This window comes from Streptomyces rubrogriseus (assembly GCF_027947575.1).
In the GTDB taxonomy this organism is placed as follows: domain Bacteria; phylum Actinomycetota; class Actinomycetes; order Streptomycetales; family Streptomycetaceae; genus Streptomyces; species Streptomyces rubrogriseus.
The window spans coordinates 1601810-1657394 of the sequence record NZ_CP116256.1; the positions used below are offsets into that span (position 1 = coordinate 1601810).

The following is a 55585-nucleotide window of genomic DNA, read 5'->3' on the forward strand; positions in this document are numbered from 1 at the left end:
CGCCGCCCTCGGTGGGTGGAGCCCGGACCGGTCCACTGGGCGTTCACCGGTCTGGCAGAGCTGAAGGTAAATCAACTTTGTTGTGTTGTACATCTCTTGGGGAGGAATCGTGTCCCGGTTGTGTGTGCCTTTGGCTGTTACTCGACGGCCGAGTGCCAGTTCTCGGCCAGGACCTTGCCGGCGTCGGGGACGACGGTCCCGGGTGCGTTGAGTCCGGTGAGGTGGGTCCGGGTGTCGTTCAGGGTGACACTGTTGTTCCCGGCGGCGGAGGGCAGCCCGGTCTTCGCGTTCACCGCGAGGTTGATCAGACCGACGTTCAGGCCGCAGCCGGTGGCGCCGGGCACCGCGAAGGTGCTGTCGTTCTGGGTGGCGCCGGTGAGGTTGATCCGGCTCATCTCGCCGGCCGGGTCCGCGGTGCCGTCGCCCTGGAAGAAGGTCATGCCGAACTCGGGGTAGTCGCGGTTCTCCGGGCGCAGCACGATCGGGTTGGCGGCCGTCCCGATGTAGCACTTGTCGCCGAGCAGCGGGTTCTCCAGGTGGATGCGGACCGGCAGGGCGACGATCGGCATGTCGGTGAGGACGCCCGCGGTCTGGTCGAAGGCGTAGGGCGCGCCGACCGACTCCATGGTCGCGGTGATCTTGTTGAGACTGGAGTTCTCCAGCGACTTGCAGATGCCCGTGATGACGAATATGTCGCTCGGGCACATCAGGCCGAGCAGTCCGCCGGGCACGGCGGCGGGCTCGGCGACCAGCGCGCCGGAGGCGGGGGCGACCACGCTGCTGGTGCCGTCCGCGTTCTGGACCACGCCCATCTGCAGGTTGGTCCTGCCGGTCGTCACGGTGGTGTCGCCCAGCTTGATGGTGCCGCTCGCCGAGGTGGACACCACACACTGCGGGGTCTTCTCGAAGCCGTCGGCCGCCAGCATCGCCGGGGCGTCCACGGGGCAGCGGGTGAAGGGGGCCCACTCGCCGTTCAGCGCGGGTTCGGCGGCGGTCGCCGTGCCCAGGGAGGCGAAGGCGCCGAGCGCGGTCAGCGCGGACACGGTGGCGAGCCGGGTGCGGGTGGAGATCCGGGGCATGGTGGTGGCCTTCCGTGGAGGTGTGAGACAGGGATCAGCGCTCGGCGACGGGGATCTCGTAGGGCTGGAGGTCCTCGGTGCACTGGCCTTCGTTCTCAGGGCTCGGGAAGACGGGGGCGGCGATCGCGCACGTCTGGCCCTGGACCTGCTTGATGTAGTTGCCCGGACCCGAGACGGAGGCGGTGAGCAGGCGGTCGAGGTCCTCGCCGTCGCTGCCGCAGCCGGTGAAGGCGGGGATGGTCGCCTCGCCGGACAGCGCGCCGCCGCTCAGGAGCAGGTAGCCGGTGGCAGGCAGGCCGATGATCTGCTCGCCCCGGCCGTAGAGCACCAGGTGGTCGCCGGGGAAGTTCGCGGGGTCCGGGTCCTCGGAGGTGAGGGACGTCTCGGTCCGGCACCCGGAACCGACGTCCAGGGGTGTTCCGTTGACCTCGAGGTCCAGCACGTGCAGGACCAGCGGGGCCCGGACGTAGGTGTCGGTGATCGTGGTGAAGTCGGACAGCCGTATCTTCATGCGCGAGTCGATCCGCATGGTTCCCGTCTGCTCCAGCACCATGGTGGCCTTCACCGGGGCGAAGTCGAAGGACAGGAACGTCGCTTCGAAGGGCGGGGTCTGCTTGCGCTCCAGGTAGTGGAAGTTCGCGTACGACAGGGTGTCGAAGATCAGGTACTCCGGATCCGGCGGGCCCGGCACGGGCAGCCCCTGCTCGATCAGCACGCAGGACGGCGGGAGGTACGCGGCGCCCTTCATCTTCTTCACGTTGGCGTAGCCGGTGACATAGGCGTTGAGCGACACGTCCGTGGGCGGGTGCTGCTCGTCGTAGCGGCAGGGCGGGACGTCGTCGCGGTCAGCGGCGGCGCCAGGGGTGTTCTCCAGCACCTCGGGCGAGAGCTCGGACTGCCGTTCCGGCCGTCGGTCCCCCGGTCCGTCCGGCCGTCCGCCGTCCGGCGCCCCGGAGGACTCGGCCGGTCCCGGCGAGGACGGCGAATCGCCGGGTGCCTGTTCGCCCGCCCCGACCGGCACGGTGGCCAGCAGCCCCTGCTCCGGCGCGTCCTCGGCGAGGGCGCAGTCGACGGTCAGCGAGCCTGGGTCCGCGGCGGCCGGGTCCGCCGCCCCGAGCGCCAGGTCGATCGAGAGGGCGCCCGCGGAGAACGTCAGGTCGCCGTCGCTCCGGCCGGCCACCGAGGGGACGTCTCCCCGCGTCACCAGCGTCAGCGGTCCCGACCCGGGCAGCGCGACGGGATCGGCGCCGCCCCGCCAGGTCGCCGCGGCCGTGGCCGTGTTCTGGGCGACGCCGACGGCGAGCCGGGTGGCCGCCCGTACCTCGGCCGCGTCGCGCGCGGTGAGGTCCGCCACCGCCTCCGCCGGGAGTTCGACGGTGGTGGTGACGCCGGACGGCGTGAACGCCTCGCCCGCCACGGCCCGTTCGGGGAACTCCGCCGAGACCCGCACCGTCGCGGGCAGCTGCCCCGAGGGGAGGGTGCAGACGTAGGGGAGTTCGGCCTCGACCTCCTGGGTGCCCGAGGCCGAGGCGGTGGTCGGGACCAGGGCGGCGAGCACGACGAACGCGGCGATCGACGTGGTCCGGGCACGGGCCCGGGACGGCCGCGGGGCGGCGGCTGGCGTGGCTTTCATGCGACTCCGCTCGGATGGCTCGGACGGGGCGCGCCGGTCTGCTCGGGCGCGCGGCACGGGGCCCGCGAACGCCCGGCCGGGGTACCGGCCGGGCGGGCGGGGCTGGTCGGCGGCCTACGGGTTGGAGCCGACGATGGTGGGGATGGCGCCGGTGCTCGCCACCGTGACGGCGTAGTTGCCCTTGAAGGTGGGCTTGGTGGTGGGGGTGACGATCGCACCGCAGTTGACGGGGTTGCTGACCGCCAGTTCGCCGGCGGTGCTGTTGATCGCCAGGATGCCGGTGGAGTTGGTGTACGTGCCGGAGGCCTTGCCCGTCACCGTGAACTTGCAGGCGCCGGCGGTGACGTTGGCCTTGACGTTGCCGACATAGCCCTTGGTGACACCGGTGGAGGCGTTGTAGTCCACCGCGATGACGTCCCACGGGGTGACCGACGTGGTGGTGACGTTGCCCAGGACGCTGGTGCACGGCGAGCCGGACGCACCGAAGTTCATGGTGGTGATGTCGGCGACGTCCCCGGGGTTGCCGGTGGCGCTCGCCATCGTCCCGGCCGCCGTCGAGGTCGTGCACGTCATGGGGATGGTGGCGGTGAGCACGATGTTGCCGACGTTCACGGCCTTGAAGGCGGCCGGCGAGGGGTTGACCGTCCACACCGTGGAGGGCACCGCCGAGGAGGGGACGGCGGCGAGGCCGAGCGCCGACGCAGCCGCACACACCACGAGGGCCGACCTTCTCATGTTCTTCTTCATGACTCGGACTCTCCTTGAGGGTTGACCGGATTGGGCCGTGACGTTACTCGTCGGAAACATAGGCGAACAATGCGGCCGTCCATGATTCTTTGAAAAGTGGAACAAGCTGTTTCCGAGGTGAGTGAAACGCGATTCGGCTTAGTCATCCGATGCCAAGGTCGAAGCGTTCGGCTCGCGGTGCTCCTGCTCCGTCACCGTCCCATGCGAGAGGGTTCAGATACTCACTCGATGACAAGTAGCCGGCGGGTTCTTGTGCCTTCCCTGACAGGTTCCGGATGGCCGAAGTCGGTATCCCGGAAAACTCCGGACCCGGTGTTGCCCGCCGAGGTTACTCGGCCGTAACGTGCCGGTGCGGTGCTCGGTTCCAGGTCGGTGGCCCCCGTCGGCCGGAGCCATGGCGGACGCGTTCTGGCCCACCCTCCATCGGGCCCGGGTGTCCGCCGGCGGGGTCCCGCGGGATCCACACCCCCCGGAACCGCGAGACCCTGCCCTGTCTCCCCGGAGACAAGTGCGGGGCGGCGAGGTTGTCAGCACGGTGACAAGTTCGGCGGGGGTGCCGAAGATCCGTGCCGCACCCGTTGTCAGTGCGCTTCGGGCCGACTTAACGTGCGGGCCCGCAGCGCGTATCCGATTGGCGTCCGCTGGAGGTGATATGGGAATCGAAGTAGTGGTCGAGGGCCTGACCAAGTCCTTCGGTAAGCAGAGCATCTGGCGGGACGTGTCACTCACTCTTCCGGCGGGAGAGGTCAGCGTGATGCTGGGCCCGTCCGGAACCGGTAAGACCGTTTTCCTGAAGTCGCTCATCGGGCTGCTCAAACCCGAGAAGGGCCGTGTCCTCATCAACGGGGTGGACATGGTGAACAGTCCGGAAAGGGACATCTACGAGACCCGGAAACTGTTCGGTCTCATGTTCCAGGACGGCGCCCTCTTCGGGTCCATGTCGCTTTTCGACAACATCGCCTTCCCGCTGCGCGAACACACCCGCAAGAAGGAGTCCGAGATCCGCCGCATCGTCATGGAGCGGATCGAGGTCGTCGGGCTGCTGGGCGCGGAGGGAAAGCTGCCGGGAGAGATCAGCGGAGGCATGCGCAAGCGGGCGGGACTGGCCCGCGCGCTCGTCCTCGACCCGCAGATCATCCTCTGCGACGAACCGGACTCCGGTCTCGACCCGGTCCGCACCGCCTACATCTCCCAGCTGCTGATCGACCTGAACGCGCAGCTCGACGCGACGATGCTGATCGTCACCCACAACCTCGACATCGCGGCCACCGTGCCGGACAACATGGGGATGCTCTTCCTGCGCCAACTCGTCACCTTCGGCCCGCGCGAGGTGCTGCTCACCAGTGACGAGCCGGTCGTGGCCCAGTTCCTGGGCGGCCGGCGCGAGGGGCCCATCGGGATGTCCGAGGAGAAGGACGCGGCCACCCTCGCCGCCGAGGCGGACGCCGCCCCCGCGGCCCCGGCCGGCCCCCGCGTGATCGTCCCGCAGCTGGAGCCCTCGCCCGGCATGCCGCCGCGTCAGGCCGTCGTCCGCCGCCGTGAGCGAGTCATGGGCATGCTCGACTCGTTGCCGCCCGCCGCACGGTCCGCCATCCGGGACACCTACGCGAAGAGTTCCGAGGCGGCCACCCTGCCGATGCCCACCGCCGGGAGCGGCGCGTGATCACCGGCGCGCTGCGGCAGACCGGGCGGCTCTTCGCGCTCGCGGCGGAAGTCGTGCGGGCCGTGTTCCGAAGACCCTTCCAGTTCCGCGAGTTCGTCGAGCAGTTCTGGTTCGTCGCCAGCGTGACCATCCTGCCCGCCGCCCTGGTCTCGATCCCCTTCGGAGCCGTCATCGCGCTCCAGGTCGGCTCCCTGACCGAGCAGCTCGGCGCCCAGTCGTTCACCGGCGGCGCCAGCGTCCTCGCCGTCGTCCAGCAGGCCAGCCCGCTCATCGTCGCGCTGCTCATCGCGGGCGCCGGCGGCTCGGCCATCTGCGCCGACCTCGGCTCCCGCAAGATCCGCGAGGAACTCGACGCCATGGAGGTCATGGGCGTCTCCCCGGTGCAGCGGCTGGTCGTGCCCCGGGTGCTGGCCGCGATGGGCGTCGCGGTCCTGCTCAACGGCCTGGTCTCGGTCGTCGGCATCCTCGGCGGCTACTTCTTCAACGTCATCATGCAGGGCGGCACCCCCGGCGCGTACCTCTCCAGCTTCTCCGCCCTCGCCCAGCTGCCCGACCTCTACATCAGCGAACTCAAGGCGCTGGTCTTCGGGTTCATCGCGGGCATCGTCGCCGCCTACCGGGGACTCAACCCGCGCGGCGGCCCCAAGGGCGTCGGCGACGCCGTCAACCAGTCCGTCGTCATCACCTTCCTCCTGCTCTTCTTCGTCAACATGGTGATGACGGCCGTCTACCTCCAGATCGTCCCGCCGAAGGGAGGCTGAGGTCCGATGGCCTCCCCGCTCGTCTGGCTCGACCGCTCCGGCGACCAACTGCTCTTCTACGTCCGGGCCCTGCTGTGGGTCCCGCGGACCCTGCGCCGCTACCTCAAGGAGGTGCAGCGCCTCCTCGCGGAGGTGGCCTTCGGCTCCGGCGGCCTCGGCGTCATCGGCGGCACCATCGGCGTGATGATCGCGATGACGCTCTTCACCGGAACCGTCGTCGGAATCCAGGGCTACGCCGCCCTCGACCAGATCGGCACGTCGGCGTTCACCGGATTCGTCTCCGCCTACTTCAACACCCGCGAGATCGCGCCCCTCGTCGCCGGACTCGCCCTCTCCGCGACCGTCGGGGCCGGCTTCACCGCCCAGCTCGGCGCGATGCGCATCAACGAGGAGGTCGACGCGCTGGAAGGCATGGGCATCCGCTCCATGCCCTACCTCGTCACCACCCGCATCATCGCCGGCGTCGTCGCCATCATCCCGCTCTACGCGATCGGGCTGCTCTCCTCCTTCCTCGCCTCCCGCTACGTGACCGTCCTGTTCAACGGGCAGTCCCGCGGCACCTACGACCACTACTTCAACCTCTTCCTCTCCCCGACGGACGTGCTGCTCTCCGTCCTGAAGGTGCTGATCTTCAGCGTGATGGTGATCGTCGCCCACTGCTACTACGGCTACCGCGCCTCCGGCGGCCCGGCCGGTGTCGGCGTCGCCGTCGGCCGGTCGGTGCGCAACGCCATCGTGCTGATCAGCGTCACCGACTTCTTCCTTTCGCTGGCCCTGTGGGGCGCGACCACGACCGTGAAGGTGGCGGGGTGAGATGAGCCGACCGGAAGGACACACGCTGCGCCGCCGGCTCGCCGGGGTCGTCTTCGTGCTGGTGCCCGCCCTGCTGATCTGGCTGGCCGTCGCCGTCTACGACAAGAAGTTCACCGACTCCGACCCGGTGGTCGTCGAGACCGGCAGCGCCGGCAACCAGATGCACCCCGGCGCCGAGGTGAAGCTGCGCGGCGTGGTCGTCGGCGAGGTCCGCGCCATCGACGCCACCGGCGACGGCGCCCGGCTCACCCTCGCCATGAAGCCCGGCACGCTGGACGACGTACCCTCCGACGTCCGCGCGCAGATGCTGCCCACCACCCTGTTCGGCGAGCGGTTCGTCGCCCTCGTACCGCCCGCGAACCCCTCGCCCGAGCCCCTGGCGGCCGGGGCCGTGGTCCCCCAGGACCGGTCGGCCAACGCCATCGAGCTCCAGCAGGTGCTCGACGACGTCCTGCCGATGCTCACCGCCGTCCAGCCGCAGAAGCTCTCCGCCACCCTGTCCGCCGTCTCGCAGGCCCTCGAAGGCCGTGGGGAGCGGCTCGGCGACACGCTCACCCTGCTGGACGAGCACCTGGCGGAGTTCAACCCCAACCTGCCCGCCCTCAACCGTGACCTCAAGGAACTCGTGAAGGTCAGCCATGTCTACGCGGACGCCGCGCCCGACATCATCACGGCGCTCACCGACTTCACCACCACCAGCGGCACCCTCGCCGAGCAGGAGGCGGAACTCGCCGCCACCCTCGGCGCCACGACCCGGACGGCCGAGGACGTGACGGCCTTCCTGCACAAGAACAAGGACAACATCATCCGGCTCGGCGACACCAGCCGCCCCACCCTGGAACTGCTCGCCGAGTACTCCCCGGCCTTCCCCTGCACCCTGCGCACCCTCGCCGAGTTCGTGCCGGCCATGGACAAGGCGCTCGGCAAGGGCACCGACCGCCCCGGCATCCACGTGGACGTCACCAGCGTCGCCTCGCGCGGGGCCTACCGACCCGGCCGCGACACCCCGGTGTACGACTCCGGCGGCGGGCCCCGCTGCCCCTCGGTGCCCTACCTCGGCGCCCTGCCCAGGCCCACCGCCCGGACCGCGGCCCCCGCGGCCGAGCAGGACCTCGGGCCCGCCAACTCCCCGCAGGAGAACGACCTCGTCAACGAACTCCTGGCCCCCGCCGCCGGGAAGAGCCCCGACGACCTGCCCGACTGGAGCAGCCTGCTCGTCGGCCCCGTCTACCGCGGTACGGAGGTGACCCTCGGATGACCGGCGCCGACCACGCGCACACCCGGCGCCGTCCGCTGACCGGACCGCTGGTCAAGTCCCTCGTCTTCGTGGTGGTCACCGCCCTCGCCACGACCGTGCTCGGCCTCAGCGTCGCCGGCACCAGTGTCGACTCCGGCACCGGCACCAGCACCTACAAGGCCCTGTTCACCGACGTCACCGGGCTCGTCGACGGCGACAGCGTGCGGATCTCCGGCGTGACGGTCGGCGAGGTGACCGACGTACGCGTCGTCCACCGGCGCACCGCCCAGGTCACCTTCACGGTCCGCGACGACCGCACGCTGCCCCGCTCCACCACCGCCGCCGTGAAGTACCTCAACATGGTCGGCCAGCGCTACGTCTCCCTCGGCCGCGGCAGCGGCGACCTCACCGGCACCCTCCCGGACGGCGGCACCGTCCCGCTGGACCGCACCACGCCCGCGCTCGACCTGACCCTGCTCTTCAACGGCTTCAAGCCGCTCTTCGAGGGCCTCTCCCCGAAGGACGTCAACGAACTCGCCGGATCGATCGTGCAGGTGCTCCAGGGCGAGGGCGCCACCGTCGACAGCCTGATCCGCCACGTCGGCTCGCTCGGCACGACCGTCGCCGCCAAGGACAAGGTCATCGGCGAGGTCGTCGAGAACCTCACCACCGTCCTGGACACCCTCAACGACCGCGAGGACGGCTTCGACGACCTCGTGGTCACCCTCCAGAAGCTCGTCACCGGCTTCAACCAGGACCGCAAACCCCTCGGCGAGGCCGTCGCCGCCATGGGCGACCTGACCACCGTCACCGCGGGCCTCCTCGAGGACGGACGCGCCCCCCTCAAGCAGGACATCCGCGAACTGGGCCGGCTCTCGGACAACCTCGGCGAGCACACCCCGCAGATCGAGGACTTCCTGGAGAAGAGCCCCGCCAAGATGACCGCGCTGGCCCGCCTGTCCTCCTACGGCTCGTGGTTCAACCTCTACCTCTGCGAGGCGCGCGTGAGCGGAGTCAGCACCTCCGACGGCTCCAAGCCGCCGACCGGCATCGCGATCACCGAATCGAGGTGCCGCGGATGAAGCGCCCCCGCATCAAGCCGGTCAAGGAGCGCAACCCCGTCGCCGTCGGCGTCGCCGGACTGCTCGTCCTCACCCTGGTCGCCCTGCTCGTCTACAACGTCGACCGGCTGCCGTTCGGCGGCGGCACCACCTACAGCGCCGACTTCTCCGAGTCCGCCGGCCTCGACGAGGGCGACGAGGTGCGCATCGCCGGCGTCAAGGTCGGCCAGGTCACCGCGGTCGCGCTCGACGGCGCCAAGGTCAAGGTCACCTTCGAGGTCGAGGACGCCTGGATCGGCGACCGGACGACAGCCGCCATCGCCATCAAGACCGTCCTCGGCGACAAGTACCTGGCGCTCGACCCGCTCGGCTCCGGCCGCCAGGACCCCGGCGCCCGCATCCCGCTCGCCCGCACCACCTCCCCCTACGACGTGACCCAGGCCTTCCAGGACCTCAGCGGCACCGTCGACGACATCGACACCGGACGGCTCGCGGAGAGCTTCGAGACCATCTCCGACACCTTCAAGGACTCCCCGCCGCACGTGCGCAAGGCGGCCACCGGCCTGTCCGACCTGTCGAAGTCGATCTCGAAGCGCGACGCGAAGCTCTCCGAACTCCTCAAGGGCAGCGCGCGGTTCACCAAGACGCTGGAGAACAACAAGTCCAGCTTCGAGACCCTCATCGAGGACGGCGGCCCGCTGCTCGGCGAACTCCGCGACCGGCGCACCGCCATCAGCGCCCTGCTCAAGGGCAGCCAGGACCTCGGCACCGAACTCGGCGGCCTCGTCAAGGACAACGAGAAGCAGCTCGGCCCCACCCTCAAGGCGCTCGGCCGGGTCACCAGCGTCCTGGAGAAGAACAACACCCGGCTGGGCGAGACCCTCGCCCTGGTCGGCCCGTACTACCGCCTGGTCGGCAACACCCTGGGCAACGGCCGCTGGTTCGACAGCTACCTGTGCGGCGTCGTGCCCCGCGACTACCTGCCCGAGACCTCCCAGCCCTCGACCGGATGCCTGCCGCCGAAACAGCCCGCGGCGGCCCAGGGGAGCGGTGCGCGATGACCCGACGCCGAAAGATCCTCACCGGGGTGCTCGCCCTCGTGGTGCTCGCCGCCGGCGGCCTGGCCGCGGCCCGGGCCCTCGAAGCCGGCGGCACCCGCGTCACCGCCTACTTCGACCGCGCCATCGGCGTCTACGCCGGGTCCGACCTGCGCATCCTCGGGGTGCGGGTCGGCGAGGTGGAGTCGGTGGACCCCGAGGGCACCAGGGTCCGCGTCGGCCTCCGGCTGGACGACGGGATCAAGGTCCCCGAGGACGCGCGGGCCGTCGTCGTCGCGCCGAGCGTCGTCGCCGACCGCTACGTGCAGCTCACCCCCGCCTACCGCAAGGGCCCCGCCCTCGCCGACGGCGCCGTGCTGCCCGCCTCCCGCAACCACGTCCCCGTCGAGATCGACCAGATCTACGACTCCATCACCGAACTCGGCGACGCCCTCGGCCCGGACGGCGCCAACTCCGACGGCGCCCTGTCCGAACTGCTGAGGACCGGCGCCGACAACCTCGACGGCAACGGCGAGGCCATCGGCGACGGCGTCGAGGAGTTCGGCAAGGCCGCCAAGACCCTCGACGGCAGCAGCGGGGACCTGTTCAGGACGCTCGCCGGCCTCCAGACCTTCACCACCATGCTGAAGAACAAGGACACCGACGTGCGCACCGCCCAGGAACGCCTGGACGAGGTCGTCGGCTTCTTCGCCGACAACAAGGACGACCTCACCGGTGCGCTGGAGGAACTCGGCAAGGCCCTCGGCCAGGTCAAGACCTTCATCGAGGACAACCGGGGCGAGCTGAAGAAGAACGTCGACCGGCTCGTCCCCATCACCCGGACCCTGGTCGAGCAACGTGCCTCGCTGGCCGAGGCGCTGGACGTGGCACCGCTGGCCGCCGACAACGTCGTGAACGCCTACAACCCCGACACCCGCACCCTCGACGGCCGCGCCAACCTCAACGAGATCAGCAGTGGCGGCCCGCTGCTGCCGCTGCCCGTGGCCGGGACGGAGAAGGGGGAGGGGCGATGAAGCGCGCGACGCTCCCCGGGGGCCGGGTGGCCGGCCTCACCGCCGGGGGACTGGCCGCCCTCGGACTCGCCCTCGCCCTGACCGTCGGCGGGGTCACCGTCGTACCGAGCGGCTTCGACGGCATCGAGGACCTGCCGCTGCCCGGCGGCGCCGACCTCGGCGACCACCCCTACACCGTCACCGCGGAACTCCAGGACGTGCTCAGCCTCGTCCCGCACTCCGCGGTACGGGTCAACGACGTCGCCGTCGGCCGGATCACCGGCATCGAACTCGGCGAGGACGACTGGTCCGCCCGCGTCACCATGGAGATCAACGGCAAGGTGCGGCTGCCCGCCGACGCCACCGCCCGCCTCGAACAGTCCAGCCTGCTGGGCGAGAAGTACGTCCAGCTCGTCGCGCCCGCCAAGGAGACCGGAGCCGGCCGGCTGACCGACGGGAGCGTCATCCCGCTGGCCCGCACCAGCCGCAACACCGAGGTCGAGGAGGTGTTCGGCGCGCTGTCGCTGCTCCTCAACGGCGGCGGTGTCAACCAGCTCAAGACCATCACCCGGGAGCTCAACGCCGCGCTCGGCGGCCGCGAACCCGAGGTCCGCTCGATGCTGAAGCGGGTCAACACCCTGGTGGGCGACCTCGACGACCACCGCGGGGACATCACCGACGCCCTCGACGCCGTCAACCGGCTCTCCTCGACCCTCGCCACCCGCAAGGAGGACGTCGGCACCGTCCTCACCGACCTCTCGCCCGGACTGAAGACGCTGGAGAGGCAGCGCGGGTCCCTGCTGACCATGCTGCGCTCCCTCGACACGCTGTCCGGCGTCGCCGTCTCCACCATCAACGCGAGCAAGGACGACATGATCGCCGACCTCAAGGCCGTCGCGCCGACGCTGCGGGCCCTGGCCGACGCGGGCACGGACCTGCCCGACTCGCTCCAGGTGCTGCTGACGTACCCGTTCACCGACGAGGTGCTGCGCGGGGTGAAGGGCGACTACCTCAACACGTACCTGAGCATGGTCGCCGTGCCCGGGACCGAGGTGATCCCGCCGCTGGTGGACGGGGGCACGCCCGGGCCGACCGCGTCCGCGACGGCGCAGGACGGCGGATCGGACCCGGCCGCGAAGAAGCCGGCCGCCAAGGACCCGGCCGCCAAGGAGCCGACCTCGCGGAAGGGGTCCCCGGGAAAGCAGGGCTCCGCCTCGCCGCTGCCGCTGCCCTCCGTGTCCGGGACCGGGCCGGCGTCCGGGGGTGAACACGGGTGATCACGCTCGCCGTACGGCTGAAGAACCTCGCCTTCCTCCTCATCGCCGTCCTCGCCCTCTCCTTCCTCGGCATCCGCTACGCCGACCTGGGCCGCTACGTGGGCGTCGCCGACTACTACACCGTCGACGTGCAACTCCCGCGCACCGGAGGGCTGTTCACCCACTCCGACGTGACCTACCGGGGCGTGTCGGTGGGCCGCGTCGGTCCGATCGACCTCACCGCCGAGGGCGTCGTCGCCGAACTCCGCATCAAGAAGTCCGCGCCCCGCATCCCCGCCGACACCAAGGCCGTGGTCGCCGGGCTCTCCGCCGTCGGCGAGCAGTACATCGACCTGCGGCCCGAGAGCGACGGCTCCCCCTACCTCGCCGACGGCACCCGCATCGAACAGGCCGACACCGAGGTGCCGGCGCCCGTCACCGACGTCCTCACCAGCGTCGACGACCTGGTGAGCTCAGTCCCGCTGGAGGACCTGCGCACGGTCGTCGACGAGTTCGGCAAGGCCTTCGAAGGACACGGCGACGACCTCCAGGTGCTGCTCGACAGCGGCAGCGACTTCGTCGAGGCCGCCGACCGCGCCCTGCCGTCCACCACGCTGCTCATCAACGACGGCGAGACCGTCCTGCGCACCCAGGCCCAGGAGGCGCAGGCCATCCGGGGCTTCGCGGTCGGAGCGAAGGACCTGGCCGCCGCCCTCAAGGGCTCCGACGCCGACCTGCGCCGCCTGCTCGCGGTCACCCCCGAGGCCGCCACCCAGGTCAGCGGCCTGCTGCGGGACCTCGACCCGAGCCTCGGGGTCGTCCTCGCCAACCTGCTGACCACCTCCGAGGTAGCCGTCACCCGGCAGCGCGGCATCGAGGAACTCCTCGTGAAGTACCCGGCGGCCGTCTCCGCCGGTGCCACCGCCGTCGACGGGGGCAAGCTGGACCTCGGCCTGGCCGTCACCTTCTTCAGCCCCCTGCCCTGCACCGACGGCTACGGCGGCACCCGCTACCGCAACGGCCTCGACCTCGGCACCGCGCCCGCCCTCAACACCGACGCCGCCTGCACCGCCCCGGCGTCGGGCGGGAAGAACGTACGCGGCTCGGCCAACGCCCCGACGAGCGGCCCGGTCCCCGACCCGGCCACCCCCGGCTCCCTGCCCTCGGGCGGCGGCCGGACCACCCCGGCCGGGGGCGGCTCCCCGGCCGAGGACGGCTCCACGGCCCTCCCCGGTGCGCTCGCCCTGCCCGGACAGAGCGGTGAGGCACCGGCCGGCCTGACCGGTCTCCTCGCCCCGGCCGCCGGGGGTGCGCGATGAGGCGGGCCCGGATCCTCGCCGGAGCGGGGCTCGTGCTGGCCCTCGGCGTCTGCGGCACCGGCGCGTGGACGTACACGCAGGCCCGCACCGACGACGGGCTCGCGTACGGCCGGGAGCGGGACGAGGCGCTCGCCGACGGGCGGGACGGCATCGCCGTACTCACCACGCTCGACGCCGCCACCCGGGAGCGGGCGGAGCGGAGCATCCGGGACTGGCGTGCCGTCTCCACCGGGCCGTTGCGCAAGGAACTCGGCGGCACCGAGGCGGCGGCCGGGACCTCGGCGCGGGGCACCGTCACCGAGGCCGCCGTCACCGCGCTCGACACCCGGTCCGGCACGGCCAAGCTCATCGCCACCGTGCGCGTCGAGGTCACCCCCGGCGGGGCGAAGAAGCCGTCCACCGACCGCAAGCGCCTGGAGGCGGTCCTGGCCCGCACGGGCGAGGGGGAGTGGAAGGTACGGGCACTGAGCGCCGTTCCGGTGGCGGAGGAGAAGGGCGGGGAGCGATGACACCGACGTGGTTGCAGCGCAGGAGCGCCGCACCGGAGCCCGGCACGGTGGACGAGCCGGCCCACGGCACGGACGGCTCTGCCGAGCCCGAGGCCGCCGAGCCGGAGGAGGCCCCCGGCACGGACGCCACGGACGCCCCTGCCGAGCCCGAGCCCGAGCCCGAGGCCGCCGAGCCGGAGGAGGCCCCCGCCGCCCGTCCGCCGAACGGACGCCTGCGGAACGCGGTCCTGGCGGGCACCGCCGTCGCCCTCGTGCTCGGCGGCTGCGGATTCTTCTACGGGGCCCACCAGTTGAGGTCGCAGGCGCCCGCCCGGAACCAGGCGCTCACCGACGCCGAGGCCACCTCCCGCGTCGCGGGCGACGTCGGCAACGCCCTCGCCCGGATCTTCTCCTACACCCCGGACGGCACCGCGGCCGCCGAACGCTCCGCGAGCACCGTCCTCGACGGCCGCGCCGCCCGCCAGTACGAGACCCTCTTCGCCCGGGTCCGCGACGACCTCACCGAGCAGCGCGTCACCCTGAGCACCCGGGCCGTACGCACCGGAGTGATCGAACTCGACGGCGACCGGGCCCGCCTGCTGGTCTTCCTCGACCAGACCTCCCACCGCGGCCCGGGCAAGGGCAAGGGCGGCAAGGGCGACGCCGGGGCGACCACCGCGGCGGCCCAGCTCACCGTCACCGCACGGCTCGACGACGACCGCTGGCGGATCGTCGACATCAAGGCCCGCTGACCATGCGCGGGAGACTGGAGCAGCCCATGAAACGCGCGGTCCGCCTCCTCGGCGTCGGTCGCGGGCGGCCGCTGCCCGCCCTGGCCCTGGCCCTCGCCCTCGTCGCGGGCGGCTTCGCCGCCTGGGCCGGGCAGGACTGGTACCGGGCGGCCCACGACGAGCAGGCCGATTACGCCGCACAGCGGGACGCGGCGCTCTCCGCCGGCGAGCAGGCCGTGCAGAACCTGAACACGCTCGACCACCGTGAGCTGAAGCGCGGCCTGGACCTGTGGGAGTCGTCCACCACCGGCGAACTGCACGACCAACTCGCTTCCGGACGCGACGAGTTCACCGCCCAGGTGAAGGAGGCGAAGACGGTCAGCACGGCCCGGGTGCTGTCCGGCGCCGTCACCGAACTCGACGACCGCGCCGGACGCGCCCGGGTGCTGGTCGCCCTGCGCGTCACCGTCGAGGCGGCCGACGGGGCGAAGAGCGACAAGGACAGCCGGATGCTCGGCGAACTCACCCGGACCGACGGCCGGTGGAAGCTGAGCGCCCTGGGCCAGGCGCCCGTCGGCGGGACGTCGACCGGCTGAGCCGGTCCCGTACCGCGAGAGCCGGCCGCAGCGAGGAGGACACGCACCATGTCGACGACCCGTCACCACATCAACCGCCAGCGGCGCCGCCAGGCCCGCGAGACCCGGCCCGCCGCCCCCGCCGGGCACCCGCAGGGTACGCCGGTCCGGACCGGCGGGCGCGGCGCCACGGCCGTCCTGACGCCCGTCGGCGCCGGTACCGCCGACCCGCCCACCGCCGGGGACGAGAAGGCCGCCCCGGCCCGGTCGCGCCGCCCCGTGGTCCTCGTGCTGCTGTGCGCGCTGACCGTGCTCCTCGGCGGCTTCGCGGGCTGGGCGCACGCGGAGGCCGAGGGGCTCAGGTCCGAACCCGCCCGGAGCAACACCGCACTGACCGACCTCGCCCGCACCAGCGAGATCAAGGGCCAGGTGGCCAAGGCCGTCGACCGCCTCTTCTCCTACGACCACGCCGACCCCGGCGCCCTCGACGAGGCGGCCCGGGACCTCCTGACGGGCAAGGCCGTCGGCCAGCACCGCGACCTGCTCGCCGACGTCCGCGCCCGGGCCGACGAGCAGAAGGCGGTGATCACCACGACGGTCACCGAGAGCGCCGTCGAACGCATCGACGGCGACCGGGCCCGGGTCCTCGTCTACGCCGACCAGAGCAGCGTCGCCACCACCGGGAAGAAGGCCGCGACGGACGAGGGGAGCAAGACGGACGGGGCGGCCGCGCAGGACGAGGGCGTGTACGCGGCGGCCATGCTCGCCGTCGACGTCGTGCACCGCGACGGACGCTGGCTGGTCTCCACCCTCGACACCTTCGGCCGCTGAGCCGCACGGCCGACCGCCCGCGTGGGCCACTTCCCGCCCCCGCGTCCCCGACGGATCCGACAGGAGTGACGACCATGTCCGTACGCCGTGCCCGACGCCTGTACTCCGGCCGGGCCCGCAAGGGACTGCGCACGACCGCGCTCGCGGTGGCGGCCATGGCGGCCCTCACCGCCTCCCAGGCCCCCGGCCTCACCCGGGACTCCGAGGACAGCCACGCCGGGCCGGCCGCCGACGACCTGGGCCTGCCGACGGCGGACGGCCCGTTCGCCGCGCTCGCGCCACCGGGCGACGGCTCCTACCACACCGAACTCCCGCCCCTCAGGACGCGGAGCGGCGGGCCGGTCCCGCCCGCACTCGGGCCCCAGATCCGCGCCCAGTCCGGCATTCCGGCCACCGTGCTGCGCGCCTACCGCGCCGCCGAGACCGCCGTCGGCAGGACGGACCCCGGCTGCCGGCTGCCCTGGGAACTGCTCGCGGCGATCGGCAAGGTCGAGTCCGGCCAGGCACGCGGCGGCGCGGTGGACCGGAACGGCACGACCCTCGGCCGTATCACCGGACCGCCCCTGAACGGACGGGGCTTCGCCCTCATCCGGGACACCGACGGCGGCGCCCACGACGGCGACACGGTGTACGACCGGGCGGTGGGCCCGATGCAGTTCCTGCCGTCGACCTGGGCCCGCTGGGGTGCGGACGGCAACGGCGACGGCCGCGCCGACCCGAACAACGTCTTCGACGCGGCGCTGGCGGCCGGGCACTACCTGTGCGCGGGCGAGCGGGACCTGGGCCGGGCGGCGGACCTGGACCGGGCGGTCCTCAGCTACAACAACTCCCGCACCTATCTGCGACTGGTGAGGTACTGGCTGGAGTTCTACAGCCGCGGCGTCCACCCCGTCCCCGACGGCAAGGGCGTCCTCCCGAAGAGTCCCGGCGCGGGTGGTGACACCCGGGCGACCGAGCCCGTCGACGGCGAGGGCGGCGGGGGCCACGGGAACGGCGGGGGCAGCGGGGACGGCGGCATCGTCATCGGCCCGGACCCGGGCACCACGCCGGGCAGCCCCGGGCCGTCCACCCCGCCGGTGCCCTCGCCGAGCCAGGACCCCTCCCAGCCACCCACCGGATCCCCCTCCGAAACGCCCAGCGAGTCCCCCGGCGGGACCCCCACCGACACCCCGGCACCCTCGCCGGACCCGACCGGTACGAGCCCTTCGCCCACCCCCACGGACGACTGCACCGCGGAACCGGGAACCGCGTCCCCCGACCCCACGGCCTCCCCGACGGACGCGCCCTGCCCGAGCCCGTCGGACACCTCGCCGACGCCGGGCACCCCGGCCGGGTAGGGGCGGCCGGGCGGGCCGGCCACGGGGTCAGCCCGCCTGACCCATCCCGGCCGCGTTCGGCCAGCCCGTCGCCGGGACCGACTCCAGGCCGTTGGTGCCCCTGACCTGGGCGGCCGTGAGACCGCCGCGGGCCGGGACGCCGGGCGGGGTGGGCCCGAACGGCGGCGGGTACGCGGCGGCCGGGGCGGGTGCCGGAGCCGGGGCCGGCATGGGCTGCGGGGCCGGTGCCGGGTGGGGGACCGGCACCGGCCCGGGATACGGCACCGGCTGGGGGACCGGCACCGGCTGGGGCACCGGCGCGGGGCCGGGCACGGCGGCCGTCGCCGGAGCCACCGGCACCGCGGCGGGGAGCGGCATGCCGGTGCCGGCGGCGGGGGCCGGAGCGGCGGCGAGCCCCGGGGCACCGGCACCGGCGGTCTGGGCGGTGATCGCGCGCATGCCGGAGCCGTTGGTCTCGTACATCAGGCGGTCCACCGCCGCCGTGCCCGAGCTGTAGCCGGTCCCGGTGGCCGGCCCGGGCACGGCGGCCCCCCTCCCGGCCCCGTAGAGCACCTGTTCCAGGCCGGACACCAGGCGACGCACGTCCGTCTGGGGGCGCACCACGAGACGCAGGAAGCGGCTGGACGAACCGATCTTGTTGCCGCACTCCCGGACCAGCACCCGGTGCTCGGTGAGCATGCGGTCCCGCACGGCGGTGCCCTCCGCGCCGACGGGAAGCCGGACGAAGAGGAAGTTGCCCTGGGAGGGGTAGACGGTCAGGCCGGGCAGCGCGGACAGCTGGGCGGCCATCTCCAGGCGGTCCCTGCGCACCTGGTGCAGGCTCCGCGCGTACTCGGGGCCGTGGTCGCGCAGCATGAACACCACGTGCTCCGCGAAGGAGTTGAGGTTCCACTTGGGCAGCATGGCGCGCACCCGGCCCGCGAGCGCCGGGTTGGCGACCAGGTAGCCGAAGCGGATGCCGTGCAGTCCGAAGTTCTTGCCGAGGCTGCGCAGCACGACGACGTTGGGGCGCAGCATCGCCTCCTGGACCACGCTGGGTTCGGCCTCGGCGTCGGCGAACTCCAGGAAGGACTCGTCGATCACGACGAGGTCCCGGTCGGCCATCGCGTCCATGAACTGCACCAGCGCCTGCTTGTGCAGATAGCCGCCGTCGGGGTTGTTGGGGTTGCAGACGACCACGGCCCGGGTGCCCCTGGCGCGGACGAACTCGCCGTACCGGGCGAGGTCGAGGGCGAAGCCGCCGGCCTCCTGGAGCGGGAACATGTCGACCCGCTTGCCGGTCTCCATGGGCTGGTCGGTCCAGCGGCCGAAGGTGGGGACGGGGACGGCGAGGGACTCCCGGACCAGCAGGTGGTCGATCCAGGTGATCAGCTCCGTGGAGCCGTTGCCCATCGCCACGCACTGCGGCGGGAGCTGGAGCAGACTGCACAGCTCGGCGGTGATGGTGTCGGCGCTGCTCGGGTAGTACGTGACGATGTCGCGCAGTCGGGCGGCCATCTCCTCGAACATCGCCGGGGTGGGGAAGTACGGGTTGCAGGGGATGCAGAAGTCCACCGGTCCCGCGCCCGCCGCCTCGCCGCTCTCCCGCGTCAGCGCCGCCATCGAGGGGCTGTGCGCCGCGGTGCTGCGGAACAACGAGGTGACGTTGCCGGACAAGTGGACCTCCGTAAGTGGGCGGCCCGCGTGGGGGACACGGGCCGCCCTTGTATACGGAGACGGACGGGGCACCGTTCAACGGGTGTGAAGAAAGTGTGCCCGCGCCCCGTCGTCGGCTAGGCGTCGAACGAGTGCACCGTCGACGTCCGGTACGTCTGGCCGGGCCGCAGCACGGTCGACGGGAACGACGGCTGGTTCGGCGAGTCCGGGAAGTGCTGCGTCTCCAGGCACAGGGCGTCGCCCTGGCGGTAGAGGGAGCCGCCGGTGCCGGTCAGGGTGCCGTCGAGGAAGTTGCCCGAGTAGAACTGCAGCCCGGGCTGGTCGGTGGCGATGCGCAGGGTGCGGCCGGAGGCGTTCTCGCGCAGGGTGGCGATGTGCTCGGGGCGGTCGGTGATGCCCTTGTCGAGCACCCAGTTGTGGTCGAAGCCCTTGGCGGTGACCAGCTGCGGGTGGGCGTCCCGGATGTCCCGGCCGATCGGCTTGGCCCGGCGGAAGTCGAAGGGCGTGCCGGACACCCGGGCCAGCTCGCCGGTGGGGATCAGGCCCGCGTCGGTGGGGGTGAATCGGGAGGCGGCGATCGACAGCTCGTGGTCCTCGATCGTGCCGCTGCCCTCGCCGGCCAGGTTCCAGTAGACGTGGCTGGTGAGGTTGACGACGGTGGCCTTGTCGGTGGTGGCCTCGTAGTCGATGCGCCAGTCGCCGCGCCGGGTGAGGGTGTACGTCACCTTCGCCCTGAGCGTGCCCGGGTAGCCCATCTCGCCGTCGACGCTGGTGTAGTGGAGCACCAGGCCGGTGTCCGAGCCGTGGGTGAAGGGCTCGACGTCCCAGACCCGGTAGTCGAAGCCGAGGGCGCCGCCGTGCAGCGAGTTCTCCCCGTCGTTGACGGAGAGCTGGTACTCCTTGCCGTCCAGGGTGAAGCGGCCCTTGGCGATGCGGTTGCCGTACCGTCCGATCAGGGCGCCGAAGTGCGGGCTGCGGGCGACGTAGTCCTCGAGGTTGTCGAAGCCCAGCGAGACGTTGGCGTAGCGGCCCCGGCGGTCCGGGATCTCCAGGGACTGCACGACGCCGCCGTACGACAGCACCTTCATCCGCGTGCCGCCGTTCTCCAGCGACCAGCGGTACACCTTCGTCCCGTCGGCCAGCTTGCCGAAGAGTTCCTTCACGGGTTTCCTGCCTCCCGACGCGTGCGCCGTGCCGCCGACCGCGGTGGCGGCCACGCCGGCCGCTGCCGCCGACGCGATGACCGTTCGTCTGCTCAGTTCCATACGTGCGGCTCCTGTACTTCCGTGAGAAGAAGCGGGCCCCGCCGTGAGTGGCGGGGCCCGAGATCCGTTACGAACCGACCCTGCGCTTGTTCCAGACGTCGAACCCGACCGCCGCCAGCAGCACCGCGCCCTTGATGACCTGCTGCCAGTCGGTGCCGATGCCGACGAGGTTCATGCCGTTGTTGAGCACGCCCAGGACCAGGCCGCCGATGATCGCGCCGAGGACCGTGCCGACACCGCCGCTCATCGACGCGCCGCCGATGAACGAGGCGGCGATGGCCTCCAGCTCGAAGTTGAGACCCGCCTTGGGCGAGGCCGCGTTGAAGCGGGCGGCGAAGACCAGACCCGCCAGGGCCGCGAGCATGCCCATGTTCAGGAAGACCAGGAAGGTGACCTTCTTGTCCTTCACGCCCGACAGCTTGGCCGCGGGCAGGTTGCCGCCGATGGCGTAGATGTGGCGGCCGATGATCGCGTTGCGCATCAGGTAGCCGAAGCCGACCACCAGCACGCCCAGGATGAGCAGCACGATCGGCGCGCCCTTGTAGCTGGCCAGCAGCAGCGTGACCACGAGGACCGCGGCGACCAGCGCGACCAGCTTGAGCAGGAACAGCTTGAGCGGCGGGACGTCGAGGGAGAACTCCAGCTGCCGCTTGCGGTCGCGGACCTCCTGGTACACCACGAAGGCGATCAGGGCGAAGCCCAGCAGCAGGGTGAGGTTGTGGTAGTTGGTGTTCGGGCCGACCTCGGGCAGGAAGCCGTTGGCGATCTTCTGCAGGTCCTTGGGGAACGGGCCGAGGGTCTGGCCCTTGAGGAAGATCTCGGTCAGACCGCGGAAGAGCAGCATGCCCGCGAGGGTCACGATGAACGACGGTATGCCGAGATAGGCGATGAAGAAGCCCTGCACGGCACCGGCGGCGGCGCCGATGGCCAGGCAGAGGATCACCGCCACCGGCCAGGGCAGGTCGTGGTTGACCATCAGGACGGCGGCCGTCGCGCCGACGAAGGCGGTCAGCGAACCCACCGACAGGTCGATGTGGCCCGCGATGATGACGAGCATCATGCCGATCGCGAGGATCAGGATGTAGCTGTTCTGCAGCACCAGGTTGGAGACGTTGCGCGGCAGCAGCAGGTCGCCGTCCGACCACACCGCGAACAGCACCACGATCAGGCCGAGGGCCATCAGCATGCCGTACTGGCGCATGTTGCGGCGCATGCCGTCGAGCATCAGCTGCAGCAGCCCGCCGCCGGAGGCCGAGCCCTCTCTGCCGGGCGGCGCCGGTGCCGGGGTCTTGGCGGTCACGTCCGTGCTCATCGGCTTACCTCTTCGTCCTTCCGGGACTTCTGGTCCTGCTTGTCCTTCGTCATCTGCCGCATCAGCGCCTCCTGCGAGGCCTCGGCCCGCGAGAACTCACCGGTCAGCCGTCCCGCGGCCATCGTGTAGATGCGGTCGCACATGCCGAGCAGTTCCGGCAGCTCGGAGGAGATGAACACGACCGCCTTGCCCTCGGCCGCCAGGCGGTCGATGACCGTGTAGATCTCGTACTTGGCGCCCACGTCGATACCGCGGGTGGGCTCGTCCAGGATCAGCACCTCGGGACCCGCGAAGATCCACTTGCTCAGGACGACCTTCTGCTGGTTGCCGCCGGACAGCTTGCCGACCGGCTCGAAGACGGTCGGCGCCTTGATGTTCATCGACTTGCGGTAGTCCTCGGCGACCTGCCGCTCGCCGTGCTCGTCGACCACGCCCCGTTTGGAGACCTTGCCCAGCGCGGTCAGCGAGATGTTCCGGTTGATGGTGTCGATGAGGTTGAGGCCGTAGTGCTTGCGGTCCTCGGTGACGTAGGCGATCCCGTGTCCGACCGCCTCCGGGACGGTCTTCGTGCGGATCTCCCTGCCGTCCCTGAGGACGGTGCCGCCCGCGTGCCGGCCGTAGGTGCGGCCGAAGACGCTCATCGCCAGCTCGGTGCGGCCGGCGCCCATGAGTCCCGCGATGCCGACGATCTCACCGCGCCGGACCTCGATCGAGACGTCGTCGACGACCTTGCGCTGCTGGTCGATGGGGTGGTGCACGGTCCAGTTGCGGATCTCCAGGGCCGGGGCCGTGCCCTGCTCCGGCTGGTGCGGGGTCCGGTCCGGGAAGCGGTTCTCCAGGTCACGGCCGACCATCCCGCTGATGATCCGGTCCTCGGTCGTCTCGGCCGCCTTCACGTCGAGCGTCTCGATGGAGCGCCCGTCGCGGATGATGGTGACCGAGTCGGCGACCCGGCGGATCTCGTTCAGCTTGTGCGAGATGATGATCGAGGTGATGCCCTGCTCCTTCAACTGAAGGATCAGGTCGAGGAGTTTGCCGCTGTCCTCGTCGTTGAGCGCCGCCGTGGGCTCGTCGAGGATGAGCAGCTTCACCTTCTTCGACAGCGCCTTGGCGATCTCCACCAGCTGCTGCTTGCCCACGCCGATGTCGGCGACCCGGGTCTCCGGGTGCTCGTCGAGACCGACCCGGCGCAGCAGTTCGGCGGCGTGCCTGAGGGTGTCGTTCCAGTTGATCAGCCCGCGCTTGGCGTGCTCGTTGCCGAGGAAGATGTTCTCCGCGATCGACAGGTACGGCACCAGGGCCAGTTCCTGATGGATGATCACGATGCCGTGCTGCTCGCTCGCCCGGATGTCCTTGAACCGGCAGGTGTCGCCCTCGAAGAGGACGTCACCTTCGTAACTGCCGTGCGGGTGGACTCCGGAGAGCACCTTCATCAGGGTCGACTTGCCGGCGCCGTTCTCCCCGCAGATGGCGTGGACCTCGCCCTGGCGAACGGTGAGCGTGACGTCCGACAGCGCTTTGACACCGGGAAAGGTCTTGACGATCGAGCGCATTTCCAGGACGGGTCCCGCCATGGTCGTGCCTTCCAATCCTTGAGGGGGCCCGGTCAGTTGAGCTGGTCGGCGGAGTAGTAGCCGCCGTCGACCAGGACCTTCTCGTAGTTGCTCTTGTCGACGCTGACCGGCTGCAGCAGGTAGGCGGGGACGACCTTGGAGCCGTTGTCGTACGACTTGGTGTCGTTGACCTCGGGCTTCTTGTCGTTCAGGACCGCGTCGACCATGCTCGCGGCGACCTTGGCCAGCTCGCGCAGGTCCTTGAAGACGGTCTGGGTCTGCTGGCCCGACTTGATCGACTTCACCGAGGCGATCTCGGCGTCCTGGCCGGTGACGACCGGCATGGCCTTGCTGCCGGAGCCGTAGCCGTCCGACTTCAGGGCGGACAGGATGCCGATGGAGATGCCGTCGTACGGCGAGAGCACCGCGTCGACCCGGGCGCTGCGGTAGCTGGAGGTGAGCAGGTCGTCCATGCGCTTCTGGGCGGTGCCGCCGTCCCAGCGCAGGGTGGTGACCTGGTTGAGGTCGGTCTGCTTGGAGCGGACGACCAGCTGGCCCTTGTCCATGTACGGCTTCAGGACCTTCATCGCGCCGTTGAAGAAGTACCGGGTGTTGTTGTCGTCGTTGGAGCCGGCGAACAGCTCGATGTTGAAGGGGCCCTTCTTGCCCGCCTTCAGGCCGAGCTTGTCGACGATGTAGCCGCCCTGCAGCTCGCCGACCTTCTCGTTGTCGAACGAGGCGTAGTAGTCGACGTTCTCCGTGCCGAGGATCAGCCGGTCGTAGGAGATGACCGGGATGTCGGCGTCCTTGGCCTGCTGCATGACGTTGCCGAGGGACTTGTTGTCGATCGCGGCCACGATCAGGGCGTCCACGCCCTGCGTGATCATGTTCTCGATCTGCGAGACCTGCTGGTCCGGGTCGTCCTCGCCGAAGACCAGCTTGGTCTCGAACCCCTTGGCCTTCAGTTCCTTCTCGACGTTGGCGCCGTCGGTGATCCAGCGCTCGGAGGACTTGGTCGGCATCGCGATGCCGACGGTGGCGCCGTCGCTGCCCGACTTGTCCTCCTCGCTGCCGCCCTCGCTGCTCTGGCCGCAGGCGGACAGGGTGAGGGCGAGCGAGGCGGCGGAGGCTATCGCGGCGAGTGCGGCTCTGCGGTTGCGCATGGTCATCATCCTTGAGGTGAGGGCTGGGTCGGCGAGGCAGGTGTGTGGGATTGTGCGCGGTCGTGTCGTCTTTTGAGAAGGGAGTTTCCGGAACGTTATGACGAGATCTCGAACCGGTTGAGCGGGCCCGGCAACCGGGTGCCGAGCGGCGCCATGTCGCCGTCCGCCCCGTGCCGGGCGAGCAGATCGAGGGCGAGCCGACCGCGGCGCACCCGCTCCTTCGCGGTGGCCAGCGTGAGTTCCCGCAGGTGGTGGCCGTACGGATAGATCCCGGGCGCCTTGGACAGGCCGAACTTCAGGTACAGCGGGGCGCCGCGCCGGATCAGCTCGGCGACCTCGTACATGCGCACGTAGCCGCCGAGGTCGTCGGGAGCCTCGATGTACATGTCCATCGGCGCGGCCGAAACCCGCCGTATTTCGGTCAGGTGATCGGGCGTCAGGTCACTGGGCACGTTGATGGAGTCGGCACCGAGCCGCTCGTACACCGCGTACGAGGCCGGGTTGACCGGACCGACGAGCGCGGAGAGCTTGAGCGTGGTGTCGGCGGGGAGGATGCCGGCCGCACGGGCCCGGTGCAGCGTCCACAGCACGCCCTCGTCGGCGACGAGCAGGCACTTGACGCCCAGCTCGCTCGCCCGCACGGCGTCCTCGACGCACCCGGCGACCGCGGCGTGGCCGCGCGCCCTCAGGCCGGCCCCGCCCGAGTCGGTCCGGGTGGAGCCGCCGATGTCCCAGGTACCGCGAGGGCCGGTGAACAGGCAGAGCTCGATGTCGCGTTCGGCGGTGGCCTCGACCATCTCGGTGATCTCGGCGTCGGTCAGCATCCACACGCCGCTGCCCTGGCTGATCCGGTGGATCGGCACGTCGAGGCGCGAGGACTCCTTGAGCACCACCCCCAGCGCCTCCGGACCCTCGCAGGACGGGATCTCGGTGCGCCAGCGGCCGCCGCCCGGGAAGGCGTGCGGTGAGGCGTCGGCGGGGTCGGAGGCGGGCGCGGCCAGGCCGAGGGCGGTGAGGGCCTGCTCACCGGGCCTGCGTGCGGCGGCCGTGGCGGAAGCGTCGGTCACAAGCGTTCCTTAGTGTTCGATATGTCGGACGAAGTTCGCGGCCGTGGGCGTGGGTGGCGTGGGTGCGCGACGTCCGTTGCGGTGGTGTACGCCGGTGCGGAGGCCGTCAGGTCGCCCCCGCACCGGCGTACGGCTCAGGGGAGGGCGTCCGGGTGCAGCAGCACCTTGCCGACCTTCGGGTCGCCGGAGCCCACCAGCTCGATGGCCTCAGAGAACTCGGCGAGCGGCAGCTCGTGCGTCACCAGCGGCCGCGGATCGAGCAGACCGGCCGCGAAGACCCGCACCGTGTGCGCCCAGGCGTCCGGCGGCGCCCCGAAGACGGTGTGCACCTCCAGCTGCCGTACGACCAGGTCGGTCGGGTCGAGGCCGTCGGCGCCCGGCGCCGGGATGCCGGTCAGCACCAGGCGCCCGCCCCGGCGCAGCAGCGCGGCGGCCGTGCGGGCGGCGTCCGCGGACCCGGCGGTCTCGATCACGACGTCGAAGTCGTCCGTCAGCGGCCGGTCCTTGGTCCGGAAGTCGGTCGCGCCGAACTGCCGCGACAGCGCCTCCCGGTCCCCGCGCGTACCGACGACCAGCAGCTCGGCGGGGGAGGCGGCGCGCAGGAACTGCACGGCGAACATGCCGAGCGTGCCCGTGCCGACCACGGCGACGCGCTCGCCCGGCCGGGCGTTCGCCTTCAGCGCGGCGGCGGCGATGCAGGCCGCGGGCTCCAGAAGGGCGGCCGCGGTGAGATCGGCGTCGTCGGGCAGGGCGTGCAGCAGCCGGGCGGGCAGGGTCAGCGTCGGGGCCATGGCACCCGGCTGGGTGAACCCGGTCTCCTCGTACCCGGCCGTGCACAGCGTCGTCTCGCCCGCGTGACAGCGGTCGCACACCTGGCAGTTGCGGAAGCCCTCGCCCACCACCTTCCGGCCGACGAGCGAGCCCGGCACCCCGGCGCCGACCCGCGCCACCGTCCCGGACCACTCGTGCCCCGGGGTGAGCGGGTAACGCACGTACCCCTCGGGCCGGTTGCCCTGGTAGACCTCGCGGTCGCTGCCGCAGATCCCGGCGGCGTGCACCCGCACCAGCGCCTCGCCGGGGCCGGGTTCACGCGGCTCGTGCGGCACGAGCCGGTGCACCCCCGGCGCCTCGACGACGACGGCGCCGCTCATGCCCCGGTCCCCTTGGGGGCGCGCTTCTCCCAGCCCTCGGCCCACAGGTCGAACCGGGCCTGCTGCTGCGGGAACTCGGCCGCCGCGTCGGTGTCCAGCTCGACGCCGAGACCCGGCGCGTCGGAGAGGTGGAAGCACCCGTCCTCCGGGTCCACCCGCGGCGCGCCCTTGACGACCTTCTTGATCTCCGCGTCGGCGAAGTCGTTGAAGTGCTCGAGGATCTTGAAGTTCGGGGAGGTGAACCCGACCTGGAGGGAGGCCGCGGTGAGCACGGGGCCGCCGACGTTGTGCGGGGCGACCAGCGTGTAGTGCGTCTCGGCGGTCGCGGCCAGCTTCCGGGTCTCCCAGATGCCGCCGATGTGGCCGACGTCGGGCTGGATGACGTCCACCGACTGGTCCTCGAACAGCTCGCGGAACTCGATCCGGTCGTGGATGCGCTCACCGGTGGCGACCGGGATGTCGACCTTCTCGGCGACCTTCTTCAGCGCCTTGAGGTTCTCCGGCGGGACCGGCTCCTCCAGCCAGGCCGGCTTGAACGGCGCCAGTTCGCGGGCGAGCCGGACGGCGGTGGAGGGCGAGAACCGGCCGTGCATCTCCAGCATCAGCTCGGCGTCCGGCCCGATGGCGTCCCGCACGGCCTCGATCAGGGAGACCGCGTAGTTCGTCTGCTGCTGGTCCAGCTCGAAGTGCCCGGTGCCGAACGGGTCGATCTTCAACGCCCGGTAGCCGCGCTCCATGACCCCCTGCGCGGCCTTGTGGTACGCCTCCGGCGTCCGCTCGGTGGTGTACCACCCGTTGGCGTAGGCCTTGACCTTGTCGGTGACCTTTCCGCCCAGCAGCTGCCACACCGGGACACCGAGGGCCTTGCCCTTGATGTCCCAGCACGCCATCTCGACGACCGCGATGCCGGACATCACGATCTCGCCCGCGCGGCCGTAGTCGCCGTACTTCATGCGGCGGACCAGATCCTCGACAGCGAACGGGTCGGAACCGAGAATGTGGTTGGCCTCGGCCTCCTTCAGGTAGCCGAGGAGCGCGTCGGTGTGCCCCAGCATCCGGGTCTCGCCGACTCCGGTGAGGCCCTCGTCGGTGTGCACCTGGACGTAGGTCAGGTTGCGCCACGGCGTCCCGACCACGTGTGTGCTGATTCCGGTGATGCGCACGGCGGCTGCCCTTCGCTGTGTTCGATATTTCGTCACTCGTTCGAAATGCTGGCGTGACAGTAAGGACGGGGTGCTCGGAGTGTCAATGGGTCGGACACATAACGGTTTCGGCAGTTTCGCAAACGGGGGAGAGGAGATCCCGCACGCTTCCCCACACAACTTTCACAGTGGCCTCTAGGAACGCGCCCGTCCCGGAACTTAACCTTCCCGCGTCATGGACTACTGCCACCCGTGCCGACGGCACCTCAACGGCGCCCTCGCCTGCCCGGGCTGCGGCACGCCCTGCCACGAACTCCGCGCTTCGGACGACGCTCTGACGGCAAGTGAGGTGTTCGACCGGCGATACGGGGTCGAGCCTGCGGCGGCCGACGACACCGCCCGGGAAGCCCCGGAGCAGAAGCCCGACGACGACCCGGACGAGACCCTCGACGAGGACCCCGACGACGCCACCGCGCCCGGCGCCCGGTCCAGTCGCCGCGACCGCAAGGCCGCCGCCCACCGCAGGCGCCGCCGCCGGACCCTGCTCGTCGCCGCGGGCTTCGTCCTGGCGGCCGGGGGACTGAGCCTGGCCGAACTCGGCATGGACGCCCCGCACTCCCCGGAGAAGCCGGCCGCTGCGGGCGGCGAGACGACGGACGGCGAGGCGACGAGGGAGGTGGGCGAGGCGTCGGCGGTCCCGGTCGGCGACGCCCCGGGAACGACCACGACCACGGCCTCGGGCACGCCGTCCCCCGGCGCGTCGGCGTCGACAACGGTGTCGGCGTCCGCGTCGGAGTCGCCGGCGGACACGGAGTCCCCGACGGCGACCGGGCCGGACTCCCCACCGGCCTCCAGCCCTCCCTCCCCCGACCCCACCGGTCCCGCGAACCCGGACCCGTCGTCCCCCGAGTCCGACGACGACCCGCCTCCCACGACGACCCCCACCCCGCCGGAGCCCCCGGACCCGACCCCCACGGAAACCTGCGACCGCTTCCTGTGGTGGTGCACGTAGGAACACGTAACAACTCCACCCCTTCACCGACGCGCAGACGGGGCGAACCGGTACCCCGCGAAGTCGGCGACGTGGACATACCCGATGCGCCGGTAGAGGGCGTTGCTGGTGGGGTTGTCCGGGTCCGTGAACAGGACCACGTCCGTCGCCCCCGCGGCCAGCGCGGCTCCGCTCACCTCGGCCGTCACGGCTCCGGCGTAGCCGCGGCCGCGGAGGTGGGCAGGGGTGTAGACGGGGTCCACCCGGACCATGCCGCCGACGACCGGGGTCGCGGCCGCCATCGCCACGGGGGTGCCCTGCGGGGTCTCCCACAACGTGAAGTGCCGGTCGCCGAAGCGCGAGTCGTCCCAGGAGCCGGCGTCGATCAGGTCGATGGAGTGCTGCTCCCCGACGTCGACGCAGAACTCACGGCACCAGCGGACGACGTGCGCACGGTCCTCGCCGCTCGTGACGCGCCCCCGGCCCTCCGGGGACGGCCGCGGCGCGGTGAGCGTGCCGAGACGGTGGAGACGCGTCCGCCAGAAGAGCTCCGGAACCGCGCCCGTGTGCCGCCGCCACGACGCGGCGAAGGCACCGGCGGTGTCGCGGTCCGCGACGACGTCGGCGGGGGAGTGGCCGAGGCCGGCCAGGCGGGCGGCGAGGGTGTCGGTCTGCTCCCCGGAGAGGGGCGTGAGGCCCAGCCGGCCCCGCGGAGTGAGATAGAAGATCGCCCGCACCTCGCCTCCTGCCTCGAGCCGGCCGAAGACACCGGCGTCGGTGTCCTGCCCGGCCGCCCCGCGGCTCCGCAGTTTCTCGATGTCCGTCAGCGGCGTGTTGTGCAGGGCGGGGCGCGAGGACAGGAACCCGCCGGCTCGGCCGAGGAAGTCGTCGACGTCGTGAGTGAGATGCCAGTCGTCCGGAAGCATGCCGCATGGTCCCAGGTCGCGCGCGGACGGCGACGCGGGAGCGGGGCGAGACGCGGTGGCGGTCAGTGCCCCGGCGAGCCCTCCCCGACCATCAGCCGCAGCGCGTCCCGCAGCGCCACCCGCTCCGCCTCCGACAACCCCGCCAGTGGCTCGCGCGCGAAGCGCAGTGACTCCCGCAGCCCCCGGGCGACCCGCCGTCCCTCCTCCGTCGCCGCCGCGACCTTCACCCGGCGGTCGCCGGGGTCGGGCCGTCGCTCGACCAGGCCCCGCGCCTCCAGCCGGTCCACGATCCCCGTGACGTTCGACGGCTCGCACTTCAGCTTCTGGGCCAGCTTCCGCATCGGCAGCGGCTCCAGCGACAGCAGGCTCAGCAGCTTGGCCTGCGCCCCGGTCAGGGCGCGCTCCGCCGCCGCCTCCTCGTAGTCCGCGTGGAAGCGGGCCACGACCTCGCCGATCAGTTCGACGACTTCAAGGGTGAGAGCGTCGGGTCGGCGCGTGGTGTCGCGTGGTGTGGCCATGGAATCCAGGGTACCCATTTGTTTGACAAGCTGAAATGTTCAGTCGCATGGTTGTTTCAGAACATGAAACATTCTCGGCGGCCCGGCCGAGTCCGAGCAAGCCCCAGGAAAGGTGCCCCATGACCGACTCCCCCGCCCTCCCCGCCGTCAACCGCGCTTGGCACCTGGTCACCCGCCCGGTCGGCTGGCCGAAGCCCGAGGACTTCGCGCTCGTCGAGGCGGAGGTCCCCACCCCCGGCGACGGGCAGGTGCTGGTGCGCAACCTGTACGTCTCCGTCGACCCGTACATGCGCGGCCGCATGAGCGCCGCCAAGTCCTACGCCGCCCCCTACGAGCTGGACAAGCCCATGCTGGGCGGCGCGGTCGGCGAGGTCGTCGCCTCCAACGCCGAGGGCATCGCCGTCGGCGACCACGTCCTGCACTTCCTCGGCTGGCGCGAGTACGCCGCCGTGGACGCGAAGAGCGCCGTCAAGGTGGACCCGGACGCGGCGCCCCTGTCGACGTACCTGGGCGTGCTCGGCATGACGGGGCTCACCGCCTACGCCGGTCTGCTGCGCACCGCCTCCTTCAAGGAGGGCGACTCCGTCTTCGTCTCGGGCGCCGCGGGTGCCGTCGGCAGCCAGGTGGGGCAGATCGCCAGGCTCAAGGGCGCCTCGCGGGTCATCGGCTCGGCCGGCTCGGACGAGAAGGTCAAGCTGCTCCTCGACGAGTACGGCTTCGACGCCGCCTTCAACTACAAGAACGGCCCGGTGAGCGAGCAGCTGCGGGCCGCCGCCCCGGACGGCGTCGACGTCTACTTCGACAACGTCGGCGGCGACCACCTGGAGGCCGCCATCGGCTCCCTCAACCTGAACGGCCGCATCGCCATCTGCGGAGCGATCTCCGTCTACAACAACACCGAGCCCGCGCCCGGCCCGAAGAACCTCGCCCGCCTCATCCAGACCCGCGGCCGCATCGAGGGCTTCCTGGTCGGCGACCACTACGACCTCCAGCCGAAGTTCGTCGAGGAGGTCGGCCCCTGGGTCCGCGACGGTGAGCTGAAGTACCGCGAGACCGTCGTCGAGGGCATCGAGAACAACCTGGAGGCGTTCCTCGGGGTCCTGCGCGGCGACAACACCGGAAAGATGATCGTCAAGCTCTGACTTCCCGAAGATTCCGGCATGCGGTAGCGTCTTTCCGAAATCCGTCGTGATCGTGGGCGCGAGTCACGGCGGACCGAGGAGGAAGACACCCGTATGCCCATCCAGCAGTCCGAAGTCCTCTACACCGCCGTCGCCACCGCCGAGAACGGCCGCGACGGCCGGGTCGCCACCGACGACGGCAAGCTCGACCTCGTCGTGAACCCGCCCAAGGAGATGGGCGGCAACGGCGCCGGCACCAACCCCGAGCAGCTGTTCGCCGCCGGGTACAGCGCCTGCTTCCAGGGCGCCCTCGCCGTCGTGGCCCGCCAGGAGGGCGCCGACGTCTCCGGTTCCACCGTCACCGCGAAGGTCGGCATCGGCAAGAACGACGACGGCTTCGGCATCATCGTCGAGATCTCCGCCGAGATCCCGACGGTCGACGCAGCCACCGCCCGGTCGCTGGTCGAGAAGGCCCACCAGGTCTGCCCGTACTCGAAGGCGACCCGCGGCAACATCACCGTGACGCTCGCCTGACCGGGGCCGTGCCGGGACCGGAAACGGTCCGGCGCGCCGACCGGTAGAGTGCCGCCCATGCGTGATCTTGGGGCGGGGTTCGGCCACCTTCTGAAGGGCCAGCGCTGGGTGGCCCGGCACGGCAGGAGCTACGGCTTCGGGCTCGTCCCGGGCCTGATCACCCTGGTCCTGTACGTGGGCGTGCTGGTCGCGCTCGCGCTGTGGGGCGAGGACTTCGTCGCGTGGGTGACCCCCTTCGCCGACGACTGGTCGAGTCCCTGGCTCGGACTCTTCCGCGGCTTCCTCACCGCCGTGCTCTTCGCCCTCGCCCTGCTCCTCGCCGTCCTCACCTTCACCGCGGTGACCCTGCTGGTCGGCCAGCCCTTCTACGAGGCCCTCTCCGAACGCGTCGACCGCGACGTCTCCCCGGACGGCACGGCGCCCGGGTCCCACCTGCCGCTCTGGCGCGAGCTGTGGATCTCCGGCCGCGACAGCCTGCGGATCCTCGTCCGCGCCGCGCTCTGGGGCGTGCTGCTCTTCGCGCTCGGCTTCATCCCGGTCGTCGGCCAGACCGTGGTCCCGGTGGTCGGCTTCTTCGTCACCGGCTTCTTCCTCACCGAGGAACTGGCCGCCGTCGCCCTCCAGCGCCGCGGCGTCGAGCTGCGCGAACGCCTCGCCCTGCTGCGCTCCCGCCGGATGCTGGTCTGGGGTTTCGGCACCCCGCTGGGCGTGTCCTTCCTGGTGCCGTTCGTCGCCGTGTTCCTGATGCCGGGCGCCGTCGCCGGCGCCACGCTCCTCGCCCGGGAACTGCTGGGCGAGGAGACCCGCGACGGCGCCGGAGAGCTGTCCGAGGGCGGTGCCGCCGACCCGGCGGTCAGCCCCGGTCCGTCCCCGGAGCACTGACCGCCACGGCCACGATCGCCCGCGCCTGCGCCACGATGTCCAGCCGGTTGCGCACGAACTCCGGGTCGGTGACCGCCCCCGTCGCCGGATCGGTGTTCCCGGTCCCGAACTGAAGCACCGGCGTGTGCACGTGCCCGCCCGGCAGCGTGCCGTGCAGTCCGAGCCGGTCCCGCAGCAGCGTCGCGCGGTAGGCGATCTCGTTGGAGAGGTAGTTGCCGCCGCCGCCCTCCCGGGCCGTCGACCCGGGCGTGGGTCCGTCAGGCCGTACGACCGGTTCGTCGCCGCCCGCCGGGATCTCGGTCACGGCCGTGTTGTCGTACACCGGGAAGCGCCCGATGTCCGCCGCCGTGATCGCCGCGTACGGCAGCGTGGTCGTCGTCCACTGCGGCTGCGAGGTCGGGTCGGCGACCGGGACCGTCTCCGTGCGGGAGACGTTGTCGTTGTCCGGGAAGCCGCCCCGCCAGGCCCCGTTGGTCCGCTCCACGTCGAACCGGCCGACCCGGCCCTGGCTCACCGTGGTGAACAGGTCCACCCGCGGCAGGTACGGCCGCAGCGCCCGCTCCACCGTCCCCTCCGCGAAGTCCGCCCAGCGCACCGGGAACACGGCCGTCTCCACCCGGGCGGGACCGTCCGGGGTGTCGATCACCGTGCCGTCCAGGGCGAGCGCGACGGCGCCCGACGGGTTGGAGATCCGCACGTCCCGGTCCAGCGTGAAGGGGTCGAAGCCGGTGAGCAGCACCCGCTTGACGCCCTTGCCGTGCCCGTCGCGGTGGCCGCGCGGCAGGCGCAGGTCGGTCTGGCCGCGCGAGGCGCGCTCCAGCTCCGTCAGCAGCGCGGCCCGCTGCCGCTCGCCCAGACCGAACCCGGGCTCCCAGGTGCGCAGCTCGCGCGTCATCCCGAGCCGCGCCCAGTACAGCGGCCGGTCGTCGTCCCGGCTGAGGTCCCCGCGGGCCGGACCGCGCCCCTGCGCCCGGTCCACCGCCCGCCGCCACAACGCCGCGCCCTCGCGCTCGACGACCCGTCGGGCCTCGCGGTAGGAGTCCGCGCGCCCGAGCCCCCGGGCGAACGCCGGCGCCACCGCGGCGAATCCGGAGCGCCGCAGGATCTCCCGGGGCACCTCCCCGTCGAGCCGCCGCTCCTCCACGGTCGGTGCGGGGGCGGCGCCGCCCGCCTCGGGAGCCGCCGTCGCCGTCGTGGGGGCCGCGAGCCCCGCCATCAGGGCCAGTCCGAGTACACCGATCCGAACACGTATGGGTCTCAAGGGAGTCCAGGTCCTTCCGTCGCCGTGGGGTGCTGCCGGAACGGCGGCAGTATCGCGTGACGGAAGGGCCACGCGCCATGGCGCGTGGCCGACCGACTCGTGGCTGTTTGTGAAGGGTTCGTACGAACTCCTGATCGGACGCCCGATCGCGGACCGCCGGATCGGCGCGGCGATTAACGTCGGACCCGGGATGCGTGCGAGCGCGCCGTCCCCGTGGACAGCCCCGGTCCGGGACCTGACGGCCGGGCCGGGGCTCGGCCACCCCCGCCCGCCTCCTACCGCACCGAGAAGCCGTACACCGTCTCCGAGCGGAACACCTCGCCAGGGCGCAGCACCGTGCTGGGGAAGCCGGGACGGTTCGGGGAGTCCGGGAAGTGCTGGGTCTCCAGCGCGATCCCGTCCCCGGGGGCGAAGGGCTCGCCCAGGTGGTCGGCGGTGTACAGCTGGAGGCCCGGCTCGGTCGTCGCCACCGTGAGCACCCGCCCCGACGCCGGGTCGTACAGCTCGGCGACCTCCTCGGCCGCGTCGGTCACGCCCTTGTCCAGCACGTAGTTGTGGTCGTAGCCCGAGCCGACCTTGCGCGCCCGCCGGAAGTCGAAGCGCGTGTCCGTCACGTCGTCGAGGCCGCCCGTCGGGATCAGGCCGGCGTCGACCGGCGTGATCCGGGAGGCGGCCAGCCGCAGTTCGTGCCCGCCCGCGTGCCCGGAGCCGCTCAGGTTGAAGTAGCTGTGGTTGGTCGGGTTCAGCACGGTCGGCGCGTCCGTGACCGCCTCGTACACGATCCGCAGCGCGCCCGACCCGTCCAGCGTGTAGGTCACCGACATCTCCAGCCGCCCCGGGAAGCCCTCCTCGCCGTGCGGGGAGACCCGGCTCAGCCGGACGCCCTCCTCGACCGCAGCCACGTCCCACACACGCTTGTCGAAGCCCCGCGCGCCGCCGTGCAGCGTGTTGGGCCCCTCGTTGGGCGCCAGCGCGTACGTCCGGCCGTCCAGCGGAAAGCGCCCGCCCGCGATCCGGTTGGCGTACCGCCCGACCAGCGCGCCGAAGTAGGGCTCCGGGTGCGCCACATAGCCGTCCAGGTCCGCGAACCCCAGTACCACGTCGGCGGTGGTCCCGTCCCGGTCCGGGACCTCGGCCGACTGCACGATCCCGCCGTACGACAGGACCCGTACCCGTACGCCGGCCCGCTCCAGGGTCCAGCGGTGTACCGGGGTGCCGTCGGAAAGTGTGCCGAAGAGTTCGCTCATGTGCGGAACTCTAGGACACGCCCAGGTCAGCGGCCGGGTCAGGGACTCTTCGCGGTGACCGCGCGGTAGGCGATCTCCGCCAGCCGGGCCTGGCCGTCCACACTCGGGTGGAACCAGTCCCAGTGGCTCAACTGGTCCGTGCCGAACCGGAACTCGTGCACCGCGCCGTCGTCGGTGCGGCACCGCCGGTCCTTCGCGCAGACCTCCCGCAGCACCTCGTTGTAGTCCGCCACCCGGTCGCGCACCGTGTTGCGCCGCAGGGTCGCCGCCGAGTCCAGGGAGTCCGCGTCGCCCAGCATCGACGGACACAGGCCGAGCTTCCACACCTGCTTGCCCAGCGGGTTGGTGCGGCCCTGGGACCAGAGCCGCTTGAGGTCCGGGATGCTCGACACGTACACCTGCGCCTTGGGAAGCCTCTTGCGCAGGGTGGCCATCGCCTCCTCGAACTGCGCCCGGAAGTCCGCCACCGGCGTCATCGCCGAGGTCGTGGACCGGCACGCGTCGTTCGCCCCGGCCATCACCGCCACCAGCTCCGGCTCGCGCTGCGCCGCCCGCGTCACCTGGGCGGTCAGATCCGCCATCCGGGCCCCGGTGACCGCGTAGTTCCAGCTGTGCTCGGCCGCGTCCGCCTTCCCCAGCAGCCGTACGGCCAGCGAGTCGACCTCGGCGCTGCTGCCGGTCGCCCACGACACCTCCGGGCAGTCGGACAGCACCGCGCAGGCGTCAAAGCCGCGCGTGATGGAGTCGCCCACGGCGGCGACGGACGCCGGGCTGGTGTCCCAGGCGGGCGCCGTCCTCGTCGGCTTCGACGGACTGCCGGAAGGAGCGGGGGAGTCGCCGCCCGCGGCGTCGCAGCCCGCCGCACCCGCGCCCAGGACGGCCGCGGTCAGGGCGGCGAGCGCGACCCGCGCCCGGCGACGGCCGTACCGCGTCCGCTGGTCCGTCCCTCGACCCATACCGGTCCCACCCCTCGGCTCGTTCCTCCACCGTGCTCAACCCATGACACCGCGCGAGGGTTCCCGAGGGCGCCGATGCAACGGCTCACACCCGTACAAGCGTCCTGCCGGGTGAATGGCGCAGGTTTGTCGGCGGCGGGACCGACGGTACGTCACACTCCTTGCCCCGCCGCACGGTAGCCTCGCCATCAACGTGGCCCGCCCGGTCACGGCCGTTCCACCCGTTCCGAGATGTCCCGCTCAGCCCGGAGGTTCCGGTGACGACACGTGGAGTCCTGTACGTGCACTCCGCGCCGCGCGCGCTCTGCCCGCACGTCGAGTGGGCCGTCGCCGGGGTGCTCGGCACGCGCGTCGGCCTGGACTGGATCCGGCAGCCCGCCGCGCCCGGCACCTGGCGCGCGGAGTTCTCCTGGCAGGGGCAGGCCGGCATCGCCTCCAAGCTCGCCTCCGCACTGCGCGGCTGGCAGCTGCTCCGCTTCGAGGTCACCGCGGAACCCTCCGCGAACGCCGAGGGCGAGCGCTACAGCTGCACCCCCGACCTCGGCATCTTCCACGCCGTCGCCGGCATCCACGGCGACATCATGATCCCGGAGGACCGGCTGCGCGCGGCCCTGGTCCGCTCCCAGCGCGGCGAGACCGACCTCGAGTCGGACATCGCCAAGCTCCTCGGCAAGCCCTGGGACGACGAGCTGGAGCCCTTCCGCCACGCCGGCGAGGGCGCCCCGGTCCGCTGGCTGCACCAGGTGGTGTGACGCCCCCACCTCTCCTCGCACGCGTGAAGGGCCCCCACCGTCCGGTGGGGGCCCTTCACGTGCGTACGGCGGTCGCTCAGACCGACCGGAACGCGAGCACCACGTTGTGCCCGCCGAAGCCGAACGAGTCGTTCAGCGCGGCGATACGGCCCTCCACCGGGAGCTTGCGGGCCTCGCCGCGGACGATGTCCGCGTTGGCCTCGGCCTCCGGGTCGAGGTTCTCGACGTTGATGGTCGGCGGTGCCACCCGGTGGTACAGCGCGAGCACGGTCGCCACGGACTCCACGCCGCCCGCGCCACCGAGCAGGTGACCGGTCATCGACTTGGTGCCGGAGACCGCCATGTGGTCGACGTCGTCGCCGAGGACCTTGCGCAGCGCCTTCAGCTCGGCGATGTCACCGGCCGGCGTCGAGGTGGCGTGCGCGTTGACGTGCACGATCTCGGCCGGGTCCAGGTCGTTGCCGTCCAGCAGGTTCTGCAGGGCGGCGGAGATGCCGCGGCCCTCCGGCTCCGGCTGCACGATGTCGTGGCTGTCGGCGGAGATGCCCTGGCCGACCGCCTCCGCGTAGACGCGGGCACCGCGCGCGGCGGCGTGCTCGGCGGACTCCAGGACCAGGACGCCGGCGCCCTCACCGAGGACGAAGCCGTCGCGCGCCGTGTCGAAGGGGCGGGAGGCGCCCTGCGGGTCGTCGTTGTTCTTGGACATCGCCATCATGTTGCCGAACGCGGCGATGGGCAGCGGGTGGATCGCCGCCTCCGTGCCACCCGCGACGACGACGTCGGCGCGACCGGTGCGGATCATCTCGATGGCGTAGCCGATGGCCTCGGCGCCCGAGGCGCAGGCCGAGACCGGGGTGTGCACGCCCGCACGGGCGCCCACGGCCAGGCCGACGTTGGCGGAGGGGCCGTTCGGCATCAGCATGGGGACGGTGTGCGGGGAGACGCGGCGGACGCCCTTCTCCTTCAGCACGTCGTACTGGTCGAGCAGCGTGGTCACGCCGCCGATGCCGGAGGCGATGACCGCACCGAGCCGGTCGGGGTCGACGTGGGCCGCGCCGTCCTCGGCGGGGCTCTCGCCCGCCTTGCCGGCGTACCCGGCGTCCTTCCAGGCCTCCTGCGCCGCGATAAGCGCGAACTGCGCCGAGCGGTCGAGGCGGCGGGCCTGCGGCCGCGGGATGACCTCGGAGGGGTCGACGGCGGCCGGCGCGGCGATGCGAACCGCCTGGTCGGCGGCCCACTCCTGCTCCAGGGGCCGGACGCCGGACCTGCCGGCGACCAGACCCTCCCAGGTCGAGGCTGCGTCGCCACCCAGCGGTGTGGTTGCGCCGATACCGGTGACGACCACGGTGCGATTGGTCGAGCTCACGGGAATTCTTTCTCCAACGGGATACGGATTCGTACGGCGCCACCGCCGGGCGGCGGGGCAGTCGGCCCGGATCTGCCCGGTACCCGGGTCATGCCCGAGTATCGGCGGATCAGGCCTGGTGGTCGAGGATGTACTTCGTCGCGTCGCCGACCGTCTTGAGGTTCTTGACGTCGTCGTCCGGGATCTTGACGTCGAAGCGCTCTTCGGCGGCGACGACGACCTCGACCATGGACAGCGAGTCGACGTCCAGGTCGTCGGTGAAGGACTTGTCCAGCTTGACGTCCTCGACCGGGATGCCGGCGATCTCGTTCACGATCTCCGCGAGACCGGCGACGATCTCTTCCTGAGTGGCCATGACGGCGCTCCTTCTTTGTTGTCCAGAGGGTGTGGCGGCCCACCGCGTCGGCGGCGGGCGGTGCTGCTCTCCGTTCCGGACCGGGGTGATCCGGCACGGAGTGCCTAGGGGAGGGTAACGACCGTCGCGGCGTAGACGAGACCCGCCCCGAAGCCGATGACGAGCGCGGTGTCGCCGCTCCTCGCGTCGCCGGTCGCCAGGAGCCGCTCCATCGCGAGCGGAATCGAGGCGGCCGAGGTGTTGCCGGTGGTGCGGATGTCACGGGCGACCGTGACGTGCTCCGGCAGCTTCAGTGTCTTCACCATCGAGTCGATGATCCGCACATTGGCCTGGTGCGGGATGAAGACGTCCAGGTCGTCCGGGCTGATCCCGGCCGCGTCCAGCGCCTGCTGCGCGACCTTCGCCATCTCGAACACGGCCCAGCGGAACACCGCCTGGCCCTCCTGCGTGATCGCAGGAAACTTGACGTTGCCCTCGGAGTCGAGGGGCAGGTCGGAGACGTCACCGATCCGGAAGCGGTCCCAGGAGACCGTCTGCTTGATCGTTTCGGCCTTGTCGCCCTCCGAGCCCCAGACCGTCGGGCCGATCGCCGGCTCCTGGGACGGGCCGACCACGACCGCGCCGGCGCCGTCGCCGAACAGGAAGGCCGTGGCCCGGTCCTCCAGGTCGGTCAGGTCGGACAGCCGCTCCACGCCGATGACCAGCACGTACTCCGCCGAGCCCTCGACGACCATGCCCTTGGCCAGGGTCAGTCCGTAGCCGAAGCCCGCACAGCCGGCCGAGATGTCGAAGGCCGCGGCCTTGTCCGTGCCGAGGCGGTCGGCGATCTCGGTGGCGATGGCCGGGGTCTGGCTGAAGTGCGACACGGTCGAGACGACCACGGCACCGATCCGCGAGGCGTCGATCCCGGCGTCGGCGAGTGCCTTGCCGGAGGCCTCCACCGACATCGCCGCGACGGTCTCCTCGGGGCCCGCCCAGTGCCGGGTCTCGATGCCGGAGCGCGAGCGGATCCACTCGTCGGACGAGTCGATCGTCTCGAGGATCACCTCGTTCGGTACCACCCGGGTCGGACGGTATCCGCCGACGCCGAGGATGCGCGCGTACGGGGCGCCCTTGCTGGGCTTGATCTTCGACATGCTCTCGCGCTCCTTGTCAGGCCTGGGTGTGCTCGGCGACGAGCTCACGGGCCGCGTCGAGGTTGTCGGGGGTCTTCAGGGCCAGCGTCCGCACGCCGGGCAGCGCCCGCTTGGCCAGCCCGGTCAGCGTGCCGCCCGGACACACCTCGATGATCGCGGTGACGCCCAGCTCCTTGAACGTCTCCATGCACAGGTCCCAGCGCACCGGGTTGGCGACCTGGCCGACCAGCCGGTCCAGCACCTCGGTGCCGGAGGCGACGGCCCGCCCGTCCTTGTTGGAGACGTACGTCACCTTCGGGTCGGCCGGCGTCAGCGCCTTGGCGGCCTCGGCGAGCTTGTCCACGGCGGGGGCCATGTGGCGGGTGTGGAAGGCGCCGGCCACCTTCAGCGGGACGACCTTGCGGACACCCTCGGGCTTGTCCTCGTTCAGCGCGGCCAGCTGCTCCATGGTGCCCGCCGCCACGATCTGACCGGCGCCGTTCACGTTCGCCGGGGTCAGGCCGAGCCGCTCCAGGTGCGCGACGCTCACCTCGGGGTCGCCCCCGAGCAGCGCCGACATGCCGGTCTCGGTGACGGCGGCGGCCTCGGCCATGGCCAGACCGCGGCGGCGTACGAGGGACAGCGCGGCGGTGTCGTCGAGGACGCCCGCGAAGACGGCGGCGGTGATCTCGCCGACGCTGTGGCCGGCGACCGCGCCGGGCACGAACCCGGGGCCCGTCGCGTCAGCGACAGATGTCTGCGTACCGAGTGCCGCGGCGGACAGGATTCCGGCGGCGACCAGCAGCGGCTGGGCCACGGACGTGTCTCGGATCTCGTCCGCGTCGGCCTTGGTGCCGAAGTGGGCGAGATCGAGTCCGAGGGCGTCCGACCACGCGGCGACGCGGTCAGCGGCACCGGGGAGGGCGAGCCAGTCAGTCAGGAAGCCGGGCGTCTGGGCGCCCTGGCCGGGAGCGACGAGTACGAGCACTCTCACACTCTCTCTTGAGGACGGCCACGACCGCCCGTGGGGACAGGGACGAAGAACAGGAGCGGGTTTTGTGGACCCTGTACAAAATCCTAGAGCTGCGGATCTCCGTCGGCCAGACGCCCCAGGATGAGCGCGATCCGCAGTGTGAACGCAGACCGTACATCAGAGGGCGACCATCCGGTGACGTCAGTCACACGTCGGAGCCGGTAGCGCACGGTGTTCGGGTGAACGAAGAGCATCCGGGCGGCGCCCTCCAGACTGCTCGCCTGTTCGAGGTAGACGCTGAGCGTCTCGAGGAGCGCCGCTCCCGCTTCCTCCAACGGTCTGTAGATCTCCTCCACCAGTTGGTCACGGGCCGAGGGGTCGGAGGCGATCGCGCGCTCCGGCAGGAGATCGTCGGCGAGCACCGGACGCGGCGCGTCCTGCCAGGCGGTGCACGCCTTCAGCCCGGCCGCGGCGGCCTGCGCGGACCGGGTCGCGGCCAGCAGGTCGGGCACCACGGGCCCGGCGACGACCGGACCCTGCGCGAACGGCCCGATCAGCGACTTCGCCACCGCCAGCGGGTCGTTGCGGCCCCCGGCGATCACCACGAGCCGGTCCCCGAGCACCCCGGTCAGCACCTGGAGCTTGGCGTGCCGGGCCGCGCGCCGGATGGCCTCCACGGTCAGCTCGGAGTCCCCGTCGGGCGCGGTGCCCAGTACGACGCAGACGTGTTCGGGCGAATTCCACCCGAGGGCGGCGGCCCGGGACACGGCCCCTTCGTCGGCCTCGCCGCTGAGCACGGCGTTCACCACCAGCGACTCCAGGCGTGCGTCCCAGGCACCGCGTGCCTCGGCGGCCTGCGCGTACACCTGGGCGGTCGCGAACGCGATCTCCCGGGCGTACACGAGCAGCGCCTCGCGCAGCACCGACTCGTCACCGGGAGCCGCCACCTCGTCGATGGCGGACTCCATCACCTCGATGGTGGTGCGCACCATCTCCACGGTCTGCCGCAGCGTGATCGCCCGGGTCAGCTCGCGCGGCGCGGTCCCGAAGACGTCGGTGGAGATGGCCTGGGGCGCGTCCGGCTGCCGGAACCACTCGGTGAACGCGGCGATGCCGGCCTGGGCGACCAGCCCGATCCAGGAACGGTTCTCCGGTGGCATGGCCCGGTACCACGGCAGCGTCTCGTCCATGCGCGCGATGGCCTGCGCGGCGAGCGAACCGGAGGACTGCTCCAGCCGCTTCAGGGTCGCGGTATGCGGGTGGGCGGGCTGGGCGGGGGCGTCGGGCTTACCGGTTTCGGGTTCGGGCACGGGGACAAGACTGCCTTATCGGGCCGGGCGGGTGTGCCGCCGGGGCTACCGTGAACGACGTGATGGACGTACGCCGCGCCGACGAGCGCTACCCGGGCGGTGATCCGGCAGCCGGGATCACCTCCCGCCACGCCTTCTCCTTCGGCCCCCACTACGACCCCGACAACCTCCGTTTCGGCGCCCTGCTCGCCTGCAACGAGGAGCGCCTCGCCCCCGGCGCGGGCTTCGACGAGCACCCGCACAGCCACACCGAGATCGTCACCTGGGTCGTGGAGGGCGAGCTGACCCACCGCGACAGCACCGGCCACGAGACGGTGGTCCGCGCCGGGGACGTGCAACGCCTCAGTTCGGCGGCAGGCGTCCGCCACGTCGAGCGCAACGACGCCGCCGTCCCCCTCACCTTCGTCCAGATGTGGCTGGCCCCGCTGGACCCCGGCGGCGACCCCGCCTACGAGATCGTCCGGGGCATCGCGGACTCCACCCCGTACGCCGTCCCCGAGGCCGGCGCGATGCTCCACGTACGCCGCCTGACCGCGGGGGAGCGGACCGCGGTGCCGGACGGGGCGTACGTGTACGTGCACGTGGTGCGGGGTGAGTTGACGCTGGGCGGCGAGACCCTGGGCCCGGGCGACGCGGCCCGCGTCACGGACGCCGAGGCGCTGGACGCGGTGGCGGTGACGCGGGCCGAGGTGCTGGTGTGGGAGATGGCGGCGCCCTGACGGGGCCGGAGCGCGGGTCAGGTCAGCGGGTCCATGAACGGACCCGCAGCGCGCTCGAAGGCGGCGAGAGTGACTGCCGGTACGAAGACGGAACTGCTCTCCATCCCCTCGGGAAGGTGCGCGCGCATGTCCTCCGGGCACAGGAACGTACCGTCGGGGATGAGGATCCCCGCGCGGAGTCGGTCCACCAGCTCGATGATGATCTTCCATACGTCGCCGACCTGGGGACGTACCACGCTGATGAATTCCGCGAAGACGCCGATCTCGACCTCGCTGCCGTCAGCGGCACGGATCCAGTACTCCGTGGCGTCGTCGTCCTTCTCCTGCCCGGCCCGGACGGGCGAGAGCACCGCACGGACCACATCCAGGTCGGGCTCGGCCGGTTCGCCGTCGGTGAAGCGGTAGAGGCCCAGGTGGTAGCCCATCGCGGCCGGGTCAGCCCCGTGCCTCCGCCAGTACCGCGTCCGTGAAGGGTGGCCACGCCTCGACCGCCCAGGGGCCGAAGGCGCGGTCGGTGAGGGCCACGCAGGCCAGGGCGGAGTCCGGGTCGATCCACAGGAACGTGCCGGACTGGCCGAAGTGGCCGAAGGTGCGCGGGGAGGAGGCGGAGCCCGTCCAGTGCGGGGACTTGCCGTCGCGGATCTCGAAGCCGAGGCCCCAGTCGTTGGGGTTCTGGTGGCCGTAGCCCGGCAGCACGCCCTTCGTGCCCGGGTACTGGACCGTCATCGCCTCGGCGACCGTGCGCGGGTCCAGCAGGCGCGGCGCCTGGACCTCGGCGGCGAAGCGGAGCAGGTCCCCGACCGTCGACACGCCGTCCTTCGCCGGGGAGCCCTCGAGGGAGGTGTGCGCCATGCCCAGCGGCTCCAGCACCGCCTGCCGCGCGTACTCGGCGAACGGCATGTCCGCCGCCTTCGCGATGTGGTCGCCGAGCTGCTCGAAACCGGCGTTGGAGTACAGCCGGCGGTCCCCGGGCGGGGCCGTCACCCGGTGCTCGTCGAAGGCCAGGCCCGAGGTGTGCGCGAGCAGGTGGCGGACCGTCGCCCCGGGCGGACCGGCGGGCTCGTCCAGCTCGATCGCGCCCTCCTCGTACGCCACCAGCGCCGCGTAGGCCGCCAGCGGCTTGGTGACCGAGGCGAGCGGGAAGCGGTGCGCGGCCGGGCCGTGGGTGCCGAGGACGGTGCCGTCGGCCCGTACGACGCCCGCCGCGGCGGTGGGGACCGGCCAGTTCTCGATCGACGCGAGGCTCTTCAAGGACATGGCACCGAGCCTAAGCGGCTCAGAGATACAGCCGCATCGAGGGGGTCGCGTCGCGGGTGAAGCCCATCGACGCGTAGAGGGGCTCGGCGTCGGGGGAGGCCGTCAGCATGACGTGCCCCGCGCCGCGCTCGCGGAACCACGCCAGCAACTCGTCCATGCACGCCCGCGCGTACCCGCGGCGCCGGGCGTCCGGGTCGGTGGCGACGCTGAAGACGTACCCGAGCAGCCCGCCCGGCCTGTTAGGACCGCCGATCCGGTACTCCAGCGTCCCCACCACCAGCGCCGCCAGCGCGTCCGGCCGGTCCGGGTGGTCGACCACGAACGCCGCGAAGCCCCCGCCCGGATCGGCCAGTCTCAACCGCAGGCCGGGCAGTGATCCCGCCTGCCAGTCGGTGGGAGCGTCGGGGCTCACGGAAGCGATCATCACCTGTCGGAGGCGGAGCACTTCCTCCGCGTCCTCGGCCACGGCACGGCGTACGAGACTCATGCCCGCACGCTAGTGACCCGCCGGCTCGTGTGTCCCGCGGATTTCCCGACGGCGGGTTCCGGCCGGAGGCGCTTGCCTGGAGTGCACTCCAAGGTCATAGCGTTACGGTCATGACGGTGATGCAGACCACGGCCGGGACCCTCGTGCCGAACGCCACCAGTGACGCCACCAGTGACGCCACCGGAACGGACGTCTGTTCCGCCCCGCCCCCGCGCCACCCGCGCCCCGACGGGCAGGACAGCTACACCATCAGCGAGGTCGTCGCGTTCACCGGCCTGACGGCCCACACGCTGCGCTGGTACGAGCGGATCGGCCTGATGTCCCACATCGACCGCTCGCACACCGGGCAGCGCCGCTACAGCAACCGCGACCTGGACTGGCTCGGCTTCGTCGGCAAGCTGCGGATGACCGGCATGCCGGTCGCCGACATGGTGCGGTACGCCGAGATGGTGCGTGAGGGCGAGAGCACCTACCTCGACCGGCGGGAGCTGCTGGAGTCCACCCGGCGCGACGTGCTGACGCGGATCGCCGAGCTGCAGGACACCGTCGCCGTACTCGACCGCAAGATCAGTTTCTACGGGGACGCCGGACGTGCCCGTGAAGGGGAGAGGGACCGATGACCGACAGCAGGATCCCGACGGCACGGCTCGGCGCGGGCGGCCCGGAGGTCGGCGCCCAGGGCCTGGGCTGCATGGGCATGAGCTTCGCCTACGGCCCCACGGACACCGAGGCCTCCCGCGCCACCCTGGAGCGGGCGCTGGAGCTGGGCGTGACGCTCTACGACACCGCGGACGCGTACGGCGCCGGCGAGAACGAGCGGTTCCTCGCGCCGTTCTTCAAGGCCCACCGCGACGAGGTCGTCGTCGCGACCAAGTTCGCCCTGTCCATCCCGCCGGACGACCCGACCAAGCGGATCATCCGCAACGACGCGCCGTACATCCGGGAGGCCGTCGAGGCGAGCCTGCGCCGTCTGGACCTCGACGTGATCGACCTCTACTACATGCACCGGCGGGACGTGAACGTGCCGATCGAGGAGACCGTCGCCGTCATGGCCGACCTGGTCCGCGAGGGCAAGGTCAAGCAGCTCGGGCTGAGCGAGGTGACGGGGGACGAGCTGCGGGCCGCGCAGACGGTGCACCCCATCGCCGCGGTGCAGTCGGAGTGGTCGCTGTTCAGCCGGGACATCGAGGCGGGCGTGGTACCGGCCGCCCGCGAACTGGGCGTGACCCTCGTCCCGTACTCCCCGCTCGGCCGGGGCTTCCTCACCGGTTCCTTCGCCAACGCCGAACAGGACCTCACCGACGGTGACTTCCGCCGTCAGCAGCCCCGGTTCACCGGCGACAACGCGGCGGTTAACGCGGCCCTTCTCACCCCGGTCCGGGCGGTCGCCGAGGCCCACGACGCCACCCTCGGCCAGATCGCCCTGGCCTGGGTCCAGCAGCGGGCCCAGGTCCACGGCCTGCCGGTGATCCCGATCCCGGGCACCCGCAAGCCGGCCCGGGTGGAGGAGAACACGGCGGCGACCCGGCTCGTCCTGACGGAGGCCGAGCTGTCCCTGCTGGAGCCGATCGCGGAGAAGGTCGCGGGGGACCGCTACGCGGACATGACGTTCGCTTCCGCCGGACGGGAGTAGAAACAGACGCTCAAAGCTCCGCCAGCAACTCCGCCTTCTTCGAGGAGAACTCCTCGTCCGTCACCAGCCCCTGCTGATGCAGCTCCCCAAGGTGCCGGATCCGCTCGGCGATGTCGGCCGGGTCCCGCCGGGGCGCCGGCACGGTAATCGGCACCGGGGCGCTCGCGCCCCGTTCCCGCACCGCCGCCAGCACCGCCGCCGCGAACGGCAGCGACTCGTGCACCGGCCCGTACCCCAGCCCGAACACGACCGCCGCCGGGTCCTGGTCGGCCTGGGGGACGGCCTGCGCGGCCCCCGCGGCCGCCGACGCGTCGGCGTCGCGCGGCAGCAGCCGCAGGTACCCCTCGAACATCTCGGGGGAGCGCCACTCCACCCCGCCCAGGTCGGCGATCGGGAAGCTCTGGTCGCCGGCCTTCCACTTCGCCGACGACGCGCCCGTCCAGGACCACCGGAAGGAGACGGCCTTCCCGTCGAAGGACGCCTTCCCGTCGTAGGCCTTGAAGTGCAGCGGCGCCTCGGGCGGGGCCACCAGGTAGCGCTCGGTCCTGCCGGACTCGGTCAGCAGCGCCCGCAGCTCGTCGGCGTAGTACTCCGCGAGTGTCTCCCGTTCGGCGGGCAGCACCAGCCGGTAGGGGTCGCCGCCCTCCTTCAGCTGTCCGGCCGCCGCCTCGATCAGGGGATCGGCGCCCGCGCGCGGTTCGACGCGCAGTACGACGGTGCCGCGCCTGCCGGGCGTGAGCGTCACGCCCTCGATCGCCTCCAGGGGCACCCGGCGTTCTCCCAGGGCCTGGAACAGCTTGGGTGTTCGAATCCCCCGTTCGTAGCGGATGAGCACGGAGTCGGACTCGAACTCCCAGGCGGCATGAAATCCGGCCAGTACGTCACCCATGCGGCTCATCGTATGCGGCACGAGCCTTCCCGTCCCCTCCCCGTGCAAACCGGAGTTTCTGCGCCTCTACGCGCGTCCGGCCGCCGTAGCCACGGACAAACCCGCCCGGCATGTGTCGTCCTCGCCGGCGCAGGCGACCGTGCGGTATGCGCCAACCCCGATCCCCGCGAAGTTCCGCAGGCTGTCCGTGCCCGGCACGAAGTAGCCGCTGTGGCCCTGGGCGTCCCGCGCGGACAGCACCCGCGCCCCGAAACCGGCGGACACCGGATCGGCGCCGTGCCCGAGGCCGCCGACCTCCAGGTACGGCACGTCCTGGATCCAGTCGTCGGCGTCCCGCATCGCCCATACGCGGGCGGAGGTGTCCAGGCGGGAGGCGTTCTCGGCGCGCATGCCGGGACTGCCGGCCACCGCTATGTCGGTCACCCGCGAGGGGAGCGTGCCGGCGGCGAGGCCGCACACCACCGAGCCGTAGCTGTGGCAGAAGAGGGAGACCGGGGCCTTGCCGGGCAGCGCCCGCAGCAGCGCGTTCAGCCGTACGGCCCCGTGCGCGGCGCGGTTCGCGGTGGCCGCCTCCATGCCGAGGCCGCTGGGCGAGGTGTAGTCGGCCCAGGCGATCACGGCCGTGCCGGTGCCGGGGCTCGCCGCACGCTCGGCCGCGTACAGCGACTTCGCCATGCCGACGGGCGCCGCGTACCGCTTGCGGTCGGTGCGCTGGAAGGTGAGCAGTTCGGTGTCCACGCCGGGCACGACGACGGACACGCGCTCGGCGCGGTCCAGGTTCCCGAAGACCTCGGCGACCCGGCCCGAGCCCGCCGGGTCGAAGGCGAGGATGTGCCGGCCGGGGTCGAGCAGCGCCTCGTAGTTGTGCATCCGTCTGCCGGCCTCGCGCTGCCCGGCCGGGGACAGCCGCTTGTCGTGCGTGCGCTCCCGCTCCACCGACCGCGCCTTCTCCAGCGCGGAGCGGTTGGCGAGGTAGCGCAGTTGGACGGGTGCGCCGTTCATGTTGCCGACGGCCAGGGGATACCGGTGGGCCAGGCTGGTGCGCTGCCATGCGGTGAGCGAGGCGAAGAAGCGGGCCAGCCGGGCGGGCGCGGCCTGGGCGTCGGGCAGCCGCCGTCCGTCGATCCGGCCGTGCTCCCAGGCCGCGACGGACGCTTCGAGTGCGGTGGGGCCCCGCTGGTCGCGCAGGGCGGTCCAGCCGGTGGTCGCCAGCATCACGAACACCACGGCCAGGGCGAGCAGTACGCGCCAGACGTTCAGCTGCGGGGAGGTGTCGAAGGAAGTCACTGGGAGGACACACTAGGAGAACGGGCCGGTCTCGCGTGAATCCAGTGACACGGATCACGTTTCGGCGCGGCGCCAGTTCCCGGTGAGCGCGGGCGCCACCTGGTCGAGGTAATCGGCCGTCAGGTCCCGCAGGGCCGCCGGGCTCGCGTCGTCGCGCGCCGACCAGATCCGCTCGGTGACCCGCATCACCGCTCCGAAGACGGCCACGACCACCCGGGGCCGCGGGTCGCCGTCCACGTCGAGGCCCTCGCGGACGGCGACGACCCGGGCGATCTCCTCCTCCAGCTCCGTCGCGCGTCGCAGGTGCGCGGCGAGCAGCGCGGGTGTCGACTCGATCACCCGGTAGAAGCGCATGTGCAGCTCGAGCGGGACCAGCTGCTCGACCGCCTCGCCGATGGTGCTCCAGCTCTCCGCGAGCGCCCGGCGCAGCGCGTCCAGGGGCGCCTCCTCGGGCGGGCGGGCGAGCACGGCCTGGACGAAGTGCGACTCCGCGAGCCGGGCCACGAAGAACGCCGCGTCCTCCTTGGAGGCGAAGTACCGGAAGAAGGTGCGCTGCGAGACGTCGGCGGCCTCGGCGATGTCGTCGACGGTCGTCTCCTCGTAACCGCGCTCGGTGAACAGTTCGAGGGCGGAGCGCAGCAGCAGGTCCCGGGTGCGCTGTTTCTTGAGTTCGCGCAGGCCGGGACGGGAGGCCGCCGGTGCGGTCTCCGAGGGCGCCGACGTGCCGGCCACCTTCAAAAGTCGTCTCCTTCGTACGGTTTCCCCAGTTCAGGCTATATGGGGGATGTCCTGTCAGTTACTGACTCGTGAATTGGTTTGTCAACTGTCAGAGGCTGTCATTAGCCTCGGCGGTATGACTAGTCAGACCACCATCGACAAGCCGGGACCGGGTGACGGCACCCCGGCGGGTTCTGCGCCCGCCAAGGGATGGCGCGGCCATCCGTGGGTCACCCTCGTCACCGTCGCGGTCGGGGTCATGATGGTGGCCCTGGACGGCACCATCGTGGCGATCGCCAACCCGGCCATCCAGGACGACCTGGATGCCAGCCTCGCGGACGTCCAGTGGATCACCAACGCCTACTTCCTCGCGCTCGCGGTCGCCCTGATCACCGCGGGCAAGCTCGGTGACCGCTTCGGCCACCGGCAGACCTTCCTCATCGGCGTGGCGGGCTTCGCGGCCTCCTCCGGCGCCATCGGACTGTCCGGCAGCATCGCCGCGGTCATCGTCTTCCGCGTCTTCCAGGGCCTGTTCGGCGCGCTGCTGATGCCGGCCGCGCTCGGTCTGCTGCGGGCCACCTTCCCGGCCGAGAAGCTCAACATGGCCATCGGCATCTGGGGCATGGTCATCGGCGCCTCCACCGCGGGCGGCCCGATCCTCGGCGGCGTGCTGGTCGAGCACGTCAACTGGCAGTCCGTGTTCTTCATCAACGTGCCGGTGGGCGTCGTCGCCGTCGTGCTCGGCGTGATGATCCTGCTGGACCACCGGGCCGAGAACGCGCCGCGCTCCTTCGACGTCGTCGGCATCGTGCTGCTGTCGGCCTCGATGTTCGCCCTCGTCTGGGCGCTGATCAAGGCCCCCGAGTGGGGCTGGGGCTCCGGCCAGACCTGGGTGTACATAGCCGGCTCGGTGGTGGGCTTCGTCCTGTTCTCCGTGTGGGAGACCAAGGTGAAGGAGCCGCTGATCCCGCTGGCGATGTTCCGCTCGGTGCCGCTGTCGGCCGGTGTGGTCCTGATGGTCCTGATGGCCATCGCCTTCATGGGCGGCCTGTTCTTCGTCACCTTCTACCTGCAGAACGTCCACGGCATGAGCCCCGTCGACGCCGGTCTGCACCTGCTGCCGCTCACCGGCATGATGATCGTCGCCTCGCCGCTGGCCGGCGCGATGATCACCAAGGTCGGCCCTCGTATCCCGCTGGCCGGCGGCATGGTGTGCACCGCCGTCGCCATGTTCGGCATCTCCACGCTGGAGACGGACACCGGCAGCGGTCTGATGTCGCTCTGGTTCGCCCTCCTCGGCCTCGGCCTCGCGCCCGTCATGGTCGGCGCCACCGAGGTCATCGTCGGCAACGCGCCGATGGAGCTGTCCGGCGTGGCCGGCGGCCTCCAGCAGGCGGCGATGCAGATCGGCGGCAGCCTCGGCACGGCCGTGCTGGGCGCCGTGATGGCCTCCAAGGTCGACAGCGACCTGGCCGGCAACTGGAAGGACGCGGGGCTGCCCGAGCTGACGCCGGAACAGGCGGACCAGGCTTCCGAGGCGGTCCGGGTCGGTGTCCCGCCGGTCGCGCCGGGCACCCCCGCCGAGGTCGCCGGGAAGATCGCGGACGTCGCCCACGACACCTTCATCTCCGGCATGAGCCTGGCCTCGCTGGTCGCCGCCGGGGTCGCGGTCGTGGCGGTGTTCGTCGCCTTCCTGACCAAGCGCGGCGAGAACGCGGAGGCGGGCGCGGGCGTGGGCCACATCTGATCCGGCCCGCGGAGTTGGCCGGCCCCGTCCCCGTTTCGTCCATCAGGGTGACAGGGGCCGCGAACCCTCCCCGCGACCAGACCGCGCAGGTCACAGTGGGTCACGTCCTCCGCAGGGCACGGAGGGCGTGCGGCTGCGGCGCGCTGCCGGAGGGGGGCGGCGCGCAGGCAGCACGTTCGAAGCAGGCATGACACGCCATACGCGGGTACCCGAACTTCACGGAGAGTTCAGGGAGTTGATGATGGCGAGCTTCGGACAGGGATCGCGCAGGCACCCCCGCTCACGTGGCCGGACGTGGTCACGGACCGGGCCGGATCGCGCGACACTCGCGATCGTCGGAGTCGTCTGCGCGGTCGCCGGGTTCTTCGCGCTGGGGATCGTCCTCGGCCCCGTGGCGATCGTCTGCGGCTGGCTCGCGATGGGCCGCACCTGGGCGGGTTCCCGCTCGGTGCCGGCCGTGGTCGCCGTGGTCCTCGGAGCCATCGACACGCTCCTGGCACTCATCGGGCTCATCGGAGCGACGACTCCGGGCCACGGCATGTTCTAGCCGTACCCGCGGCATCACCTGTCGCCCGGATGTTCCCACCCCCGCCCGCTACGGACGGGGGTGAGCCCTGTGCCACCCCGGCCAGGTACCCCGTACGGGGCACGAGGGCGGGGTACGGAGGTACGTCCTAGGCGTCCCCGCCGGCCACCCCCGGGTCGGCCGCGGTCACGTCGAGCAGCCGGTACCGGTCGATCGCCTGCTTCAGCACCGACCGGTCGACCTTCCCCTCCCGGGCCAGCTCGCTCAGCACGCCCACCACGATCGACTCCGCGTCGATGTGGAAGAACCGCCGCGCCGCCCCCCGGGTGTCCGCGAAGCCGAACCCGTCCGCGCCCAGCGACTGGTACGTCCCCGGCACCCACCGCGCGATCTGGTCCGGCACCGACCGCATCCAGTCGGACACCGCCACGAACGGCCCCTGAGCCCCCGCCAGCTTCCGCGTGACCCAGGGCACCCGCTGCTCCTCCTCCGGATGCAGCAGGTTGTGCTCCTCGCAGGCCACGGCCTCGCGCCGCAGCTCGTTCCAGGAGGTCGCCGACCAGACGTCGGCGCGCACGTTCCACTCCTCGGCGAGGATCCGCTGCGCCTCCACGGCCCACGGCACCGCGACCCCGGACGCCATGATCTGCGCCGGGATCGAGCCGCCGGTGCCCTCGCTGAAGCGGTAGACGCCCTTGAGGATGCCCTCGACGTCCACGTTCTCGGGCTCGGCCGGGTGCCGGATGGGCTCGTTGTAGACGGTGAGGTAGTAGAAGACGTCCTCGCCGTGCGGGTGCTGTTCGTCGCCGCCGTACATCCGGCGCAGCCCGTCCTTGACGATGTGCGCGATCTCGAACCCGAAGGCGGGGTCGTACGCCACGCACGCCGGGTTGGTCGAGGCCAGCAACTGCGAGTGTCCGTCCGCGTGCTGGAGGCCCTCACCGGTCAGCGTCGTACGGCCGGCGGTCGCGCCCAGGACGAAACCGCGCGCCAGCTGGTCACCCATCTGCCAGAACTGGTCACCGGTGCGCTGGAACCCGAACATCGAGTAGAAGACGTACACCGGGATGAGCGGTTCGCCGTGCGTGGCGTACGCCGAGCCCGCCGCGATCAGCGAGGCCGTGCAGCCGGCCTCAGAGATGCCGTCGTGCAGCATCTGCCCGTTCGGCGCCTCCTTGTAGGCGAGCAGCAGATCGCGGTCCACGGACTCGTACTGCTGCCCGAGCGGGTTGTAGATCTTCGCGCTCGGGAAGAACGAGTCCATGCCGAACGTGCGGTACTCGTCCGGCGCGATCAGCACGAACCGCTTGCCCAGTTCCTTGTCCCGCATGAGGTCCTTCAGCAGGCGCACGAAGGCCATCGTCGTCGCGATGGACTGCTGCCCCGACCCCTTCTTCACGGTCGCGTACGTCTTGTCGTCCGGCAGCGGCAGCGGCTTCGACCGCACGACCCGGGTCGGCACGTAACCGCCGCAGCCCAGGCGCCGGTCGTGCATGTACTGCATCTCCTCCGTGTCCCGGCCCGGGTGGTAGTACGGCGGCGGGCCGGACTCCAGCTCCTTGTCGGAGATCGGCAGGTGCAGCCGGTCGCGGAAGCGCTTCAGGTCGTCGACCGTCAGCTTCTTCATCTGGTGCGTGGCGTTGCGGCCCTCGAAGTTCGGGCCCAGCGTCCAGCCCTTGATCGTCTTGGCCAGGATGACCGTCGGCTGGCCCTTGTGCTCCAGCGCCGCCTTGTACGCCGCGTAGATCTTGCGGTGGTCGTGACCGCCGCGGCCCAGGTGCAGGATCTGGTCGTCGGTCATGTTCTCGACCATCGCGCGCAGCCGGTGGTCGTCGCCGAAGAAGTGGTCGCGGATGTAGGCGCCGGACTCGGTGGCGTACGTCTGGAACTGGCCGTCCGGCGTCGTGTTCATGCGGTTGACCAGCACGCCGTCGCGGTCCTGGGCCAGCAGCGGGTCCCAGGTGCGGTCCCAGACCAGCTTGATCACGTTCCAGCCGGCGCCCCGGAAGACCGACTCCAGCTCCTGGATGATCTTGCCGTTGCCGCGTACCGGGCCGTCCAGGCGCTGGAGGTTGCAGTTGACCACGAAGGTCAGGTTGTCCAGGCCCTCCCGGGCGGCGATGGACAGCTGGCCCAGCGACTCCGGCTCGTCCATCTCGCCGTCGCCGAGGAAGGCCCACACGTGCGACTTCGAGGTGTCCGCGATCCCGCGCGCGTGCATGTAGCGGTTCATCCGCGCCTGGAAGATCGCGCCGATCGGACCGAGGCCCATGGAGACCGTCGGGAACTCCCAGAAGTCCGGCATCGACCGCGGATGCGGGTACGACGACAGCATGTACGGCGCCTTGGACTTCTCCTGGCGGAAGCCGTCCAGGTGCTGCTCGCTCAGCCGGTCCAGCAGGTACGCGCGCGCGTAGATGCCGGGGGAGGCGTGCCCCTGGAAGAAGACCTGGTCTCCGCCGTCGCCCTCGTCCTTGCCCCGGAAGAAGTGGTTGAAGCCCACGTCGTACAGGGAGGCGGAGGAGGCGAAGGTCGCGATGTGGCCGCCGACGCCGATCCCGGGCCGCTGCGCGCGCGAGACCATCACCGCCGCGTTCCAGCGGGTGGCGTTGAGGATCTTGCGCTCGATCTCCTCGTTGCCGGGGAAGAACGGCTCGCTCTTGGTCGGGATGGTGTTGACGTAGTCCGTGCTGCGCATCTCGGGCACGGCCACGCGCTTCTCGCGGGCCCGCTCGATCAGCCGCAGCATCAGATAGCGGGCCCGTTCCCGGCCGCGCTCGTCGACGGCGGCGTCGAGCGAGTCGAGCCACTCCTGGGTTTCCTCGGGGTCGAAGTCAGGAACCTGACTGGGAAGGCCGCCAATGATGATCGGACTGCGATCACTGCGATCGGATGCGGAAGCCACGCTGTTCCTTCGCTGTCAGAGGGCCGTTTTTCCGGGTTTCACTCCGGGTTCTTCCCCGGTTCTTCCCGGGTTTCTGCGCCGATTCCCCCGCCGGTTCCCCATCGTGTACCTCGCGGGGGCAATCGTCATCTGTACCGTGGGGTAACCGGTTCTCCCGTGAGGATCGGGGGCACGTTCATTCGAGTCTCGTACCCACACATGGTTCCCAAATACGCAAACGGGGCAGATAGGTGTGGTGTACGTCACCTTCGGGCTGGACGGCATGGTTGGAGTTGCGGCGACACAGCCGGGATCGTCACCGTTTCGGCGGTCCCAGACGCCGGGTACTTGCGCGATCCGTCCCGCCCGTGTGGACTACGGCCAAGCCTCGCGCACGCGCGTGGCTGAAGACATCTACCGAAACATGATCAGGAGGCAACCCGTGAGCGCGACCGCGGACCACGCGGAGGAGCGGACGAACCCTGCCGCCAGGCTGGGTTTCCAGCCCGGGCAGGTGGTCCAGGAGATCGGCTACGACGACGACGTCGACCAGGAGCTCCGCGAGGCCATTGAGGGCGCCGTCGAGGGCGAGCTGGTGGACGAGGACTACGAGGACGTGGCCGATGCCGTCGTGCTGTGGTTCCGTGACGACGACGGCGACCTGACGGATGCGCTGGTGGATGCCACCACGTACATCGAAGAGGGCGGGTCGATCCTCCTTCTCACGCCGAAGACCGGCCGTGACGGGTACGTCGAGGCCAGTGACATCTCGGAGGCCTCGACGACCGCCGGACTGACGGCGTCCAAGAGCGTCAGCGTCGGCAAGGACTGGAGCGGCAGCCGGCTGGCGACGCCCAAGGCCGCCAAGTCCAAGCGGTAGCCCGACCGGGCTCCGTGACGTTCCGGACTCCGGGCGGGTCGACGGCCGACGGCTGTCGGCCCGTCCGCGGGTCCGCGACCGTCCCTGCGTAGGGTGTTTCCAGCGAATCACCCACGGAGATCTTCCCGCGGAGATCTTCCTACGGAAGGGACGAACGGGACATGGCGATCCAGGTCGGCGACAAGGCCCCCGACTTCGAACTCAAGGACAACCACGGTGCGACCGTCCGGCTGTCCGAGTTCCGCGGCCGGAAGAACGTCGTGCTGCTCTTCTACCCCTTCGCCTTCACCGGTGTGTGCACCGGCGAACTGTGCGAGGTGCGCGACAACCTGCCGCAGTTCTCCGACCGCGACACCGAGGTG

Annotated in this window: 53 protein-coding genes and 1 pseudogene (1 of these 54 only partly in view); 26 read left to right on the plus strand and 28 right to left on the minus strand. The window is 71.6% G+C overall.

The genetic code is table 11. From position 1 onward, the window contains the following. Window positions 1–137 precede the first annotated feature (137 nt). From Sru02f_RS06865 to Sru02f_RS06875, 3 genes are all read right to left on the minus strand, one after another. Complete coding sequence (locus Sru02f_RS06865; protein WP_109031565.1) at window positions 138–1079, minus strand: hypothetical protein; 942 nt, start codon at window positions 1077–1079, stop codon at window positions 138–140. A gap of 34 nt (window positions 1080–1113) precedes the next feature. Then, complete coding sequence (locus tag Sru02f_RS06870) at window positions 1114–2712, minus strand: DUF6801 domain-containing protein (RefSeq protein WP_109031566.1); 1599 nt, start codon at window positions 2710–2712, stop codon at window positions 1114–1116. Window positions 2713–2826: 114 nt separating this feature from the next. Continuing rightward, complete coding sequence (locus tag Sru02f_RS06875) at window positions 2827–3459, minus strand: hypothetical protein (RefSeq protein WP_109031567.1); 633 nt, start codon at window positions 3457–3459, stop codon at window positions 2827–2829. Window positions 3460–4111: 652 nt separating this feature from the next. Between Sru02f_RS06875 and Sru02f_RS06880 the strand changes: the two genes are divergently transcribed. The 14 genes and pseudogenes from Sru02f_RS06880 to Sru02f_RS06945 all read left to right on the plus strand — a co-directional run bounded on the left by Sru02f_RS06880 (window position 4112) and on the right by Sru02f_RS06945 (window position 17581). Continuing rightward, complete coding sequence (locus tag Sru02f_RS06880) at window positions 4112–5122, plus strand: ABC transporter ATP-binding protein (RefSeq protein WP_164279415.1); 1011 nt, start codon at window positions 4112–4114, stop codon at window positions 5120–5122. 11 nt (window positions 5123–5133) lie between these two features. Next, window positions 5134–5883 (plus strand): annotated as a pseudogene (locus Sru02f_RS06885) (MlaE family ABC transporter permease); the annotation flags it as partial. Between the two features lie 6 nt (window positions 5884–5889). Continuing rightward, entirely contained in the window at window positions 5890–6696 is an 807-nt protein-coding gene (locus Sru02f_RS06890) for an MlaE family ABC transporter permease (RefSeq protein WP_003976386.1), read from the plus strand. A gap of 1 nt (window position 6697) precedes the next feature. Continuing rightward, entirely contained in the window at window positions 6698–7954 is a 1257-nt protein-coding gene (locus tag Sru02f_RS06895; protein WP_109031570.1) for an MCE family protein, read from the plus strand. Continuing rightward, on the plus strand, window positions 7951–9015 hold the full coding sequence (locus tag Sru02f_RS06900) for an MCE family protein (RefSeq protein WP_109031571.1): 1065 nt from the start codon (window positions 7951–7953) through the stop codon (window positions 9013–9015). Before Sru02f_RS06895 ends, Sru02f_RS06900 begins: the two co-directional genes overlap by 4 nt. Further along, entirely contained in the window at window positions 9012–10055 is a 1044-nt protein-coding gene (locus tag Sru02f_RS06905; protein ID WP_109031572.1) for an MCE family protein, read from the plus strand. The genes Sru02f_RS06900 and Sru02f_RS06905 overlap by 4 nt, the downstream gene beginning before the upstream one ends. Next, complete coding sequence (locus tag Sru02f_RS06910) at window positions 10052–11065, plus strand: MCE family protein (RefSeq protein ID WP_109031573.1); 1014 nt, start codon at window positions 10052–10054, stop codon at window positions 11063–11065. Before Sru02f_RS06905 ends, Sru02f_RS06910 begins: the two co-directional genes overlap by 4 nt. Further along, window positions 11062–12321 (plus strand): MCE family protein, encoded by a 1260-nt coding sequence (locus tag Sru02f_RS06915; RefSeq protein WP_109031574.1) that lies wholly within the window; start codon window positions 11062–11064, stop codon window positions 12319–12321. The genes Sru02f_RS06910 and Sru02f_RS06915 overlap by 4 nt, the downstream gene beginning before the upstream one ends. After that, a complete protein-coding gene (locus Sru02f_RS06920) occupies window positions 12318–13619 on the plus strand; it encodes an MCE family protein (RefSeq protein ID WP_109031575.1) in 1302 nt (433 codons plus the stop codon). The genes Sru02f_RS06915 and Sru02f_RS06920 overlap by 4 nt, the downstream gene beginning before the upstream one ends. Continuing rightward, window positions 13616–14128 (plus strand): hypothetical protein, encoded by a 513-nt coding sequence (locus Sru02f_RS06925; protein WP_109031576.1) that lies wholly within the window; start codon window positions 13616–13618, stop codon window positions 14126–14128. Before Sru02f_RS06920 ends, Sru02f_RS06925 begins: the two co-directional genes overlap by 4 nt. Next, window positions 14125–14859: a nuclear transport factor 2 family protein gene (locus tag Sru02f_RS06930; protein WP_109031577.1), complete on the plus strand. Its 735-nt coding sequence runs from the start codon at window positions 14125–14127 to the stop codon at window positions 14857–14859. Before Sru02f_RS06925 ends, Sru02f_RS06930 begins: the two co-directional genes overlap by 4 nt. A 26-nt stretch (window positions 14860–14885) precedes the next feature. Then, window positions 14886–15434, plus strand: a complete 549-nt coding sequence (locus Sru02f_RS06935) for a nuclear transport factor 2 family protein (RefSeq protein WP_109031578.1) — start codon at window positions 14886–14888, stop codon at window positions 15432–15434. 48 nt (window positions 15435–15482) lie between these two features. Continuing rightward, complete coding sequence (locus Sru02f_RS06940; protein ID WP_109031579.1) at window positions 15483–16244, plus strand: hypothetical protein; 762 nt, start codon at window positions 15483–15485, stop codon at window positions 16242–16244. Window positions 16245–16318: 74 nt separating this feature from the next. Continuing rightward, window positions 16319–17581 carry a lytic transglycosylase domain-containing protein gene (locus tag Sru02f_RS06945; protein WP_109031580.1) on the plus strand — a complete coding sequence of 421 codons (1263 nt, stop codon included), beginning with the start codon at window positions 16319–16321 and terminating at the stop codon, window positions 17579–17581. Between the two features lie 27 nt (window positions 17582–17608). Here Sru02f_RS06945 and Sru02f_RS06950 read toward each other — a convergent pair whose 3' ends face one another. From Sru02f_RS06950 to Sru02f_RS06985, 8 genes are all read right to left on the minus strand, one after another. Beyond that, the gene (locus Sru02f_RS06950) at window positions 17609–19237 is read right to left on the minus strand and encodes a pyridoxal phosphate-dependent aminotransferase (protein WP_109031581.1); all 1629 of its coding nucleotides are present in this window, start codon (window positions 19235–19237) and stop codon (window positions 17609–17611) included. A 116-nt stretch (window positions 19238–19353) separates the two neighbouring features. Next, window positions 19354–20502 (minus strand): aldose epimerase family protein, encoded by a 1149-nt coding sequence (locus tag Sru02f_RS06955; protein WP_164279081.1) that lies wholly within the window; start codon window positions 20500–20502, stop codon window positions 19354–19356. Window positions 20503–20569: 67 nt separating this feature from the next. Further along, a complete protein-coding gene (gene mmsB, locus Sru02f_RS06960; RefSeq protein ID WP_003976400.1) occupies window positions 20570–21814 on the minus strand; it encodes a multiple monosaccharide ABC transporter permease in 1245 nt (414 codons plus the stop codon). After that, window positions 21811–23388 (minus strand): multiple monosaccharide ABC transporter ATP-binding protein, encoded by a 1578-nt coding sequence (gene mmsA, locus Sru02f_RS06965; RefSeq protein ID WP_109031582.1) that lies wholly within the window; start codon window positions 23386–23388, stop codon window positions 21811–21813. Before mmsA ends, mmsB begins: the two co-directional genes overlap by 4 nt. Window positions 23389–23420: 32 nt before the next feature. Continuing rightward, a complete protein-coding gene (gene chvE / locus Sru02f_RS06970) occupies window positions 23421–24530 on the minus strand; it encodes a multiple monosaccharide ABC transporter substrate-binding protein (protein ID WP_109031583.1) in 1110 nt (369 codons plus the stop codon). A 95-nt stretch (window positions 24531–24625) separates the two neighbouring features. After that, window positions 24626–25597 carry a hypothetical protein gene (locus Sru02f_RS06975; protein WP_109031584.1) on the minus strand — a complete coding sequence of 324 codons (972 nt, stop codon included), beginning with the start codon at window positions 25595–25597 and terminating at the stop codon, window positions 24626–24628. 134 nt (window positions 25598–25731) lie between these two features. Continuing rightward, window positions 25732–26748, minus strand: coding sequence for a zinc-dependent alcohol dehydrogenase (locus tag Sru02f_RS06980; protein WP_109031585.1), 1017 nt, complete (start codon window positions 26746–26748; stop codon window positions 25732–25734). Next, window positions 26745–27911 (minus strand): mandelate racemase/muconate lactonizing enzyme family protein, encoded by a 1167-nt coding sequence (locus Sru02f_RS06985; RefSeq protein ID WP_109031586.1) that lies wholly within the window; start codon window positions 27909–27911, stop codon window positions 26745–26747. Before Sru02f_RS06985 ends, Sru02f_RS06980 begins: the two co-directional genes overlap by 4 nt. A 214-nt stretch (window positions 27912–28125) precedes the next feature. On the opposite strand from Sru02f_RS06985, the gene Sru02f_RS06990 reads away from it, so the two are divergent. Then, a complete protein-coding gene (locus Sru02f_RS06990) occupies window positions 28126–28902 on the plus strand; it encodes an SCO2400 family protein (RefSeq protein ID WP_109031587.1) in 777 nt (258 codons plus the stop codon). A gap of 23 nt (window positions 28903–28925) precedes the next feature. Here Sru02f_RS06990 and Sru02f_RS06995 read toward each other — a convergent pair whose 3' ends face one another. Beyond that, window positions 28926–29807, minus strand: coding sequence for a GNAT family N-acetyltransferase (locus tag Sru02f_RS06995; protein WP_109031588.1), 882 nt, complete (start codon window positions 29805–29807; stop codon window positions 28926–28928). 62 nt (window positions 29808–29869) lie between these two features. Then, window positions 29870–30325 (minus strand): MarR family winged helix-turn-helix transcriptional regulator, encoded by a 456-nt coding sequence (locus Sru02f_RS07000; RefSeq protein ID WP_109032076.1) that lies wholly within the window; start codon window positions 30323–30325, stop codon window positions 29870–29872. Window positions 30326–30444: 119 nt separating this feature from the next. On the opposite strand from Sru02f_RS07000, the gene Sru02f_RS07005 reads away from it, so the two are divergent. From Sru02f_RS07005 to Sru02f_RS07015, 3 genes are all read left to right on the plus strand, one after another. Continuing rightward, window positions 30445–31467 (plus strand): NADP-dependent oxidoreductase, encoded by a 1023-nt coding sequence (locus tag Sru02f_RS07005; protein ID WP_109031589.1) that lies wholly within the window; start codon window positions 30445–30447, stop codon window positions 31465–31467. 93 nt (window positions 31468–31560) lie between these two features. After that, window positions 31561–31980 (plus strand): organic hydroperoxide resistance protein, encoded by a 420-nt coding sequence (locus Sru02f_RS07010; RefSeq protein WP_109031590.1) that lies wholly within the window; start codon window positions 31561–31563, stop codon window positions 31978–31980. A gap of 57 nt (window positions 31981–32037) precedes the next feature. Further along, complete coding sequence (locus Sru02f_RS07015) at window positions 32038–32862, plus strand: EI24 domain-containing protein (protein WP_109031591.1); 825 nt, start codon at window positions 32038–32040, stop codon at window positions 32860–32862. Here the strand turns inward: Sru02f_RS07015 and Sru02f_RS07020 are convergent. From Sru02f_RS07020 to Sru02f_RS07030, 3 genes are all read right to left on the minus strand, one after another. Beyond that, on the minus strand, window positions 32834–34078 hold the full coding sequence (locus Sru02f_RS07020; protein ID WP_109031592.1) for a pyroglutamyl-peptidase I: 1245 nt from the start codon (window positions 34076–34078) through the stop codon (window positions 32834–32836). The two genes, Sru02f_RS07015 and Sru02f_RS07020, sit on opposite strands and share 29 nt — an antisense overlap. 320 nt (window positions 34079–34398) lie before the next feature. Then, window positions 34399–35370, minus strand: a complete 972-nt coding sequence (locus Sru02f_RS07025; protein ID WP_109031593.1) for an aldose epimerase family protein — start codon at window positions 35368–35370, stop codon at window positions 34399–34401. Between the two features lie 38 nt (window positions 35371–35408). Beyond that, complete coding sequence (locus tag Sru02f_RS07030; protein ID WP_109031594.1) at window positions 35409–36326, minus strand: SGNH/GDSL hydrolase family protein; 918 nt, start codon at window positions 36324–36326, stop codon at window positions 35409–35411. Window positions 36327–36583: 257 nt separating this feature from the next. On the opposite strand from Sru02f_RS07030, the gene Sru02f_RS07035 reads away from it, so the two are divergent. Continuing rightward, window positions 36584–37078, plus strand: a complete 495-nt coding sequence (locus Sru02f_RS07035) for a DUF3145 domain-containing protein (RefSeq protein ID WP_109031595.1) — start codon at window positions 36584–36586, stop codon at window positions 37076–37078. A gap of 76 nt (window positions 37079–37154) precedes the next feature. On the opposite strand, the gene Sru02f_RS07040 is transcribed toward Sru02f_RS07035, so the two are convergent. The 5 genes from Sru02f_RS07040 to fasR all read right to left on the minus strand — a co-directional run bounded on the left by Sru02f_RS07040 (window position 37155) and on the right by fasR (window position 42197). Next, window positions 37155–38444, minus strand: a complete 1290-nt coding sequence (locus Sru02f_RS07040; protein ID WP_011028323.1) for a beta-ketoacyl-[acyl-carrier-protein] synthase family protein — start codon at window positions 38442–38444, stop codon at window positions 37155–37157. 109 nt (window positions 38445–38553) lie between these two features. After that, window positions 38554–38799 (minus strand): acyl carrier protein, encoded by a 246-nt coding sequence (locus Sru02f_RS07045; protein ID WP_109031596.1) that lies wholly within the window; start codon window positions 38797–38799, stop codon window positions 38554–38556. Between the two features lie 104 nt (window positions 38800–38903). Continuing rightward, the gene (locus tag Sru02f_RS07050) at window positions 38904–39935 is read right to left on the minus strand and encodes a ketoacyl-ACP synthase III (RefSeq protein WP_109031597.1); all 1032 of its coding nucleotides are present in this window, start codon (window positions 39933–39935) and stop codon (window positions 38904–38906) included. A gap of 16 nt (window positions 39936–39951) precedes the next feature. Then, entirely contained in the window at window positions 39952–40902 is a 951-nt protein-coding gene (locus Sru02f_RS07055; protein ID WP_109031598.1) for an ACP S-malonyltransferase, read from the minus strand. Between the two features lie 89 nt (window positions 40903–40991). Beyond that, window positions 40992–42197: a fatty acid biosynthesis transcriptional regulator FasR gene (gene fasR / locus Sru02f_RS07060; RefSeq protein WP_109031599.1), complete on the minus strand. Its 1206-nt coding sequence runs from the start codon at window positions 42195–42197 to the stop codon at window positions 40992–40994. A 62-nt stretch (window positions 42198–42259) separates the two neighbouring features. Between fasR and Sru02f_RS07065 the strand changes: the two genes are divergently transcribed. Beyond that, window positions 42260–42916, plus strand: coding sequence for a pirin family protein (locus tag Sru02f_RS07065; RefSeq protein WP_109031600.1), 657 nt, complete (start codon window positions 42260–42262; stop codon window positions 42914–42916). 17 nt (window positions 42917–42933) lie between these two features. Here Sru02f_RS07065 and Sru02f_RS07070 read toward each other — a convergent pair whose 3' ends face one another. From Sru02f_RS07070 to Sru02f_RS07080, 3 genes are read right to left on the minus strand one after another with little or no spacing between them, the layout of a single operon-like run. Next, window positions 42934–43341, minus strand: coding sequence for a hypothetical protein (locus Sru02f_RS07070; RefSeq protein WP_109031601.1), 408 nt, complete (start codon window positions 43339–43341; stop codon window positions 42934–42936). 10 nt (window positions 43342–43351) lie between these two features. Continuing rightward, on the minus strand, window positions 43352–44173 hold the full coding sequence (locus Sru02f_RS07075; protein ID WP_109031602.1) for a serine hydrolase domain-containing protein: 822 nt from the start codon (window positions 44171–44173) through the stop codon (window positions 43352–43354). A gap of 19 nt (window positions 44174–44192) precedes the next feature. Continuing rightward, window positions 44193–44660: a GNAT family N-acetyltransferase gene (locus Sru02f_RS07080; RefSeq protein WP_109031603.1), complete on the minus strand. Its 468-nt coding sequence runs from the start codon at window positions 44658–44660 to the stop codon at window positions 44193–44195. A gap of 110 nt (window positions 44661–44770) precedes the next feature. Between Sru02f_RS07080 and Sru02f_RS07085 the strand changes: the two genes are divergently transcribed. Both Sru02f_RS07085 and Sru02f_RS07090 read left to right on the plus strand, forming a co-directional pair. Beyond that, entirely contained in the window at window positions 44771–45280 is a 510-nt protein-coding gene (locus Sru02f_RS07085; RefSeq protein WP_174855058.1) for a MerR family transcriptional regulator, read from the plus strand. After that, on the plus strand, window positions 45277–46293 hold the full coding sequence (locus Sru02f_RS07090) for an aldo/keto reductase (RefSeq protein WP_109031605.1): 1017 nt from the start codon (window positions 45277–45279) through the stop codon (window positions 46291–46293). Before Sru02f_RS07085 ends, Sru02f_RS07090 begins: the two co-directional genes overlap by 4 nt. Window positions 46294–46303: 10 nt before the next feature. On the opposite strand, the gene Sru02f_RS07095 is transcribed toward Sru02f_RS07090, so the two are convergent. The 3 genes from Sru02f_RS07095 to Sru02f_RS07105 form a co-directional block, all read right to left on the minus strand. Further along, entirely contained in the window at window positions 46304–47182 is an 879-nt protein-coding gene (locus Sru02f_RS07095; RefSeq protein ID WP_109031606.1) for a DUF4429 domain-containing protein, read from the minus strand. 66 nt (window positions 47183–47248) lie between these two features. After that, complete coding sequence (locus Sru02f_RS07100) at window positions 47249–48469, minus strand: alpha/beta hydrolase family protein (RefSeq protein ID WP_109031607.1); 1221 nt, start codon at window positions 48467–48469, stop codon at window positions 47249–47251. Window positions 48470–48523: 54 nt separating this feature from the next. After that, window positions 48524–49207, minus strand: a complete 684-nt coding sequence (locus tag Sru02f_RS07105) for a TetR family transcriptional regulator (protein ID WP_109031608.1) — start codon at window positions 49205–49207, stop codon at window positions 48524–48526. A gap of 115 nt (window positions 49208–49322) precedes the next feature. Between Sru02f_RS07105 and Sru02f_RS07110 the strand changes: the two genes are divergently transcribed. Continuing rightward, complete coding sequence (locus tag Sru02f_RS07110) at window positions 49323–50933, plus strand: MFS transporter (RefSeq protein WP_109031609.1); 1611 nt, start codon at window positions 49323–49325, stop codon at window positions 50931–50933. 238 nt (window positions 50934–51171) lie between these two features. Then, complete coding sequence (locus tag Sru02f_RS07115; protein WP_109031610.1) at window positions 51172–51480, plus strand: small hydrophobic protein; 309 nt, start codon at window positions 51172–51174, stop codon at window positions 51478–51480. Between the two features lie 127 nt (window positions 51481–51607). Here the strand turns inward: Sru02f_RS07115 and aceE are convergent, their stop codons facing one another. Continuing rightward, complete coding sequence (gene aceE / locus Sru02f_RS07120) at window positions 51608–54364, minus strand: pyruvate dehydrogenase (acetyl-transferring), homodimeric type (protein WP_109031611.1); 2757 nt, start codon at window positions 54362–54364, stop codon at window positions 51608–51610. A gap of 421 nt (window positions 54365–54785) precedes the next feature. Between aceE and Sru02f_RS07125 the strand changes: the two genes are divergently transcribed. Then, window positions 54786–55223 (plus strand): DUF3052 domain-containing protein, encoded by a 438-nt coding sequence (locus tag Sru02f_RS07125; protein ID WP_007449195.1) that lies wholly within the window; start codon window positions 54786–54788, stop codon window positions 55221–55223. A 161-nt stretch (window positions 55224–55384) separates the two neighbouring features. Continuing rightward, on the plus strand, window positions 55385–55585 hold the 5' end (the start) of the coding sequence (locus tag Sru02f_RS07130) for a peroxiredoxin (RefSeq protein WP_003976435.1). The gene runs 258 nt beyond the window's last position; only the first 201 of its 459 coding nucleotides appear in the window; it begins with the start codon at window positions 55385–55387; its stop codon lies off the right edge, out of view.

Bases quoted from the DNA above. Each gene is read 5' to 3' on its own strand.
- Sru02f_RS06865 (WP_109031565.1), bottom strand. From the start codon at position 1,079: ATGCCCCGGATCTCCACCCGCACCCGGCTCGCCACCGTGTCCGCGCTG.
- Sru02f_RS06870 (WP_109031566.1), bottom strand. From the start codon at position 2,712: ATGAAAGCCACGCCAGCCGCCGCCCCGCGGCCGTCCCGGGCCCGTGCC.
- Sru02f_RS06875 (WP_109031567.1), bottom strand. From the start codon at position 3,459: ATGAAGAAGAACATGAGAAGGTCGGCCCTCGTGGTGTGTGCGGCTGCG.
- Sru02f_RS06880 (WP_164279415.1), top strand. From the start codon at position 4,112: ATGGGAATCGAAGTAGTGGTCGAGGGCCTGACCAAGTCCTTCGGTAAG.
- Sru02f_RS06890 (WP_003976386.1), top strand. From the start codon at position 5,890: ATGGCCTCCCCGCTCGTCTGGCTCGACCGCTCCGGCGACCAACTGCTC.
- Sru02f_RS06895 (WP_109031570.1), top strand. From the start codon at position 6,698: ATGAGCCGACCGGAAGGACACACGCTGCGCCGCCGGCTCGCCGGGGTC.
- Sru02f_RS06900 (WP_109031571.1), top strand. From the start codon at position 7,951: ATGACCGGCGCCGACCACGCGCACACCCGGCGCCGTCCGCTGACCGGA.
- Sru02f_RS06905 (WP_109031572.1), top strand. From the start codon at position 9,012: ATGAAGCGCCCCCGCATCAAGCCGGTCAAGGAGCGCAACCCCGTCGCC.
- Sru02f_RS06910 (WP_109031573.1), top strand. From the start codon at position 10,052: ATGACCCGACGCCGAAAGATCCTCACCGGGGTGCTCGCCCTCGTGGTG.
- Sru02f_RS06915 (WP_109031574.1), top strand. From the start codon at position 11,062: ATGAAGCGCGCGACGCTCCCCGGGGGCCGGGTGGCCGGCCTCACCGCC.
- Sru02f_RS06925 (WP_109031576.1), top strand. From the start codon at position 13,616: ATGAGGCGGGCCCGGATCCTCGCCGGAGCGGGGCTCGTGCTGGCCCTC.
- Sru02f_RS06930 (WP_109031577.1), top strand. From the start codon at position 14,125: ATGACACCGACGTGGTTGCAGCGCAGGAGCGCCGCACCGGAGCCCGGC.
- Sru02f_RS06935 (WP_109031578.1), top strand. From the start codon at position 14,886: ATGAAACGCGCGGTCCGCCTCCTCGGCGTCGGTCGCGGGCGGCCGCTG.
- Sru02f_RS06940 (WP_109031579.1), top strand. From the start codon at position 15,483: ATGTCGACGACCCGTCACCACATCAACCGCCAGCGGCGCCGCCAGGCC.
- Sru02f_RS06945 (WP_109031580.1), top strand. From the start codon at position 16,319: ATGTCCGTACGCCGTGCCCGACGCCTGTACTCCGGCCGGGCCCGCAAG.
- Sru02f_RS06955 (WP_164279081.1), bottom strand. From the start codon at position 20,502: ATGGAACTGAGCAGACGAACGGTCATCGCGTCGGCGGCAGCGGCCGGC.
- mmsB (WP_003976400.1), bottom strand. From the start codon at position 21,814: ATGAGCACGGACGTGACCGCCAAGACCCCGGCACCGGCGCCGCCCGGC.
- mmsA (WP_109031582.1), bottom strand. From the start codon at position 23,388: ATGGCGGGACCCGTCCTGGAAATGCGCTCGATCGTCAAGACCTTTCCC.
- chvE (WP_109031583.1), bottom strand. From the start codon at position 24,530: ATGCGCAACCGCAGAGCCGCACTCGCCGCGATAGCCTCCGCCGCCTCG.
- Sru02f_RS06980 (WP_109031585.1), bottom strand. From the start codon at position 26,748: ATGAGCGGCGCCGTCGTCGTCGAGGCGCCGGGGGTGCACCGGCTCGTG.
- Sru02f_RS06990 (WP_109031587.1), top strand. From the start codon at position 28,126: ATGGACTACTGCCACCCGTGCCGACGGCACCTCAACGGCGCCCTCGCC.
- Sru02f_RS06995 (WP_109031588.1), bottom strand. From the start codon at position 29,807: ATGCTTCCGGACGACTGGCATCTCACTCACGACGTCGACGACTTCCTC.
- Sru02f_RS07000 (WP_109032076.1), bottom strand. From the start codon at position 30,325: ATGGCCACACCACGCGACACCACGCGCCGACCCGACGCTCTCACCCTT.
- Sru02f_RS07005 (WP_109031589.1), top strand. From the start codon at position 30,445: ATGACCGACTCCCCCGCCCTCCCCGCCGTCAACCGCGCTTGGCACCTG.
- Sru02f_RS07010 (WP_109031590.1), top strand. From the start codon at position 31,561: ATGCCCATCCAGCAGTCCGAAGTCCTCTACACCGCCGTCGCCACCGCC.
- Sru02f_RS07015 (WP_109031591.1), top strand. From the start codon at position 32,038: ATGCGTGATCTTGGGGCGGGGTTCGGCCACCTTCTGAAGGGCCAGCGC.
- Sru02f_RS07020 (WP_109031592.1), bottom strand. From the start codon at position 34,078: ATGGCGGGGCTCGCGGCCCCCACGACGGCGACGGCGGCTCCCGAGGCG.
- Sru02f_RS07025 (WP_109031593.1), bottom strand. From the start codon at position 35,370: ATGAGCGAACTCTTCGGCACACTTTCCGACGGCACCCCGGTACACCGC.
- Sru02f_RS07030 (WP_109031594.1), bottom strand. From the start codon at position 36,326: ATGGGTCGAGGGACGGACCAGCGGACGCGGTACGGCCGTCGCCGGGCG.
- Sru02f_RS07045 (WP_109031596.1), bottom strand. From the start codon at position 38,799: ATGGCCACTCAGGAAGAGATCGTCGCCGGTCTCGCGGAGATCGTGAAC.
- Sru02f_RS07050 (WP_109031597.1), bottom strand. From the start codon at position 39,935: ATGTCGAAGATCAAGCCCAGCAAGGGCGCCCCGTACGCGCGCATCCTC.
- Sru02f_RS07065 (WP_109031600.1), top strand. From the start codon at position 42,260: ATGGACGTACGCCGCGCCGACGAGCGCTACCCGGGCGGTGATCCGGCA.
- Sru02f_RS07070 (WP_109031601.1), bottom strand. From the start codon at position 43,341: ATGGGCTACCACCTGGGCCTCTACCGCTTCACCGACGGCGAACCGGCC.
- Sru02f_RS07075 (WP_109031602.1), bottom strand. From the start codon at position 44,173: ATGTCCTTGAAGAGCCTCGCGTCGATCGAGAACTGGCCGGTCCCCACC.
- Sru02f_RS07080 (WP_109031603.1), bottom strand. From the start codon at position 44,660: ATGAGTCTCGTACGCCGTGCCGTGGCCGAGGACGCGGAGGAAGTGCTC.
- Sru02f_RS07085 (WP_174855058.1), top strand. From the start codon at position 44,771: ATGACGGTGATGCAGACCACGGCCGGGACCCTCGTGCCGAACGCCACC.
- Sru02f_RS07090 (WP_109031605.1), top strand. From the start codon at position 45,277: ATGACCGACAGCAGGATCCCGACGGCACGGCTCGGCGCGGGCGGCCCG.
- Sru02f_RS07095 (WP_109031606.1), bottom strand. From the start codon at position 47,182: ATGGGTGACGTACTGGCCGGATTTCATGCCGCCTGGGAGTTCGAGTCC.
- Sru02f_RS07110 (WP_109031609.1), top strand. From the start codon at position 49,323: ATGACTAGTCAGACCACCATCGACAAGCCGGGACCGGGTGACGGCACC.
- Sru02f_RS07115 (WP_109031610.1), top strand. From the start codon at position 51,172: ATGATGGCGAGCTTCGGACAGGGATCGCGCAGGCACCCCCGCTCACGT.